Source organism: Marinoscillum pacificum, from assembly GCF_024714495.1.
Taxonomy (GTDB): domain Bacteria; phylum Bacteroidota; class Bacteroidia; order Cytophagales; family Cyclobacteriaceae; genus Marinoscillum; species Marinoscillum pacificum.
Genome location: NZ_JAMZMJ010000005.1, coordinates 1 through 57,671 on the forward strand (window position 1 = coordinate 1; position 57,671 = coordinate 57,671).

The window sequence follows — 57,671 nt, forward strand, 5'->3', positions numbered from 1 at the left end:
GATCTGCAACTATCGGTGCGGATATCACTATCCTTTCTGGTCTTGAATTTGGTACATACACCATATACATCAAGAAAGATGGTTTAACAGATCCGAATGCTGGTTGTGAAGTAATCTCTACGTTCACTATCGTTAATGATCAGCCGACAATTTCAATCACTGATATAACAGCGAACGTTGACAAGTTCGATAATGAGAACTGTGACTCTCCTAATGGATACATTGAAATATTGAATGTGCTGGAAGATGGAGTTCAAGTTGGAGTTGCGAACTATGAGTTTACCTGGGAAAATAGCAACGGTGACCCTGTTGCTCCATCCTCATTAAACGGCCCAAGAATTGAAACCTTGGAAGGTGATACTTATACTGTATCTGTTCTGAATACCATTACTGGTTGTACCAATGGCGCCCCTATCTCAATTACTATTGAAGATGTTTCTGAGAATCCATTGATCACATTGAAAGCGAAGAGTGCTGACAACTACTGTGACAATACAGGTAATGTTGGAAACGGTGGACTTGCAATTACTATTGAGCACCCATTCCCTACTGAAATCACTCCTGTAGATGAGGATGAATACTATATTGAGTGGTATAGAGGTACATTTACATCTGCTACAAGCCCTGGTACCGGACACGCTAGCTTCTTATTTGACAATGCATCCAACACGGGTACTGTTGCTAATATTGGGGATGCGACAATGGAAACAGTTGTTGGTGATACAATATCTGGACTTGCTGATGGTACGTACACTGTATATGTAACTAAAACAGGAGCTTCAGCAACAACTCCAAACCTTGGTTGTATTGGTCACGCCACATTCACTATTATTAATGACGAAACGGTCATTACGATTCCGAATGTTGCGGCAAACATTACTGTTGAGGATAATGAGAACTGTACTGATCCAAATGGTTCGATCGAAATCTTAAGAGTATTGGAAGATGGAGTTGATAACCCATTATACAACCTTACAGATTACACATTTACATGGACCTTCAATGGTGGGGCTTTACCTGCTGGAGTTGTGATTGCAGGTGGCTTAAGTAATGGTGATCTTGGTGCAAATGAAATCACAAACCTTGAGCAAGGAACATATAACCTTACCGTAGCTAATGACATCACAGGTTGTACTAATTCTACGGTCATCGACATTTTTGTGGACGATGTTCATGTGGATCCAATCATTCAATTAGTAGCTAAAACCGCTGACACGTACTGTGACAATGGTGCTGGTTTCGATGGTGATGGAACTCTAGAAGTGGCATTCTTTGAAGATGGTAGTGCGGTGAACCTTGCTGACTACTCTATTGAGTGGTACAGAGGCAACACAGCATTAACTACTGCTGATAATGAATTCCTTGCAGATGATGAGTCAAACGCTGCAGGATCAGAATTAGGCACTGTTGTTGTAACTGGTGGTAACATTCTTACATTAGAGGGACTTATGACTGGTGAATACACTGTTCATATTATCAAGGATAATGTAACTGACCCTAACAGAGGATGTGAGGCTACTAGAACATTCACGATTGAGCTTGATCAACCAGTATTAGAAGTTAGAGAAGTAAGTATCAGTACTACACCAGATACCAACTGTGATACAAACAACGCAAATGGTACAGTGTCAGTCAATGCCATTCATGTTGATGGAGTGGCAGTTTCGGGTGCTGAATTAGCCAACTACACTATCAACTGGCTAGACCTGAATGGAGGTGAGAATGTAACAACGGTTGATGTAACCAATGACAGAATCACTAATATTCTTCCAGGAACTTATACAGGGCAGTTAGAAAGAATCAACACGAATCAGTGTATTTCTGCAATCTTTAGTGTGACGGTAGATCAGGAAGGCATTTCCCCTACTATAACTGGAACTGCTATATCAAATACCTTCTGCTCTGGAGGAAATGGTGAAGTTACTCTTGATGTAACAGCACCAGACACAGACGAATCACACTATCAATTTGACTGGTATGAAGGTCAAGGTACAAGTGGAGCTTACAGAGCTGATTTAAGTGGTGTTGGCAACTTTAGTGCAACTGGATTAGAGCCAATGTTCTACACCATTTTAGTAACTGCACAGTCAACAGCTTCAAATGGCACTGGATGTATGGATCAGATCATCGTTGAGGTGAAAAACAACCCAGATGTATTGACTATTCCAGCTTCTGGAGTAGATCTTTCAACTGATGTTTCCAATTGTAGCCCTGACAATGGTCAAATTATCATCGATGGAATCAGACTTAATGGTGCTGATATCACAGATGAAGCGACCTTAGCAACATACACTTACGAGCTGTTTGATGCAGACGATAACTCATTGGGTGCATTGCCGAACCCTGGTTCTGCTGCACTTGGTGACTTCCCTAGTACCAATGCGGACATGAGCATCGGGACTTACTTTGTAAGAGTGACGAACCCTACAACAGGTTGTGTAAGCAATCCAAGAGTGGTGGTTATCGACGATGTGTTTGAGAAGCCTGAGCTTAGCATTGTAGTGAACAGCTTAAACAGCACATGTGATGCTGCAACTGCAGATGGTGAACTAGAAGTAACCATTGCTGGTCCTGACAATGATTCGGACTACACAGTAGACTGGTACTATGGTGTGATAACTTCAGGAACAGCCGAATTGCTTACTAGCGGAGCTGCTGCAGCTGATGGCTTCACTCCTACTATTGTAACCTCTGGAACTGCTCCAACCATGACATCAACTATTTCTGGTCTATTGGATGGCAGCTACTACGCAGTGGTGACAGATATTTCTGATCCAAACAATCAGTGTAGTTTCAACATTGCTAAAACAGTCCTTCAGGATACTACCTATCAGATTGATATGTCACTTACAGTGACCTCAGAACAAACTGAATGTAATCCTAACGGAACTGTAGAGGTAACTTCTGTTGATGAAACAAGACATAACACATTGACTTCAACTTCAGGTGTTGGTGATGTTACACCTGTCTTGGCTGTATATGATCTTCAATTATTGGATGCGGATCAGAACTTCATCAGAAACATTACTTCCAATGCTGAATTGACAGGATTGGCTGAGGGTAATTACTTTATTCAGGCAACACATCAAGGAACATCTTGTACTTCCGTTCCATTTGGATTCAGAATTGAAGAAGAGATCGTTTATCCAGTTGCTACAGCAGTAGTAAATGTGAATACAAGTTGTACAACAACTGGTGACGGATCAATTGAAATGACGGTAACTACCGGTGGTATTGATAATGGATATACTGTAGACTGGAAAGCCGGTCCACTTCCAACTTCACCGAACTTTACTGGCACTACCGTTGATGCTGGAAATGTATTCACCATTTCAGGATTGAGTGCTGGTTCTTACACTGCAGTTGTGACCGATGTAGCTTCAGGTTGTACAGCTAACTTTACTTATGAAATTGTTGACAATTTGGAATATCCAGTTATCAATGTTCCTAATGATCGTGTAACAGCTAACACTTCATGTGCTACACCTGGAGATGGAGAGATTACGATCAATGCTAGTGACATTACAATCAGCGGAGTAGCCCAGACAGATTTGGGAGACTTTAGCTGGAGAATTTACTCTGAGAATGGATCACTAGTTGATGGAGTTTCTGCTGATATCACACCTACACTAACTAGTTCTTCAGCAACCTTCTCTAACCTGAGCCCTGATGTCTATGTGTTTGAAATCACAACCATCACTACTGGATGTGCGGCTACATCGTTTAGTATTGAGATATTCGATGAGAGTGTTAACCCTGATCTGGGATTAATCACAGTAACACCGAATGCTAACTGTGATGGTGGAACGATAGCTCAAGGAGCAATAGAAATTGAGGAAATCAATGGAGCTGCACCTACTGCAGACTTCAGTTACAGATGGTTTACTGGAAACACAGTTAATGCCGCCAATGAGATCTCAGACGAAACAAGCTCTATTTTGGCTGATGTAACTGATGGAAACTATACAGTAGAAGTGACTAATACCATCACTACTTGTATCTCTACTCAGACGATCAATGTGACGAACGATCCAGTTATTCCATTAATCACATCTTATGAAGTGAATAACAACCTATTCTGTAACAACCCGAACGGTTCATTCAGTTTAGTTCAAATAGGATATGATGGTTTGTTCTTGAATGTTGCAGATTCTACAGATTCAGCAACATTCGTAGCGAATTATGAAATCCAGGTTACAGATGGAAGTGGAAATGTGGTAACTGATAGTGATCTATCTACTGCATTTGACATAGATGGTCTGGAAGAGGCTAACAATCCTTACACTGTAATTGTAGTTAGAACTTCAGATTCGAACTGTGAGTCAGATCCATTGTCATTCAACATCACAGACAATCCATTGAATCCGGTACTTCAGATTGTTCAGATAGAGGCGGACTCTACTTGTTCACCAACAGCTTCAGCTAATGGTATCTTGAGAGTGATCGCTGATAATCAAAATAACAATGACAGTACCTACAACTTCACCTGGACAAATGATGCTGGAGTAGTCGTAGGAACGAACAACGATTCATTGATCAACGTAGCTGCAGGATTCTACTCAGTAGAAGTTGAGCACATTCTATCTGGTTGTATTAGCAATGCGAACTTCACATTGACTAATGAGCCGGCTGAGCCAAGAATCATCGCATTTGATACTACACATTACCATACTTGTGTGCCTTCAGATGCTTTGTTCGAAGTAACTGCAATGAGCAATGGACCATTAAGTGACTTTACGTTTACCTTCTATGATGAGGATCCTACTGAAGGAACACCGACTCCAATACAAGACGGAACAAGTCCGGTATTGTCTGAAAGTGCAACACCATCTTACTCAGTAGCTCCGGGCGAGTATTGGGTTCAAGCAACTCAGACAGCTACAGGTTGTACTTCCAATATCATCAATGTATTGATCGAAGACTTTAGCGTAAGACCAAATATTGCTCTTGCATCATTCTTAGAACAAACCAACTGTGATCCTTCCAACCCAAGTGGAAGCCTTACGGTGACAGCTGATGGTTCTCAGGATACTACGGTCTATCAGTTCGAGTGGGCTGATGCGAGTGGAACAGTTATAGAAACTAACAATCCTACAGCAGACAGTTTAGCTTCAGGAGATTATACAGTGACAGTGACGGTAATAGCTACAGGGTGTACTATTTCTCAAACATTCACCATGATAGATAATTACCCAGATCCACTTCAGATTTCAATCTCTTCTGAAGGAAACAGTAACTGTGTTGATCCAAATGGTCAGCTCGCTGCAACGGTAATCAACATACCAGCTGGCAAGGCACTATCTGGATATCAGTTCTACTGGTTCGATGGAGATTTAACAGGTGGTCCAGTTGACCCGACAGATGCTGACTTCATTGGAACATCTTACACAGGACTTCAAGCTGGAGAATACACCTTGTATGTGGTAGATGGCACTGACTTGTTCTGTACTTCTGAGGTGCTTCTTGCCACAGTTAGAGATCTTAGAGATGCACCAGACTTCAGAGTGGATATTGTGAATCATATGACTATTTGTACTCCTGAACTTCCAAATGGTAGAGCTGCAATTGGATATACTGAAAACAATATTTCCCGATACACATTTGAATGGTACTTAGGAACAGATACCACCAGTGCTGTGATTGGAACAGGTACTACGATCGATAGTCTGGCAGTTGGAGTTTACTCAGCAGTAGCTACAGACCTGATTACAGGATGTACCAATGTTGCTCAATTCATTATCGAAGATGCAACTGAGCTACCTCCTGCACCATCGGTAACTATCCTGCAGCACAGAACTAACTGTTCTGTTCCTGACGGTAGAGCGATCGCAAGAGTAAACGGAGAGTCTGAAGGTTATCTATTCGAATGGTTCGAGCAAAATAATCCTTCATCTCCAGTATTCACTGGTAGCGAAGTAACAGAACTTGATTCGATCACATATCTGATTCAAGCAACTAACATTGAAACAGGCTGTGTCTCTCCAATGCAAACCATCACTATCTTGAATGACATTGTAGATCCTATCTTCGACATCAGAACAAGTGCATCTCTTTGTTTAAGAAGTGATAATACTTCCATTCAATTATTCAATGGTACTGCACAAATAGTATTCGAAGAGTTCCATACGATTGAAGACATTGAATGGCATGGACCAAATGGAACTGTTATCCAGGATGAAGTGAAACTTGTAAGTGCAGAACCTGGTCTTTGGACGGTATACTTCACTCCAGACAATGGCTGTGAATACACCATGGACTTTGAGATCGATGCTACGTTGAAAGTTTACAACGGAGTATCAGCCAACGGTGATGGCAAGAACGACTTCTTCATCATAGATTGTATTGAGTACTTCCCTGATAACAAAGTAACGATTTACAACCGTGACGGTACGTTGGTATATGAAGCGGAAAGGTACAACAACATTGATGTTCGATTTGAAGGAGCTTCGAATGTTGGTAGAAATGGTTTGAAACTTCCAGTAGGAACATACTTCTATTTCATTGACAAAGGAGACGGTTCTGAAAAGATTCAAGGATATTTAGAGTTAGTTCGTTAATTTGCATCTAGACAGGTTATGAAAAAGTTCTTAATTATTAGCATACTCATAGGAATGACATCAATGGTTTCAGCTCAGCTGAGACCATTGACCTCTACCTATGCATTTAATGGATTGCTGCTCAACCCAGCGTACGCAGGAAGTTTGAATGTACTTTCCGTGACTGCTGTACATAGGAAACAGTGGGTGAATATTGAAGGTGCTCCTGAATTTCAAGCACTGACTGCTCATTCATCATTCAACTCAAACAGAGTTGGAGTAGGTCTGCAAGCCACACGAGATGTCATCGGTAGCACGGAGACCATGTCCATGTATGGCAGTTATGCATATAAGATTAAGACGGGGTTTGGAATTTTAGCGATGGGATTACAGGGAGGTTTCGATAGCCGAACAGCAGACTATACCAAACTCACTGTCTTCGATCCAGAGGATCCGTTGCTAAGTGGAGTAAATAACAGAACCACTCCTAATTTTGGTACTGGACTTTATTTCGCTAACCCATTCATGTACGCAGGTATCTCAGTGCCATACATTTTAGAAAATAAGACTTTAGTAATTGATGAATCAGACCTTGGATTGCAAGCTAATTCTAGGGAAAGCAGATATTACTACATTACCGGTGGAGTGATTTTCCCAATCAATGACTTATTGAAATTGAGTCCTTCTATCCTTTTGAGAGCTCAAGAATCAAACCGATTTGCTTATGACTTTACAGGAATGGTGATCTTTGACAAGATTGCTTATGTAGGCCTTAGTTATAGAAACTCTAAAGAGATTACGTTCATTGGTCAGGTTATTCTGAATGAGAACTTCAGAGTGGGCTATGCCTATGATGCCAATGCAAGTGAGATTACTACGGAAACGAGCGGATCCCACGAAGTTCTCCTTAATTACAGAATCAAGTTAAGAAACTACAAGAAGGATCCAGAATGTCCGGTATATTTCTAAAATTAAGTGCGGTGATTTAATCTCACTTAAATAAAAAAACATAAAAAAGCCTGTCTAAATGTGTTTAGACAGGCTTTTTTTATGATCTCCAATTAACTATTTAGAGACAGCTTAACATAAGATCAATTATTTACCTCTTTTGCGATCCTCACCACCGCTTAAATCGATTAGAAGCGAATTAACAAGTGACATAACCAAGCTAAATATCAAAGCCCACCAAAAACCATCTACATAAAATCCCGGTACTATGGCGTCGGCCATCAAGATGATCAATGCATTGATGACAAGTAAAAACAAGCCAAGCGTAAAGACGGTTAAAGGAATTGTTAAAACAACCAGAATTGGTTTAACCACAAAATTTAATAGTGCGATTACAAGCGCAATGATGATGGCAGCAAAAAATCCATCCACCCCCACGCCAGGCAATAAATAAGAGGCTATTACTACAGCCAAAGCTGAGAGTAAAATTCGAATAAAAAAGTTCATTTATTTATAGTTTATATCTTTCAACTAATATTCCCATATGATGTTGCAAATGACCCGCAAGAATGTAAATCAAAGCTCGTACAGAAGTGCTACTTCCATTTGATTCTCCCGACAAGGTCAGGTGATGTTCTTCCATCCTCCCTATCAATTCAAGATTAGCTTTTCTTAAGTAATTGAACTCTAACAACAACGATTCCGTGAGCTTGGGACTATATTTACCAGAGATCACATAATCATTCTCTTCAAATCCAGGTAAGGCAGTTTTGTCACCTCTACAGAAACGTAGCATTCTGTACGACATAATCCGCTCCACATCGACCATATGGCCAAGCACTTCGACCACTGTCCACTTCCCTTCACCATAAGCATAAGAAAGAATTTCTTCAGAAAGACCACTGAACAATGATTCCAAATCTGACAATTGAGAATTCAGTACTTTAATTACATCCTGGTCACCTATTTTCTCAATATAACCACCATAGAACGGGTTGTATTCTGAAGCCAAAGGCTGACTAATCTTCATCTTGAAACCATTTAGAGTACTTCAAATAATTACCAGCAATACGAAGTAACATCTCTCTGTTCTTCCCTTCTACTGTTTTCACCTTTTTCGCTGGTACCCCAGCATAGATTGTATTCTCCTCTACGATGGTTCCTTCCAAAACCACTGCTCCTGCTGCTACTATGGCTCCAGTTTTCACCACAGCTCCATCCATTACCATTGATCCCATACCTATCAGCACTTGATCTTCTAAAGTACAACCATGAACGATTGCATTGTGACCAATCGAAACATCACTACCTATAGTTGTTGGAAACTTTTCATAAGTGCAATGGATCGTCGCATTGTCCTGAATGTTCGTACGATTTCCAATCTTAATGTAATTTACATCTCCTCGGATCACTGCATTGAACCAAACAGTGCATTGATCTCCCATGGTGACGTCACCTACGATGGTTGCATTTTCTGCAAACCAGCAATCTTTTCCTTGCTTTGGGCTACAGCCTCTTACCGATTTTATTAATGTCATTTATTATCAAAAATTAAACTCTATAAATTGCGGAGCGTTAACTCCTTTTTGTGCCTTCAAGCATAATTCGGGTTAAGGTAATGGTTTTACAACTTTAAGAATATATAATCAAATGCAATTAAAAATAGCTTCACTCCTACTTGTAGTCATTTTAGCCTCTTGTACTCCATCTCAAGAAGGTACTAGTGTAGAAGCCAGCGAAGAAGAAACAGGCCTTGCGTTAAGTGATAGTGCTGAAATTAATTCGATTGACTCCTTAATGTCGATCATTACCTGGATTGGAAGCAAGCCTATAGGAAAGCATAATGGCATCATAAACATTAGCCATGGTGAAGTTGCTATTCAAGGTGATTCCATAGCTGGAGGTTCTGTAGAGATTGACCTTATGTCTATACAAGTGATGGATTTAGATACTGCGGGAAATGGTAAATTGACCAAGCACCTTCTTTCTGATGATTTCTTTGATGCTCAAAATCACCCAACTGGTACTTTTGAGATAACTGGTTTGACTGATTATGACTCTACTCAAATAGTAACGAAAGAAGAGTTTATTACAGAAAACACCCCAGCACAATTGAAAGCGTTTATGGTAAAAAATCCAACGCACTTGATTTCAGGAAACCTGACCCTAAGAGGTGTGACCAAGAACATCACCTTCCCTGCTGAAGTTAAGATTACACCTTCTAAAATAAAGGTGGAAGCGAAGTTCAATATTGACAGAACTGATTGGAATCTTTCTTACAATAGTGAAGCAAAGGCTGTTGATAAGGCTAAAGACAAGTTCATCTACAATACGGTAAATGTCGGTTTTCTAATCGAAGCTAACAGAAACTAAAATTCGTCAGATAAATACTGACAGAATGTCATCATCTAAAATTGGAATCGTATCTTTGCAGATTCAAAACAGATTATTACTATGACAGAAGTGATTGCAGATTTGGAAATACTGGATCAGAAAAATGATCAGGATGAGAGCTGTGGCGTAAGAATTTCCAAGGAAGGCACTGACGACAAAGCCAGAAAACTGTACATCGAGAGCTATGGATGTCAAATGAATTTCTCTGATAGTGAGATTGTTACATCCATTCTTGAGAAAGAAGGCTTTGATACTACCTCATCTTTTGAGAAAGCAGATGTTATCCTTTTGAATACCTGCTCTATCAGAGAGAAAGCTGAAATAACGGTAAGAAAACGACTTACCCAATTCAATAAAATCAAGGAAGAGAAACCCGAAATCACCATTGGAGTATTGGGTTGTATGGCCGAACGATTGAAATCCAAACTTCTGGAAGAAGAGAAGATTGTTGACCTGGTAGTTGGTCCAGATGCTTACAGAGATCTTCCGAACCTGGTTAAAAAAGCAGAAGATGGTGAGAAGGGAGTAAATACTTTCTTATCAAGAGAAGAGACTTATGCAGACATCTCTCCTGTTCGATTGAACTCAAACGGTGTTACAGCTTTCATTTCAATCATGAGAGGATGCGACAACATGTGTTCTTTCTGCGTAGTGCCATTTACTAGAGGTAGAGAGCGTTCTCGTGATCCACTTTCTATCGTAAAAGAAGCACAAGACTTATTTGATCGTGGTTACAGAGAAGTGACGTTACTTGGACAAAATGTAGACTCCTACAAGTGGTCTGATGAAGAAAACAACAAAGCTCGCCTGGAAAAGCAAGGAATTGCTGAGATTGTCAACTTTGCCAACCTCCTAGAAATGGTCGCTCAAGTGAGTCCTGAATTACGAGTTAGATTCTCTACTTCTCACCCGAAAGACATTACAGATGAAGTACTTCATACTATGAAAAAGTATGAAAACATCTGCAAATACATTCACCTTCCTGCACAAAGTGGCAATACCCGAGTGTTGGAATTGATGAACAGAACCTACGACAGAGATTGGTATATTAATCGTGTAGATGCGATTAGAAACATTCTGGGTCAGGAATGTGGAATTAGCTCGGATATGATTGCTGGATTCTGCACAGAGACTGAAGAAGAGCATCAAGACACTTTGAGCCTGATGGACTATGTGAAGTATGACTTCTCTTACATGTTCTTCTACTCGGAAAGACCAGGTACGCTGGCCGCGAAAAAGTATGAAGATGATATTCCATTAGACACCAAGAAAAAACGTCTAACAGAAATCATCAATAAGCAACAAGAACACTCTTTGGAGAGAAACAAACTGGACATTGGAAAGACGTTCAAAGTCCTAATAGAAGGATATAGTAAGCGTTCTAAGGATGATGTTCAGGGAAGAAATAGTGCCAATAAGGTTGTAATCTTCAGAGATAACAATTATCAAAAAGGTCAATACGTAAACGTAAAAGTGAATGACTGTACTGCAGCCACACTTTTCGGTGAAGTAGTTGCATAATCGATGGATTACAGAATAGATTCAGAAATACAGTCAGTCAAGCAGCGTTTTGAGATCATTGGTAATTCTTCCAAGCTCAACAATGCGATCAGGATAGCTATGCAAGTAGCCCCTACCGATATGAGTGTGCTCATTCAAGGGGAAAGTGGTGTTGGTAAAGAGTCTTTCTCTAAGATCATCCACAGCTTATCACACAGAAAGCATGGTCAGTTCATAGCAATTAACTGCGGAGCCATTCCTGAAGGAACGATTGATTCTGAATTGTTTGGTCATGAGAAAGGCTCTTTTACAGGTGCTCATGAAGCACGTAAAGGATATTTCGAAGTAACAAACGGTGGCACCATCTTTCTAGACGAAATCGGAGAAATGCCAGTTGGCACTCAAGCACGATTACTCAGAGTATTAGAAAATGGCGAATTCATCAAAGTAGGATCTTCTAAGGTTCAAAAAACAGACGTACGAGTAATTGCCGCAACGAATGTGGAGTTGCATGATGCTATCTCTAACAATAAATTTAGAGAAGACCTCTATTATCGTCTAAACACCGTTCCCATTCAGGTACCTTCTCTTCGAGAGCGTGGTGATGATGTATTGTTGCTGTTCAGAAAATTTGCGACAGACTTTTCAGAGAACTATAGCACCAAGCCAATCAAGCTAGATGATAATGCCAAAGAAGCACTCTTGAAATTCCGTTTCCCAGGCAATATTCGTCAATTAAAGAATCTGGTAGAGCAAATCAGTGTATTGGAAATGGAACGTGAAATTTCAGCAGAAACGCTGTTGAAATATTTACCAAAAACCACCTCCTACCTACCAGCTCTAGCCAACCATATTGAGAATAAAGAGAATTTTTCTGAGCGAGACATTCTTTACAAGGTTCTCTTTGACATGAAGCGTGATATGTCAGAAATGAAAACCTTGATTCATCAGATATTGTCAGAAGATGGCAATAGAAGTGAAATTTTATCTGAACATAAGCGTTTGTTCAATGACATGGAGTCATTCCCTGCGGAAGCTCCTGCAGAATATTCCGAACCAGAGCCTGCTCCTTACAAAGCTCCTATCTTATTAGATTCTCACAGGGAGAACTTGGATGAAGACGACTCTAGTTACGAGATCGAAGACATCACGCATGAAACGGAAGAAGATGAATCGCTCTCTTTAGAAAAAAAGGAGAAAGAAATGATCATCATGGCATTGAAAAAGAACAACAACAAGCGTAAATATGCGGCAAGGGATCTTGGCATTTCTGAAAGAACATTATACCGAAAGATTAAGCAGTATGAGATCGATAATATTTAGTTGCTGTATACTTGGAATTGCAGCTTTGGCCGGATGTGGAGTCTATGGCTTCACTGGTGCATCTATTTCTCCAGATGTGAAGACCATTTCCATTGGTACGTTTTACAACAACGCTACCTTGGGTCCATCCAACATGAGTATTTTGTTTACCGAAGCGATTAAAGATTATTACCAACAAAATACAAGCTTAACCCTGGTGGACGATAATGGTGATTTGCAATTGGAAGGGTTTGTTGCAGATTATAAAATCACTCCAGTATCTGCTAGTGCTTCAGGGAATAACAGCAATGCGGACTTTTCCAGCACATCAAGAATTACTATTACTGTGTCGTGTAGTTATATAAATACAAAGGATGATGAGTTTGATTTTGATAAAAATTTCTCATTCTTTGTCGATTACGACCAAAATTCAACCGACCTAGCCTCCGAAGAACAAGCATTTGTTGAAGAAATCTTTGATCAAATCATACTGGATATCTTCAATGCTTCTGTGGCAAATTGGTAATTTTTCTTAATTTAGACTATAATCAACGCTTGCCTCCTGTGAATAAACAGAAATTTGTTGAGTTTTTAAGACATCCATCATCGCTAGACAACCAATCTGTAGCGGATTTGGAATCGGTGTTGGAAGAGTTTCCATACTTCCAAAATGCGAGAACTTTAATCGCCAAAGGAAGTAAACAACTCAAGTCTAAGAAAGCTGGCCTACACATCAACACTGCTGCTATCTATGCTACAGATAGAGCTTTATTGAAAAGATATATCAATGATCAACTAATCTTCTTGAGTCCTTTGGATGTTCATGAATCTCATGAAGCTGAACGCGAAAAGGAACTTGACGAATCGATAAAAACGTCGAAAGTTGTCAACGCGAAAGTCAAGCAAGCTGCAAGTGAAGAAAAAGCACCTCCGAAGAAGAAGGTGATCATGCGTCCTCAACCAGAAGAAACCAAAGCTGTAGAGCCAGAAGCGCTGATTGAAGATCCTGTACCTTCCGATCTCGACAACATCATTGACGAGCTATACAAAGATCTAGAGGCATTAAAAGAAAACAGAGCTAAGCTTAACAAGATTGAGAACGATCTAGCCGAGCAAGAAGCCGTTGATGCTGCTGTCCAAAAAGCAACTAAGAAAGCTGACTCAAAACCTAAGGAAGAAGTAAAAGAAGAAGCCAAAGCAGAACCTACTCCTCAAGTTGAAGAACCTAAAGAGGAAAAGTCTACAGAAGTGGAGCCTGAGGAAGTAAAGGCTGAAACTAAAACAGAAGACGCTACCGTAGAGAAAGTCGAAAAACCAAAATCTAAGGCTAAGCCTACCAAAGAAAAGGATAAGTCTGATGAGGAGTCAACTATAGATGAGTCTCCAGAAGAAATTAAATCTAAGGTTTCAAAAATCTCTGAAGAAATATCGGAGGAAATAGAAGCTGAAGAAAAAGAGAAACCAAAACGTGCATCACAATCAAGATCAGCACGTCGAACGGTAAAGCTCAAAAAAGATGATGACGCTGAAACTTCTAAAAAAGCTGAATCGTCCAAAAAAGCAGCCGCTAAAGAAAAACCAGCTAAAGAGAGCAGTAAAGCCAAATCAAAAAAGAAGGATAGTTCCACCAATAAAGGAACTACCAAGAAGGCTACGACTGCTAAAAAGTCATCTAATAAAGATGATTCCAAGGATGACTCTAAGTCAGACAAAGGTGAGGCCGGTGAGAAATCTAGAAAAGTAGATCAAGATTCGATCATTTCTAACTTCATCAAGACCAATCCATCGATTAGTCCCGCTGATGCTACTACATCCAAAGCACCTAGTGGAGACTTATCAACCGGTAGTTCTGAACTTCATCCAGAGATCGCATCAGAATATTTAGCTGAAATTTACCTGGAGCAGGGAAGTTATGACCGTGCTATTCAAATATATGAAGCGCTTATAGTGCGTTTTCCTGAAAAATCAGTTTACTTTGCCGACATTATTAAAAAAGTAAACGAACAGAGATAGAATGTACGCAGTAATCGTAAGTGTTATCATCCTTGTGGCTTTGTTATTGATTTTAGTAGTTCTTGCTCAGAACCCAAAAGGTGGAGGACTATCTAGCCAATTTGGTGGTGCTGGTACTCAGCAAATCATGGGTGTAAAGAAAACAGGTGATATCCTAGAGAAATTAACTTGGGGCTTTGCAATTGCTCTTCTAGTATTGACAATTAGCACCAACTTTGTAATCGAAGAAAATACACAAACAATCACCTCTCCTAACCTGGAAAACGCTCAGGAGTCTATTCTTCCACAGCAATCTATTCCAGTAGAATCAGGTGAGGCAATTGATGATCTAGGATTAGAAGAAGAAGCTTCTTCTGACTCTACGAACTAATCTCAGTTAACTTCCTCACAAGTAGTCTTTTTGCTACTGGAAGTACCGTTTGAGGTAAAGGAAATTTGATCTTACTGATCACCAGAAATGTAGCTGGATTTGGCAATTCCCAATAGCGTTTTGCCAAATCCAGCTTTATTTTTTCATAGGACCTACTAAAATCCTTAAAGTCATCAAATAAGTAAGTCGTATTGATGGCACGATACCTTTCGTTGGATTGTTCCAAAACAGACATCTGGTATCGGTAGACCTTTACTTCCCGTTTGGCATCTTGATTGATCAACACATACCCCTCCTGGTTATACAAAGGCGTTAGTCCAACAGAGTCCATCTCCATATTTTCTTCCACCAAATCGAACAACTCCTTCCCCAGCCCAATGGCCTCTTCCAATCTTGGCAAGGCAAACGAAATTATTGACTCCAGTTCTTCCATGAGTTCATCATCTTTCACCATTCGCTTGTAAGTGAAGCTAAGCTTTTTGAAATCCGCCTTACTGATGGATTTGGGAAAGCTTTCATAAATCACTTCCTTGTTGTCTTTCACCTTTTGGAGGTTCTTGTAGTGAAGTATCAAATCTGACAAAAAAGGATATAACTCCGCTAAATCAAAACGCTCACGGATGTCTTTTAAATAGGCTAACAAGATGTACTTCTTGTACTCATAATCTATCATTCCTTCTGTCAGCCAATCATGTTTAAGATCTGTCATATTGAGATAAGAATTTTAACCTATCTAAAATTTAAAACTCATTTTCCAAAATGGCAAGCTGTCAGTTACTGACAGGAATATTCTTTGACTGACAGATAGAAACCACAAACTGAACTTTTGTCAGTACAGCATGACAGAATTCATGACAAATTTGGCAGTAATTCACATTGGCATACTCTATGCTACAATGCGATCAGATATAAAATCAAAAATTGACTAACAATAAAATTCATTAAACAATGTCAAAAGTTAATTTCAAACCACTAGCTGATAGAGTTCTGGTAGAACCTGCGGCAGCTGAAGAGAAAACTGCTTCTGGAATCATCATTCCTGACACAGCGAAAGAGAAGCCTCAGAGAGGTGAGGTTGTTGCTATTGGTACTGGTAAGAAAGATGAGCCAATCAATGTAAAAGTTGGTGACAAAGTACTTTATGGCAAATATTCTGGTACAGAGATCAGCATCGATGGCAAAGAGTATTTGATCATGAAGGAAGCTGACATTTACGGAATCGTTTAATCATTACCCATTAATTAGAACACATTAAATAGATAATAATCATGGCTAAAGATATTTTCTTTGATACTGACGCGAGAGACAGCCTAAAAAAAGGTGTGGACATTCTTGCAAATGCTGTTAAAGTAACCTTAGGACCTAAGGGAAGAAACGTAATTCTTGACAAAAAATTCGGTGCTCCTACAATCACTAAAGATGGTGTTTCTGTAGCGAAAGAAATCGAATTGAGCGAGCCTATCGAAAACATGGGTGCGCAACTAGTGAAAGAAGTGGCTTCTAAAACTGCAGATAGCGCTGGTGACGGTACTACTACTGCTACTGTATTGACTCAAGCAATCTTCAACCACGGTATTAAAAACGTGGCTGCTGGAGCTAACCCAATGGATCTTAAAAGAGGTGTGGACAAAGCTGTTGCTGCTGTAGTAGCAAACTTGAAAGAGCAGTCTAAAGAAATCTCTACTAGCGAAGAAATCGCTCAGGTAGCTACTGTTTCTGCTAACAACGACGCTGAAATTGGTAACATGATTGCCAATGCGATGGACAAAGTTGGTAAAGACGGTGTTATCACTGTAGAAGAAGCAAAAGGTACTGAAACTGAAGTGAAGACTGTAGAAGGTATGCAGTTTGACAGAGGTTACCTTTCTCCATACTTCGTGACTAACACAGAGAAGATGGAAGCTGAGTTGGAAAACCCATTCATCTTGATCTATGACAAGAAGGTTTCTAACATGAAGGAATTGCTTCCTATCCTTGAAGCAACTGCTCAAACTGGAAGACCATTGTTGATCATTGCTGAGGATGTAGAAGGTGAAGCGCTAGCTACATTGGTAGTAAACAAAATCAGAGGTTCACTGAAAATCGCTGCTGTAAAAGCTCCAGGATTCGGTGACAGAAGAAAAGCAATGCTTGAGGATATCGCTATCCTTACAGGTGGTACTGTAATTTCTGAAGAAAGAGGTTACAAACTAGAGAATGCTACTCTTGACTACTTAGGTACTGCTGAAAAAATCAACATTGATAAGGACAACACTACTATCGTAAATGGTGCAGGTAAAGCAGAAGAGATCGAAGGTAGAGTAAACCAAATCAAGCAACAAATCGAAAACACTACTTCAGATTACGATAAAGAAAAACTACAAGAGAGACTTGCTAAGCTTTCTGGTGGTGTAGCTATCCTTTACATTGGTGCTGCTACTGAAGTAGAGATGAAAGAGAAGAAAGACAGAGTAGATGATGCTCTTCACGCTACAAGAGCTGCTGTACAAGAAGGTATCGTCGCAGGTGGTGGTGTTGCTTTGATCAGAGCTTTGAATGCTATCGAAGGTCTTGAACTTGGTAACATTGACCAAAACACAGGTGTGAAAATCGTTTACAATGCGATCCAGGCTCCTTTGAGAACTATCGTTGAAAACGCTGGTGGTGAGGCTTCTGTAGTAGTTAACGCAGTGAAAGAAGGTAAAGATGATTACGGATACAATGCTGCTTCTGACGAATATGTAAACATGTTCAAAGCGGGTATCATTGACCCAACTAAAGTAACTCGTCTAGCTCTTGAGAACGCTGCTTCTATCGCTTCATTGTTATTGACTACTGAAGCTGTAGTAGCTGATCAGCCTGAGCCAGAAGGTGGTGCTCCTGCAATGCCAGGTGGAATGCCAGGCGGCATGGGTGGAATGATGTAATCATACACTTGAAATATATAAACCAAAAAGCTCTCCAAATCGGAGAGCTTTTTTTGTACAACAGTAAAAAATAAGTAGCGAACAAGATCCACTACTTAATATGAAGAAAACTACTAATTCACTATTTCTTGAGGAGTTTCTTAAATACTACCTCGCCATCATTAGGGTGTATTTTGATTAAATAAATCCCATTCATTAAGGATGAAACATCGATCGACTCATTTGAGTCTACACTTCTTCTAAGCACTTCTCTCCCATCGAGTTCCATTATGCTAATCTCCGCTGGTGATTGAAGGCCTAATACCTGCAATTGATCTTTTGTAGGGTTTGGAGTAATGACTAACTTAAAATCTTCAGGCAACTCTGGTCTGGACAACATCCCTGAGCACTCCAATGTGGATCCAGCGACACCTCCTAGTGTTCTAGCTCCACTAAGTGATGCCTGATACTGATTCCACAATGACTGTACAGATTCTCCCAATATTTCCTGACATGCAGCATCCCAGGACCATGTTCCGTATGTCCTTGCTGTATGATTAAACTTCTTTGCAAAATCTGGGTCTTTATTGTCAGCTAACCAATCAATGAAAAATCCAGATGTAGTGTAACCACTAGTCCAGTTTCCTCCTGTAGATGGATATCTTGGAGGTGAAAAACCCCGTGTATTGATTCTCACATAGTCTGCGAGACCTTCTATGAAACCATAAAAGTCCGTACCGCCACTATACCCGCCGGCATTTTTAGGCTCATACTGATACGCGTGTGTTCCTTCATGTGATAGTATTCCTAATATCTCTTGTCTTACTGCATTGAGATCACCTCCATTATTATTGTAGACATTTTCAATGTGACGTACACTCACCTGTATACTAATTTCTGGTGGTGCTCCCCATTTACTTGCTACACCATCATAATCTTCCAGGTAAAAATTAAGCCGATTAAAGGTTAGAATATTATCAGCATCGTTGTAATAAACCTGTTTCGCTACATCGAGCAGTTGCTCCTGCATATCTGCCACTGGATCGGGGATCGCTGAGTTAAAAATAGTACTGCCGTTGTGCGATGGTGCATTGTTAACAAAGTTGATTTGTGGGTATGGAAAGCTATCCCAGTCACCATCTCCACCAGTACCTACTTGCTCTCCATAGATCTCTAGTTCTGCAAGTTGCAGCACAGTTCCACTATTATTAGTCATTTGAAGCCGATACTGACTATACGCAGTGTTATTGGAGAATGTAAACACTCGCCTTTGGAAACGATTTGCAAAATCCTCGCCATTACGACTATCTATCGTGGCCCATGATGACCCGTCGTTAGATCCCTGTAGTGTCCAGTTTAGCGGATCACGAGTAGCTGCGTCATTTGCAGAGGTCAATGCATAACTAGTGGCTATATAACTATTCGAAGAAGCAAATTGAACCCAGGCAGAACTGTGGAATGTGAGATACTTAGTATTGGCACTGTTATCTACCAAATTGCCAATACCTTCATTGGCTGGAGAATCCGCATACTGCGCTGACACAGAACCACCCTGATCAGTGATATCTACTATTTCAACATACTCTTCTCCATATATCTCTAGCTCTGCTAGCTGCAAAATATTACCACTGTTATTGGTCATTTGCAAACGATAAGATTTATAAGGAGTACTGTTATTGAAACTAAATTCTCTACGCTGATACCTAGAAGGAAAATCCTGTCCAGATCTTGAGTCAATAGTAGTCCATGAGCTACCATTATTAGATCCTTGCAGTGTCCATATCAAAGGATCTCTTGCTGAAGCATCGTTTGCTGAAGTGAGCGCATAACTAGTTACTATGTAGCTGTCTGATGCAGAATATTGTACCCAACCAGCATTCTGAAAAGTGAGATACTTTGTGCTAGAATTGTTATCTACAAGATTACCTATACCCTCACCAGATGGCGAATCACTATATTGAGCACTTATGCTCCCTGGCTGATCAGTAATATCAACCACATTCGCCGCGGCATGATAAGAAAGTGGGAAATCAAGTTGTGCCTGAGCAAATTCAGCCTGTCTGGCAGAAGTCCAATCAAAGGCATTTTCTGCCAGAGAACTGAGATCCTCTCCTGCTGCTTCACTCCAAAAATGGACGAATTCTCCCCAATTCATATTTCGGGAATAGGTGTTTCCATTTTTGGGGAAATGTTGAGATAACACTATGAAGAAGTCACTTAGCACTTCTCCATTGCCATAATTATTCCAGATTGGGTAAAACCACTCTGCAAACCAGGGGTCATTGACCTGAGAATTGTACCAACGAGTAGCTTCACTAGTCCACCCTAGCTCCACATAAACATCATATTGGTAAATAACAGCCCATTTACTATCACCCCAAATTGGAAAGGCCGGTGAACCATTACTACTATTGGTAACAGATTCAACTATATGTGCTATTTCATGTATCGAGGCATCCAAGGCCCAACCAGTTGGCTGTGTCCATGAACCATTTTGTCCCAGATCTATGACATTTCTATAATCATGACCTGCATCAAAATAATAACCCGGATGACCTCCTCCATACTTATCTTGATGAAAGATTGCCCAAAGAACACCATCACCAGTACCTCCACTCATATCTCCATAAAGTTGCTTGGTATATCTCCATGCATCTCCAATATAGGTATTGATCCAGGTAATAGATGGGTCCATTTCAGCGTCATAGTAGACGTTGAGATCACTGTCATTATAGACCAGTGATACGTTTTGCTGATGCTCAAACCAATGCTCCTGCCATGTAGCGGGAGGCGACTGAGCTACTAATGTAAATCCTGCCATCAGGAGTAGTCCTGTACAGAATTGTTTTAAACTGAGCTTTTCCATAGTTAGCTTATTTATGTGAGTAATTAGGTTACAAGTCTATTTTACAGAGCATAATTCTTACGTTGTATGCAATGATGATATGCATACAAGCACATTATTTGATTTATCTGCAAAATCAATTCATAAGCTGATCTCATCCACGATGGATGACTTCTGAAAACTGTTAAGAATTAGAAAAGCGGGGGAAAAATGGCATTATAAAAAAAGACCCAAATCCTAAGGTTAAAAAAGCGATGGGTCCAGGACCCATCGCCAGATAGTGAGTGATTATTCAGAAACGTAACCTGGATTCTGCTTTAGATTCGGGTTAATCGCAATTTGTCTTGCTGGAATTGGGAATAACTCCTTATTAGGATCACTATGAGCTGAATGATCCCACCAGTCTGTTGTAATAAACTTATCAAAACGGATCATATCAGTTCTTCTCTTTCCTTCAAATACAAATTCACGCCCACGCTCTCTGTAAAGCTCATCCAGTGTCAATGTAGCCACGGAATATGCCTCAGCAGGCCAATCAGCAGCATCAAATGCTCTTTGTCTACATGAATTAATCAGATCAACTGCCTCTGGAGTAGCAACCCCACCATTTTGACGCATGATAGCCTCTGCTTTATTGAAGTAGATTTCAGTTAAACGATAGATAATGTAATGGTTTTCTCTATAGCTTTCTTCATCCACTGTACCAGAACGATACTTATGGAATCTCGCCCCACTGTTCTCTTCGCCTTCTGCCATTCCTCCTTCAGAAGTAAAGTCGCCTTCACTTTCTCTACGGATAGCATTCACATACACTAATGGTTGATCAGCATATTCCTCAGTTCCTAAAATTGGATCTTCTGTACCGTATACATACTGAGGTCCAGACAAGAACCACTCTTGCTTACGTAGATCATTGTCATCGAATAAATCAAATCCAGTTGGAGTAACAACTACCGCGTTCCAGCCACTGTAACTTACGTTCAAGGCTGCAGACATATTGCCATATCCTGAAAACAAGTATTGCCAGATAAATTCGAATCCACCTTTTCTGCTATAAGCAAACTGGAATAAGTTTTCTCTCGCCGTTTGGTTGGTATTTCCAAAGGATTCAAAAATATCAGGTGCTAAACTTGGTCCGCCATTTAGACCCCCAGCTTCTCCGTCGATAATTTTGTTGCAAGCTTGAATACACTTATCGTACATAGGTTCTCCTGCCCACACTTCTGCATTCAAATAAAGCTCAGCTAGCATTGCATATCCTGCAGTAGCTGAAACTCTACCAATCAATTCCTCAGAATATGGAAGTAGATCAGGCACATAAGTGGTCAATTCTTCTTCAATAAATGCAAAAACCTCTGCACTTGGCTTAGTCTCTGGATTCAATGGATCAGCCACTTTGGTTACAATTGGAATATTACCCCATAGATCCATCAACTTGATGTAATGGAATGCTCGCAACACATGAAGTTCAGCGATAATCGCATTCATTTCCTCATCTGTGATACCCATTGATTGGTATTCTACTCCAGACAAATCTTCAATAGCCGAGTTGATCAAGCCAACTCCACTCCACATCAATGCCCAGGTATCAGCAAGTCTTCCTTCTTCTGGTGTCCAGGTATGGTAGTGCATTCTAAAGTGATCTCCACCATCATAACCATGTTTTCCTTTTTGTGGCCAAGCCTGCTGATCACCTGATAACTCATTGTGATACCAGTAATTACCTCTCCAGGTAGGAACCAACCAAGCTTGCATGTGCGTAAACGGTCTTAGCGCACCCTGCATCACTTCCAATCTATTGTTATAGAAGTTTTGCTTATTTAATTCACTATATATCGTTTCGTCGAGATCTGTACATCCGGCTAAGATTAATAGACAGATGCTCATCAAAAACGTTGTTGTGCTTTTTATATACTTTCTCATCAGTCTCTAATTTTAAAATCCAAAATTCAACCCAACAGTAAATGATTTGGTGCGTGGGTAAAATCCTCTACCATCGATACCTGTGGTAAAACCAGTATTCTGCAACTCTGGATCAATACCGCTGTATTTGGTAAATGTGAGGATGTTTCTACCTGTCACATACAATCTTAGGTTTCTCACTAGATCGGTATTGAAGTCGAAGTTGTAGCCGATAGTTACGTTATCAAGCTTTACAAAACCTCCATCTTCCAGATAGTAATCAGAGTATTGTGGATTATCATCCAACTCACTATGTGTGGTGATTGCAGACTTCAAGATGTTGTTTGGCAACCATCTTTTGTTACCAAAATACATTTCTTTGGTATTCAAAATATCGTATCCGAACTTACCTCTCAAAAATACAGTAGCATCCCAGTTTTTATAAGTTAAACGATTAGTTAAGGCCAAATTGAACTTAGGAACACCATTACCAATGATGGTCAAATCTTCTGGCACCATTTCACCTGCTGTTCCTGTAGTACCATCTTGTTTATAGAACAACCATTGTCCATCTTCAGTGAACCCTGCGAAACGCTTACCATAGAAGTTTCCTACTCTACCACCTTCTTCTAGTCTGATAGCATTACCCAATGCGCCAGGAGAAGGAAGTCCACCATATTCCAAACGCTCCGCTTTGAAAGTCTCGTTAGACAATTTCTCTAACTTGTTTTCTTGCCAGCTTCCAGTCAAATCAATATTCCACTGAAGATCAGTTTTAGAGATCGGAATACCAGAAATCAAGAATTCAACCCCTTTATTTCTCATTGATCCCACGTTGTACCAAATTCTATCCCACACATAGGCAGGTTGCTGTGCAGTGTACTCATTTAGGATATCTGTTGTTAGGCGATTGTAGATATCAATTGATCCACCTAGTCTACCACCAAGTATGGCATAATCAAGACCAAAGTTCCACTCTCCTTTTTTCTCCCATTTAAGATCTGGGTTAGGGTTTTTACCAACACCGTATGTTTGGAAGAAAACTCCATCCTGAGGATAAACTCCACCAGTCCCTAAGGTTACCAATGACTGGTAATTGGCAAACTCCTGGTTACCTGTAACACCGTATCCAATACGAGCTTTCAAGTTGTCAATAAGCGGAACAGCACTCATGAATGCTTCATCACTTAACGTCCAACCAACAGAAGCTGCAGGGAACATACCCCACTTGTTGTTTGCACCAAACCTTGATGAACCTTCTCTTCTCAAGATTGCTTGTGCGAAGTACTTTTCTTTGAAAGCATAATTCACTCTACCAAAGAAGGCAATCAAGGTATTATCACCTTTACTGCTTCCCATTCCAGGTCGTGGCAATTGATCATTATTGATAGCAGTTCCACTACCGAAGTTCCAATCCAAGAAAGCATCAGTTGTAAAACCATTATTGTTCATATTATATGACTCGATGGTTCTGTACTGATAACTATACCCTCCTAAGATTCCGAATGAGTGCGAGCTTATAACCTTCTTATAATCAACTGTTGATTCAAATGTCTTGGACCACTCCAGGCGATTACTCTTTGAAGCATAACCAAATCCCTGGTACTGAGCATCTGGTCTTTGATCCCAATCTTCAGTAGATCTGTAATATCTATCATTCCAGTCATCACGCAGATAAGAACCAAAGGCAGAAACATGAAGACCATCAATCACTTCATAGGTCAATCGCGCATCACCTGAAAGTGTCATTTGCTTTCTTTCGCTGATTCTGTGCTCCAACCTTGAAAGCGGGTTGTAGTTATTGTATCCTTGAGTTTCAAAGAAAGTACCATCAGGATTTATCAATGGAGCCGTCGGGTTTCTTTGGATGGCTTGCTCAAAGTCTCCACCTCCTCCACCAAGAAGGTTACTATTGTTCACATTGACCGCAAGGTTCATTTGAAGATCTAATCGTTCATTGAATCCAGTTTGATTCACGTTCATTCTACCTCCAACTTGCTTTCTACCGTTCTCCTTAGCGATACCATTGGCCTCATTGAAGTAAATTGACGCTCTATAGTTGGATTTATAGGATCCTCCTGAAGCAGAGAAATTATGGTATTGACTTAGATTCTTTTTATCAATCAATTCATCATACAAATCAGTGGAACTACCAAAGTCCTGTGCCGCATCAATTTCTCCAGCAGCAATCAAGCCTCTGAATTCACTGGCAGTTAAGAAATCTGGCTTACGATCTACAACCTCTCTCTGAAGGTAAGTTGAGTATGAATATTTCGGATCTCCAGCTTTTCCTTTTTTAGTTGTGATCAGGATTACTCCTGCATTACCTCTAGTTCCGTAGATTGCAGCAGCAGATCCATCTTTCAACACATCTATTGATTCAATATCATCTTGCTGAAGAAGATCCAGATTGGCACCTGGGATACCGTCAATAACGATAAGTGGCTCTATTCCACCTCTTAGAGAGTTTACACCTCTTAGCTGAATACTAGCGCTGGTATTGGGGTTATTACCAGATGTCCTTGTAATGTTAAGTCCTGCTACTTTTCCCTGAATCAAATCCAAAGGAGAACGAACACCACCAGAATTAAACTCTTCTTCTTTAACAGATGCAACAGCAGAGGTCACTTCCTTTTTCTTTTGTGTACCGTAGCCTACTACCACTACTTCTTCTAGCGCAGTAACATCTTCTTTCAGTTCTACATTAATTGTTGTTCTGCCATCTACCATCACTTCCTGTGTGGCATAACCTACCGAACTCACCACTAGAATAGATTGTTCAGAAGGAGCGGTAAGTCTGAAATTTCCATCAATGTCAGTAATGGTACCAATGGATGTTCCTTTCACCACAATAGAAACACCAGGAAGTCCACCCTCTTTAGCCGAACTTACCTTTCCGGATACGGTTACTTCCTTCACATATACTTCAACTTCCGGTTGAGCTGCTTGCTCTTTCTTACCTACGTGAATTACGTCATTCACTTGTTTGAATTTAAGATTAGCTTCAGCAGATAGCTCTAAAAGTATAGCAGCTACAGTAGCGTTCTTAAACTCTTTGCTCAGCTGAACACCAGAATTGATATCCTCCTTGTTGAAGGAGAAATGGTAATCAGTTTTGCGCTCGATCTGATCGAACGCCTCATCGATTGCACTGTCTTTCAATTTTAATGATATCACTGCCTCTCGAACACTGGCAACTCCCTGAGCACTAGACACTCCGGTTGCGAAGAGTGTCCCAGTTAGGAAGGCATGAATCACAAGACCATAAAAGGTTAGTTTCGACAACATTACTATCCGTCTTAGTAGTTTTTTGTCCATATTTGTACGGTTAATTAAGTTTTTAATTAATGCATCTGGAGGTTCCTGTTAAGGCTTCCAATCTTGTGCAGGACCTTCAGATTAGTTAAGTTTAGTTTGTTAGATTTTGGTTATTCAAATTGTATCATCACTTTCTTGTTATTTATTGAGTAATCGAATTTGTTTATAAAGCTTAATCCCTCTAATACGTTTTCCAGGTTTTCATTTTCAAAGTGCCCGGAGTATTTCTTATTGGTAGATGGCATATTTTCAACGGTAATAAATACTCCATACCAACGCTCCAGTCTGTCCACCACCTCATCGAAACTTACTTCCTGAAAATACAATATCCCTTTGGTCCAACCGAAGTACTCCATATCATCAAAGGTTGATTTTGCAATGATTGAATTATCCAGATCGATATTCACTTTCTCCCCTGGCACGAGTACTTCTGAAGCTCCATTTCCGGTTACCTGAACTTTTCCGGTACGAAGTGCAACTTCTAAATCGTTGAGGACATAATTTCTTTTCACTACGAAACTTGTACCCAATACGCGAGTAGCATACCCACCACTCTCTACCACAAACGGTCTGTTGACATCCTCTACCACTTCGAAGTATGCTTCTCCACTAAGAGACACATCTCTTCTTTCTGCACTAAAGTTGTTGGGAAATACAAGACTTGAATTAGCGTTTAAAACGACTTTACTTCCATCTGGTAGGTAAAAGGACATTTTTTGTCCATTTTCAGTGGTTTTGGTGTTATAAACGATTCTTACCTCAGAAGCCTGCTCCGATTTAGGAATTGAAAAATAGGTTATGATTGAGGTAAGGATTAGGACTAAAGATGCTACTCGCCAATAAGTCCCGTAGTTGTGCATACGTCTAGACTTAGCTTCATATTCCTGAACTTCGTCTGTCCAATGCTTTCTATTAATGCTGATTACTTTCGAAGGATCCTCATCTGCTATTCTTTCTCGAAGCTTCTCCAACACAGGCTCATCATCCCAAATGATATTCTGATCTAATCCTTGAGTGAAATATTCCGATATGTATTCATCAACTTCTGAATCACAGGAATCAATCCACTCTAGCAACTGATCTCTTTCAGCCTGGGTAGCCTCTCCTCTCTTTACTTTCTCAAATAATTCTCTTTGCTGCATGCAGTCATTTAGCGTTTACAAAAGGATATACCCGCATGCTGAAACAATTACGTAATTAAAATTTAAAATTTTTATAAAACCTGATAGAATACCAGTGCCACCACAACAGAAAGGCTAAGATGATTCTTTACAAATTTGGTGGCGTGAAATAAGTGATGCTCCACTGTACGTTTAGAAAGTCCCATCATCTCTGCTACTTCATCAATTTTCACACCATCCAACTTCACCATTTGAAACACCTTCTTCCTTTGTGGGGACAATTCATCCATAACCGCAGATAATTTGTTTTGCAGCTCGTGGAACTCATAAGATGTCTCTGTGGAATTTTCACCTGGTTCGGAAGAAACAATGAGTTCATTTACGTAGTTGGAGCGAACTGTTTGAGATCTTAAAAATTTAAGAACAGTATTTCTAGAGATCGTAATAATGTAGGATTGTATGGAAAGGTCAGACCTTAGGTTGCTCCTGTTTTTCCATAATTTGAAGAAGACTTCCTGGACCATTTCTTCCGCATCTGCATGGTCCAAATAGAAACTTTTTGCTACTCCATAGACTCTTTTAGCATACATATGATATATATGCTCGAAGCAGCCAGCATCACCCGATCTTATCCCTTCGACTAATTCTAACAACTCCTCATCCATAGCTGAAAAAGAATCGTATTTCATGAAATGAGCTTCCTCAATTGACTATGCTTATTAAAAAGTAATAAGCGATTTAATTCCTAAAAGTACAATTAGTTCCCATATAATGAAGAAATTTTTAAGGAATTAATAAATGTTCGTTATACAAATAAAGGCCTGAAAATTTTATAGCTCATAGCGTTATTATGCCATACGCTTTTAATCGAACACAATAGTTTCCAAGTCGAAAAACCATAATTCCCCTTGGATCAAATAAGATTATATTGTTCCAAACATTCATTCTTCTTAAAAATCAGAACTCGATTTTTTGCTAACTCATTGCCATGAATTATATTAAGTTTTGATCACCAACTCTTTGATTTTAACATCTCCAATATGGCTCTATTATTTTTTATCCTATTCGGCTTCTTCTTATTCGCAATATGGGTTTGGACAATTATCGATATCATTAAAAGTGAATTTAAAGACAACAACGAAAAGATCCTATGGGTGGTGCTAGTCATACTCTTACCTTTTATTGGTACTGTTCTCTATTTTGCCATTGGTAGTAAAAACAGGGTCCCTTCATGAAAATGAAAAATATTCCCTTTGGTCAACTTGCTATGGAGTTTGTCTCTGTAGTATTTGCTGTGATTTTAGCCTTAGGGTTAAACTCATACAAGCAAGCCCTAGATGCAGAAAGTGAAGCGATAGTTCTCAAAAACTCCATAATTAAAGAGTGTCAGGAGAACCTGATCAAAGTAGACTCCATGTTGATTAAAAATCAAGATTACGCCAATTATCTAGATTCACTCGTATCATTAGACCCTGATGATGTTCACGGTGTCAAATTTATCTATGAAATAGAACTGTTGACAGACGCAGCATGGGTTATCGCTCAAAACAATGCAGCTATCAATAAATTGGATCAGGATTTTTTGATTAGTAGTGCGGAGATCTATCAGACTCAAGTATTTTTCACAGAATTCTCTAGATCCTTCTTCCAGAATCTTGGCATCATGGCGACTCAGCAGGATGAAACTCCGCCATACTCTACCGCCATATCTTTGTATTTCAATATATCCGTAATTAATAACGGAGCGAATGATCTCAAACAATCATATCAGGAATTAATAACCAAATATGCCGCTGAAGAATAAAATTTTCTTAGTCGTTCTCTACCTTAACTTGTTTTCTATTTGGTCTGCAAGATCTCAGGGAGTTTCATTCTCCTATTTGATTCCCAAAAACGGATACATCACAGCCCCGATTAGCCCGTTCTCAATACGCGGCATTGGAGTTGGTGAAGTGCTCGGCATTGAGTCAGGATTCTCGCTATATAATATCCCTGGATTAGCAATGGAAAATCTTCCATTTTCCTATGACAAACCATTGACAGGACCTCACTTTGCCTTGATGATTCCTGCAGATATCTATGTAAAATTCCCAATAGAGAAAATGAGTTTGAAATTCATGATTGGGGGCTTTGGCTGGTGGAATATTGGTCAAAGAATCAATGAAGGAAATATGGACAGAGCATGGCGATCTTTTGAAGGCTGGGAAGTATTAAATACTGACTTTCAATTGAAAAATAAACTTGGATATGGGTGGCTTGGTGGATTTGAGTTTCAATTTCCATTTAGTCGAGAAGTGAAATTAAGCATAGAAGCCAATTATTTAAGAGGTAGCAGTAAGACAATGCTAAAAGGGAGCTATTCAGGAGTAAAAGACAGCAATTCTCAACTTATCACTAAAGAAGTGGATATAAATAATGCCTCCACTGTTATTGAGGGCTTAGAATTATCGTTTGGAGCAATCTTTTCTATGAGATAGAGGAGTCAGGGATTTTCCAATAAATGACTATCTTCGAGCCGCAAAACTCAAAAAGTCTTTATGATCTACATAGTTGTCACCCTTACTTACATTCTCATTCTCACAGGTATCATTATCTATAAGAGTAGAACCGTAAAAAATGAAGACGATTTTGTGGTGGCAGGTAGAAATGTACCTATTTACCTATTAGTTGGAACCCTGATCACCACCTGGATAGGTTCGGGAAGTTTATTTGGAACTGCTGGTCTTACTTTCAGAACAGGCTTTTCAGAGTTATGGTTTTCTATGGGTGCATGGATTGGAATCATTGTGGTTTACTTCATAGCTGCAAGAGTTCGAAAAATAGCCCAGTATACACTAACTGATATATTAGAAAAGCGATATTCTCCATTAGCGAGATTATTAGGAACTACCACCATTATTCTTGCCTACTTGATTATTGCAGGTTATCAATTTAAAGGTGGAGGAAGATTCCTGAATATTTTAACCGAAGGAGCTATATCTCCCGAGTTAGGTACTGTTATTACCTTCTTCTTAATAGTTGCATTTACAGCACTCGCAGGTATGGTTTCCATCGTCTCGATAGACATATTTAATGGAATCATCATGATAAGTGCTATCGTATTGACCCTTCCAATCCTACTATCACAAGAAGGTGGTTGGTCAGAAGTAGCAGCAACTATCAATGAAGTAAGTCCAGATCACTTGTCAATGACAGAAGGACATAGTTTTACCTGGTATTTAGGTATTTTATTACCTACTCTTTTATTACTTCTAAGTGAGAGTAGCATGTACCAAAAATTCTCCTCTGCAAAAGATGCCTCAAGTGCTAAAAAAGCAGTTTTTGGAATGTTTGTTGGTGTCGTATTAATTGAAGTATTGATGTGTGCAATATCTGTAATTGGATTTGCTATCTATTCAGATGATCCAAGATTTTTCCTGGAGAACGGAGACATCAACCAGGCTATGTCTGAAGAGATTATCCTTAGAATCGGTTTCGAACAACTTCCACCAGTATTAGGTTCACTGTTGTTTGCCGGTGGTGTAGCGATCATTCTATCTACTGGTAACACCTTCTTGATGGTGGCTTCAACTAACCTTTCAAGAGACTTAATTGAGAAATATGGATTCAAAGGCAAGACTTTAGAGTCTAAAAAGAAATTGATGATTCAGCGTGTTTCTATCGTCATTTTAGGCTTGCTAGCCTACTTGATGGTAACGCAGTTTACTACCATTCTGGAAATGTCGCTCATCTCCTACACCATGATTGGTGCTTCTCTTGCTCCTCCTTTGTTAGCCGCTTTCTTCTGGAAACGCGTTACTAAACAAGGTGGAATTGCAGCTATCAGTGGAGGAATGGTTACTGTTTTAATTATTTCTGTTCTTAATAAAGTATACGCAGAGTCAGGACTTGATTTAGGAATCTTGAAATTCCCATTTGATACAGACTATATAGCAATTCCGGCACTTATTGTATCAGTGACATTTTTGGTTACGTTTAGTTTATTAAGCAAGCCATCTCCAGAAGAACAAAGCGCTCCTTTCTTCGAGAAGTAGTTCACTTATTCTTGCAAAAGTCCACACGGGCTAAATACAAACTTTGAATAAGGTTTGTTTGGATTCGTTTAGAATTGATGGAAATCTATTCTAACTTCGCTTGCAAACGTTTTCATTTACGAAAAACGCTGAATTAAGCAATTTCCAAATTAACCCTTAGTTTAAAAAATGGATGTTTTGAACCCCACGGTACAAAGTCAAACTAAAACCGTAACCATGCAAGAATTCGGACTAAAGTCAAAAAAAAGTGACCTATCCACCCTAGGTCTTACCGTAAAGGAAGCCCATTGGAATCTGAGTCAAGCACAGCTAATTGAAGAAGCTGTACAGAACCAAGAGGGTCATCTTACCGACACAGGTGCATTGATGTGTGATACCGGCGTATTTACTGGAAGATCACCGAAAGACAGATTCATCGTAAAAGATGAAAAAACACAAGAATCTGTTTGGTGGGGAGATATCAACATCCCACTGAGCACAGAAAAATTTGATCAGCTATATACCAAAATGGTAGACTTCTTAGCTGATAAGAAAGTTTATGTACGTGACGCTTACGCTGGAGCTGACAAAACGCATAGACTTCGTATCCGAGTGATAAACACACTTGCATGGCATAATCTATTCTGTTTCAACATGTTTTTGAGACCGGAGAAATACAAATTGGAAAGCTTTGACCCCAACTTTACCATTTTGTGTGTTCCTGAGTTTGAAGCAGATCCTGAAGTGGATGGCACAAGACAAAAGAACTTTGCAGCTGTCAATTTTTCTAAACGTATGATCCTTATTGGAGGAACAGGTTACTCAGGAGAAATGAAAAAGGGCATTTTCTCTGTTCTTAACTATATCCTTCCACACGAGGAAAATGTATTATCCATGCACTGCTCTGCCAATATGGGTATTGAGGAACGTGACACGGCTATCTTCTTTGGTTTATCAGGTACAGGAAAAACCACTCTATCAGCTGATCCAAATCGTTTGTTGATTGGCGATGATGAGCATGGCTGGACGGAGAAGAATGTCTTTAACTTCGAAGGAGGGTGCTACGCCAAAGTAATTGACCTGAGTGAAGAAAAAGAGCCAGATATCTGGAACGCTATTAAATATGGTGCAATCTTAGAAAACACTCGATTCAAAGATGAGTCAAGAGAAGTAGACTTTGAAAACTGTGAAGTCACTGAAAACACACGGGTTTCTTACCCAATCTACCACATTAGAAATGCTGTGGACCCATCTATTGGAGGAATCCCAAAAAACATCTTCTTCCTTACTTGTGATGCTTTTGGAGTGATCCCTCCTATCCAGCGATTATCTAAAGGTCAGGCAATGTATCACTTCATTTCTGGTTACACTTCCAAAGTAGCTGGTACCGAAGCTGGAGTGACTGAACCACAGCCTGTATTCTCAGCTTGCTTTGGCTCTCCATTCTTACCTCTTCACCCAACTAAGTACGCTGAGTTGTTGGGGCAAAAAATGGAGCAGCATGAAACCAACGTATGGTTAATTAATACTGGATGGACAGGTGGTCCTTACGGAGTAGGAAAACGTATTAGCTTAAAATATACCCGAGCCATGATTTCAGCAGCTCTTAGTGGTGTATTAAATAATGTAGGGTACAGAACACACTCCATCTTTGGTGCAGAAATGCCTTTAACATGTCCTAATGTACCAAATGAAATTCTCTCACCGAGAGAAACCTGGAAAAATGACGATGCTTTCTACAAGAAGGCAAATGACCTTGCTCGTAAGTTCAATGCAAACTTTACCAAGTTTGAAGAATTCGCGAATGAGGAGATCATGGCCGGACAGCCAAAACCAAATCTAAACTACGAGTGATTCATTTCACATTCTAACCTAGAAGCTCAGTCAGTTATTGACTGAGCTTTTTTTGATTTATGACAGCCACTGGAATGTCACAGATCACTCCTGGTGATGATGGACGTCATTACCCACGCTTATTGGTATACCGATCTTCGTGTAGTCCTAAATCAACAACGAGAATTATGGAAGAATTCGGTCTAAAATCTACAAAAAGCGGCTTAGAAGCTGCAGGTGTAAAAAAGGTAAAAGAAGCATTCTGGAACCTAACTGCCACGGAACTAACAGAAATAGCTGTTAGAAACAATGAAGGTCACCTTACCGACACAGGTGCACTGATGTGCGACACTGGCAAATTCACCGGAAGATCACCACAAGACAGATTTATTGTTAAAGACTCACTTACCGAAAAAGAAGTATGGTGGGGAAATATCAATAAACCTGTATCTGAAGAAAGTTTTGAGCGCATCTACGCTAAAATGCTGGGTTACTTAGAAGATAAAACAGTTTATGTGAGAGATGCATATGCAGGTGCAGACACTGCACACCAACTCAAACTGAGAGTAATCAACACCATGGCGTGGCACAACCTCTTCTGCTACAATATGTTCATTACTCCTCCAGACTACAAACTAGAAGACTTTGATCCAAACTTCACCATCATAGCGTGTCCTGAGTTTGAAGCAGACCCTGACACTGATGGAGTAAGACAATCTAACTTCGCCATCATCAACATGACTAAGCGAATGATCCTTGTAGGAGGAACAGCTTACTCTGGCGAAATGAAAAAAGGCATCTTCTCTGTATTGAACTTCCTGTTACCTACTAAAGAGAACGTATTGCCAATGCACTGTTCTGCCAATATGGGTATAGAAGATCATGACACTGCTATCTTCTTCGGACTAAGTGGAACAGGAAAAACAACTCTCTCTGCTGATCCAAATAGACTATTGATTGGTGATGACGAACACGGATGGACTAAAACCAATGTATTCAACTTTGAAGGAGGATGCTACGCGAAGGTTATTGACTTATCCGAAGAGAATGAACCAGACATCTGGAACGCTATTAAGTACGGAGCTATTCTTGAAAACACCCGATTCATTCCGAATACAAGAACTGTTGACTATACCAACACAGAAGTAACTGAAAATACACGGGTATCTTATCCAATTGATCACATCAAGAACATCGTAAAACCTTCTATTGGCGGTGTACCTAAGAATATTTTCTTCTTGACTTGTGATGCATCAGGTGTTATGCCTCCAATCATGAGATTAACAAAAGGCCAGGCGATGTACCATTTCATTTCAGGCTACACCTCTAAGGTAGCAGGAACCGAAGCTGGTGTTACTGAACCTCAACCAGTATTCTCTGCATGTTTCGGAGCTCCTTTCATGCCTTTGCACCCAACCCGATATGCGGAGTTGCTAGGCCAAAAAATGGAAGAAAATGAAGTAAGTGTATGGTTGGTTAATACTGGCTGGACTGGTGGTGCATACGGCATAGGAAGCAGAATTAAGCTTCGCTACACCAGAGCCATGATCACTGCAGCATTGTCTGGAGTATTGGACAACGTTGGATACCGTAAACACAGCATCTTCGGCGCAGAAATGCCAACTACTTGTCCTGGTGTTCCAAATGAAATCTTGAGTCCTAAGGAAACATGGCAGAACGACAAGGCCTTCTATCAAAAAGCAAATGAACTAGCTGAGAAATTCAGAGTGAACTTTGACAAGTTCAGAGAGTTTGCTAATGATGAAATCCTTGGAGGTGAACCTAAACCTAACCTTGAGTTCGTTGAGGAATCTACCCTCTGAAAACTTTCATAGCAGATTAATAGAGCAAATAAGGGCACCCAGTATCGGGTGTCCTTATTTTTTTAGTTAAACTTACCACATGAAAATTGCGATCATAGCTCACGATGGTAAAAAGGCCGATATGGTGGCTTTTTTACTTAATTATAAAGAACAATTGAACCAGGTAGATTTGATTTCTACAGGCACAACAGGTTCACACGCCGAGAAAGCTGGACTTAAAGTTCATAAGTATCTATCCGGACCACTCGGAGGTGACGCTCAAATAGCTGCAGAAGCTGCTGAGAAGAAACTTGATCTTGTGATCTTTTTTAGAGACCCTATGGACAAGCATCCACATGAACCTGACGTCCAAATGCTAATGAGACTTTGTGACGTGCACAATATTCCTTTAGCTACTAATCCGGCTGGAGCAAGATTGATGATGGACAGCATGTTCAAAATACAGTCTTAATGAGCTGGACGATTAATCGTAGACGGTTTCTGATTTCCAGTGCTGCTATGGCAACATTATCAGCCATAGCTCCATTGGAGTTATTAGGTTCTAGGAAGAAATCTGTTCGCTTTGGGTTATTAACAGATTCACATTATGCAGATCGAGAGCCGTCAGGAACTCGATATTATAAACAGTCGCTTCAAAAAATGGCCGAAGCGGTGGAAGTCTTGAATAAGGAAAAAGTTGATTTCGCTATTCATCTTGGAGACTTCAAAGATGAACATCCAACCAAAGTGGAAGCTGATACTATCAAGTTCTTACAGGATATCGAAGCAGAATATAGTAAGTTCAAAGGACCTAGATATCATTGCATTGGAAACCATGACCTGGATAGCATCTCCAAGGATCAGTTTCAAGAGAATATTACCAATACAGGAATAAACCAGTCCGAGACCTATTTCTCATTTGATCATCAAGGCGTTCATTTTATCGTATTGGATCCAAATTTCCATGCGGATGAGCGTCCACATCACAAAGGAGATTATGAGTGGTTTGATGCTCATTTACCAGGAGCTGAATGGAAATGGTTTGAAGAAGATCTTGCGAAAACCAAACTTCCAACGATAGTTTTCTCACACTTCACCTTATACCACTTTGTAAAAGGTGACGCAGTATTTCATATGACTGATTATGAGCGAGCACAGAAGATTATGGAAGACTCTGGTAAAGTAATTGCTTCCTTTCATGGACATACGCACGAAGAAAATTATACAGAAGTCAACGGAATCCACTATTGTACTCACCTGGGTATGGTAGATTATGAAGGCTTAGAAAATAATTCTTTTGCTATTGTAGAGGTTAATGAAGTTGAAATTACCATCACTGGCTACAAACGCACTTCCAACAAGACATTAAAAAAGGGTTAGCCACGGCTAACCCTTTTTAGTTTCAATATTTTCTAATGATTACGCCATTAATGCGCCTGCAATCGCAGCAGTCATCATGGTAGCTAAGGTAGCCGCTACTAAAGCTCTCATTCCAAGCTTAGAGATATTTCCTTGTTGCGTTGGAGCCATTCCTCCGATCCCTCCTATTTGGATTGCAATTGAACTGAAGTTCGCAAATCCACATAAAGCGTATGTGGCGATGACAACAGACTTAGCGTTAAGAACTCCTTCAGCAACAAACTCAGACAAACCTAAATAAGCCACAAATTCGTTTACAACCACTTTCTGCCCGAGCAAACTTCCTACCTGGAGTGACTGATCCCAATCAACACCAATCATGAATGCAAATACTCTAAAGATCTGTCCAAGCAAATACTCTAATGAGAAGCCATCAAAACTACCATCGGTTGAAGATACGATGAGTGCATTCAAGCCAGTTACATCTCCAATAGCCATCAGCACATAGTTCACAGCAGCAATTAGCGCAATAAATGCCAATAACATGGCCCCAATGTTTAGTGCCAATTTCAATCCTTCAGAAGCACCTCTTGCCAATGCATCTACAAGATTTACTCCCATTTGATCCGTTGATACGGTAAGATCAGTGTTGATTTGATCTTTATAAAGCTCAGGTAACATGATTTTGGACATCACGATTGCAGCAGGTGCATTCATAATAGAAGCACTTAACAAATAGGCAGCGAATTTCTCCTGAGCTGCCGGATCGCCTCCTCCGAGAAAAGCTACATATCCTGCTAGCACACCACCTGCTATTGTCGCCATCCCTCCTGTCATCAAACACATCAATTCCGACTTAGTCATGTTTGGAACAAAAGGTCTTACCAACAATGGAGCTTCAGTCTGACCTAAAAAGATATTTCCTGCAGCAGAAAGTGACTCAGCCCCAGATAATTTCATGGTACGAGCCATAATCCAGGCAATTCCCTTTACCACCCACTGCAATACCCCAAGATAATACAGACCGGACGTCAGAGTGGAGAAAAAGATCACGGTCGGAAGTACCTTAAGAGCAAAAATAAAGCCCAAACTATCGGTATCCATCAGACCTCCAAAAAGGAAGTTTGAGCCTTCATCAGCAAAACTGAGTAATACTACAAACTTGTTACTCAACCAGCTAAATGCCGCTCTAACAAAACTGATTTGTGTGATTAACAGTCCGAAAATAACTTGCAATCCAACTCCCGTACCTACAAGTCTCCAATCAATGGATCGTCTGTTAAATGAAAAAGCAAATGCAACCCCAATGATGAATATGAGGCCGATTGCAGCCCTGAAAATGTCCATTAACTAACTTTAATTTCGCTTATTGATTTCGTCACGGATTTTGGCTGCTCTTTCATAATCCTCTTGTGCCAATGCATCATCAAGCATTTTATTCAGTTGATCGGAAGGCAGATCCTCCATCTTTTTAGCAACCGGTTCCGGTCTGCTAGATTCACTAGACTTTTGCTTCACATCTGTGATCTCCTCCTCTTCGTCCGACAGCACAATACCTGCCTCGGTGAGTATAGGTTCATTTGTATAAATGTCGACATTGAATCGAAGACCTATGGCGATTGCATCAGAAGGCCTTGCGTCTATTTCGAAGGACTTACCGTTGCTTTCACATATTATTTTTGCGAAGAATACTCCTTCCTTCAAGTCAGAGATATAGATCTCCTTAATATCGTATCCAAGATTGAATGCGAAGGACTTAAAAAGATCATGAGTCATAGGTCTATTGGGAGTAATCTTTTCAATCTCTATGGCTATTGCCTGAGCTTCAAACATCCCAATAATAATAGGCAATCTCCTATTGGAGCCTACCTCTCCTAATACAAGGGCAAAAGAGCCCGACTGTGACTGACTTGAAGAAAGTCCGAGTATTTCTAGTTTAATCTTATCTGCCATTAACCTTGCTGTGCTTTAATAGCTTCAGTTAGTTTAGGTACCACCTCAAACGCATCACCAACTACTCCATAGTCAGCTGCTTTAAAAAATGGTGCTTCAGGGTCTTTGTTGATTACTAAAATATATTTGGAAGAGTTTACTCCAGCTAAGTGCTGAATAGCTCCCGAAATCCCTACTGCAATGTATAAAGAAGGACTCACTTTAACACCTGTTTGTCCAACATGTTCGTGGTGAGGTCTCCAGTCCATGTCTGATACAGGCTTACTACATCCTGTTGCAGCTCCGATTGTCTTCGCTAGCTCTTCGATCATTCCCCAGTTTTCAGGACCTTTCAATCCTCTACCACCAGAAACGACCAAATCAGCCTCTGGCAAAAGAATTTCCCCGGTAGCCTTCTCTGTGTTGGTAACTTTCACTTTGAAATCACCATCATTTTTAGTTGGAGCGAAAGCCTCTACTGATGCTGATCCACCGTCTTCTTTTACTGCTACGGCATTCTTTTTAAGACCTAATATCTTTTTATCTCCAGAAAGTGTATTGATTGCAAACGCCTTACCTGTATAAATGCTACACTTCACCTTAAATCCAGATGAAGTATCTGGCAAATCAACAACGTTTGTTGCTAATGAAGCACCAGTTTTGATAGCTACTCTTGCTGATACCGGATCTCCTAATGAAGATTTGGCCAAAACCAACAAGTTACTTCCTTCTTTGTCCATCGCTTCAGCAATCGCTGACGCATAGGCCATAATATTTGGTTGAGCTAAAGAATCATCAGCAACATGAAGCACTTTATTTGCTCCAGCTGCTCCTATTTTATCAGCTTCACCATCATTCATCGCTCCAAACACGATAGCAGTCACATCACTCTCTACCGATGATGCATAACTAACTGCCTCAAGAGACGACTTCTTTACTAATCCTTCTTCTAATTCTACAAATGCTAATGCTGACATCTTACAATACTTTTGCTTCGTTCTTCAATAGGTTTACTAGTTCACCCAGGTTATCTGGATCGATGAGTTTCACATCTCCTTTTGCTGGAGGCATTTCAAACACTTCCACTTTTACAGGAGCTTCGTCGCCAGTTGGCTCTACTACGTTTAGGGGTTTTGTACGTGCAGACATGATTCCTCTCATATTAGGAATTTTCCATTCAGCGATAGGTTCCTGACATCCAGCAACGAATGGCAAATCAAGCTCCATGAACTCTTTACCACCTTCTATTTCTCTTTGAATTCTAGCTGTAGATCCTTCTATATCTAAAACCATCACAGGAGAAACAGATGGCAAGCCCATCAACTCACCAACCATACTGTGAACCTGACCTCCGTTGAAGTCAATTGACTCTCGTCCCATCAAGATCAAATCATATGACCCCTCTTGAGCAACTTTAGCAATTTGTTTTGCTACAAAGAATGCATCTGTCGGAAATGCATTTACACGGATAGCGTCATCAGCACCAATTGCCAATGCTTTTCTGATTGTTGGTTCAGTTTCAGCTTCACCTACATTCAATACCGTGATTGATCCACCATTTACTTCTTTTAATTCAACTGCTCTGGCTAGCGCATAATCATCGTATGGTCCGATGATGTATTGCACTCCAGTTTTGTCAAATTTGGTGTTGTTATCCGTAAAGGAAATCTTTGACGTTGTATCCGGAACGTGCGTTATACAAACAAGTATTTTCATAAAATTTATGGGAAAATATGGCTTATTAAATTTGCTTTCGAAGTTAGCTAAATATACACTAAATAAAAACCAGTGAAATGAATCCAGATAGAGTAAAACAACTCGAAAAGTTTCTTCAGGAAGATCCTAACGACGCTTTCTCCAAATATGCCCTTGCACTGGAATACCTTCCTACTAATAAACTGAAAACAGAAGAATTGTTTGATGATCTTCTCAAAAATCATCCAGATTATATCGGGACCTATTACCATGCTGCAGCTCTTCATGCAGAGCTAGGCAATTTGGAAAAGGCAGAGGCAATCTATCAGACCGGCATAGAAAAAGCACAAGTCTTGAAGGAATCACATGCTCTCAGGGAGCTTCAAACGGCTTTTACCAACTTCCAATTTGAGAACGATTAGGCATTTCCCCTATAATGCTACGGGATTCGCCACTTTTTAGAATAGCGGACTATACTCATGTATGGCAACAGTTGACTTACGACATTTGTAACTGTAACGTCTAATTAAAGCTCACATGGAACTAACTATTAAGTCGCTTGAAATTAACTGGGTACAAATTTTCCTATTGGCAGGAGGGTTATCATTTATCGCATTCATGATCGGTCGTGCTACTGAATACATTAGCAATCGTAATGAAATCAAAAGTGCAAAAGACAGCCTGAAATATTCGCAGCTCAAAACCAAACGTGATATCGAAGAAAAGGACAATTTCTTATCCAAGATGAGTCATGAAATCAGAACTCCCATGAACGGAATCATTGGTTTAATCTCTCAAATCTTAGACACAGAACTGGATGAAAAACAAAGAAAGTTCTTAGAAGCTGCCAATTATTCAGCAAATACACTACATGCACTAATCAATCAAATTCTTGATTTAAGTAAGATCAATGCTGGCAAGTTGACTTTGGAAAATATTGAGTTTAACCCAATAGAAACTATTGAAGCTGCCGTAAATACTTTCCAACCAAACGCACAGAAAAAGGGAATTAGTGTCAAATCCTTTATTCATATGAACTTCCCAAAAACAGTTAAGGGAGACCCTGTAAGGCTGACTCAAATATTAATGAATCTGATCAGTAATGCAGTAAAATTCACTAACGAAGGTGGAGTAGATGTAGTCGCCAAATCTGTAAAAAATGATGATGGCTATCGATTGGCTATTGAAGTGAATGATACGGGAAGAGGAATTCCTCAAGACAAGATAAAAGACATCTTTACGCCATATGATCAGGGAGGAACGGAGACAGCTCGACTATATGGTGGCACCGGTTTAGGCCTTAATATTTCAAAACAGCTGGTTGAAATGTACGGAGGATCACTAGAAGTAAGCAGTAAACTTGGTGAAGGAACTAGCTTCAAATTTGAAGTACAATTAAACAAATCTCCTAACGACAACTATCAACTAATTAAGCCGTCTAGTCCTAAAGTCAATCTTTCAAAAATGAGAATTCTTCTGGCAGAAGATAACTACATCAATCAAATGGTAGTAAAGTCAATTCTAGACAATTATGAAGTGGAGTTGGATGTAGTGGAAAATGGCCAGGAAGTAATTGACGCCATTTATAAAAAGAACTATGATGTTATTCTGATGGATATTCAAATGCCTATCATGAATGGTTTAGATGCTGCCAGCTTTATTCGCAACAACAATGACGGACCGAATAAAAGCGTAAGAATCATTGCATTAACAGCATCTGTCCTTAAAGAAGATATAGATTCTTGTGTTCAGGCAGGGATGGACGAATACCTGGCTAAACCATTTAAGCCTAATGAGCTACTTGAAAAAATTACTGGAGATATCAGGTTAACTGCTTAGAACTTAAGCACAGTTTTACCAAACTGCTCGGTATTGACCATAGACTTAATTGCATCAATACCTTCGGTAAAACCATAAACCTTATCAACAGAAGGAATTATCTCATGGTTGGAAACGAACTCGATCATTTGTTTGAATTCAGAATCATTGCCCATGGTTGACCCTTCTAAGGTAATCTGTGACCAGAAAAGTCTAAATAAATCCAGGCCGTCGGTTTTACCAGTAGTACTACCATAAACAACGATTTTACCACCAGGTTTAACCAATCGCAAGTAATCATTGATGGCATTTCCACCAGCACTATCTATAACCGCATCGAATTTACCAACAACTTGAGCAGCCTGTTTTACCCAATCAGCGTCACCATAGTTAAATAAACCAGCAGCTCCCAGGGATTGTGCTTTGTCCAGCTTTTCCTGGCTACTGCTGTTCACATATACTTCTGCACCGGCCGATACCGCAAACATTAAAGCAAAATGTGACACTCCTCCTCCTATACCAGTAACTAAAACTTTATCCCCTTTTTTAACTTTAGCTTTCGTAAATACTGCTCTAAAGGCAGTGAGACCAGCTAAAGGAATTGCTGCTCCTTCCTCATCTGATAGATGCTCTGGCTTAAGAATAAGTCTATCCTCCGGAACCACAAGATATTCCGCCATTGTACCATCCAAAGGTGTCCCCAGTATTGTGTAAGCACTTGACTGAACCGCAGGATTATCACCCCAATTCTGATTTGGGTTGAGCAACACTGTTTTACCTTTCCAATCAGCACTTCCTTCAACTACTTCGCCACATCCATCAGAACCCAAAGTAGTCTGATGTTGTATACCTGGATATTTTCCTACAGAAATCCAGTAATCACGACGATTTAGTGCTGCTGCTTTCATCTTGACAAGACAATAGCCATCCCTGATTTCAGGAATGGCCTTATTGATCATTTCAAGAGAGAACATGCCATCTATGGCATTAACAACAAGAGCTTTCATATTGGGGTGTTTTGAATGTTGTTTAATTTCAGATTTTAGAATGGCATTCCATCACCACCTCCGCCACCGCCATCGTTACCGTTGGCCTTACTTGGTAGTGTAATAGTAAAGTCAGAATTACCTCCACCACCTGATGGGAATGAGTGACCATATGTATCACCGCCTCCACCTGACATTGGAGCATCCAAATCCTCAAATTTGGTGTATTTACCAATGAATTTAAGCGGCACATCCTCCAACTTACCGTGACGGTTTTTAGCGATGATAACGATACCCTGACCTTGAAGCGGCATACCATTTTCATCCTGAGTGATACCGTAGTATTCCGGACGATACAGGAACATTACCATATCGGCATCCTGCTCAATAGAACCTGATTCCCTCAAATCCGAAAGCTGCGGACGCTTATCTCCTCCTCTAGTCTCCACAGCCCGGCTCAACTGGGACAGGGCAATCACCGGAACATTCAGCTCCTTGGCAATCATTTTCAAGGATCGAGATATCTGCGCGATCTCTTGCTCACGGTTACCGCCTGCACTCGAATCACCAGACATCAACTGCAAGTAGTCAATTACAAGAATTGAAACTCCATGCTGAGCTACCAATCGTCTAGCTTTTGCCCGAAGTTCCAGTATACTCAAACCTGGTGTATCATCAATAAAGATTGGTGCTTGTGACAACTTACTAGTCTTACTGATCAACTGCTGCCACTCATAACCTTCCAGATTTCCTTTTCTTAGCTTATCAGATTCTAATTCAGCTTCCCCGGAAACCATCCTGTGAACCAACTGAACAGAGGACATCTCCAAAGAGAAAATAGCTACCGGAATATTGAAATCCACTGCTGCATTTCGCAATGCGGATACTACGAAAGCGGTCTTACCCATACCTGGACGAGCCGCGATAATAATTAAATCCGAACGCTGGAATCCTGATGTGTTTCTATCCAGAGCTGTAAACCCTGAAGGAATACCTGTTAAACCATCAGATTGATTTTTACGCTCCTCAATCTCCTGAATGGCCTGATGCATTAAGGCACTCATGTTATCGAAGTTCTTCCGAATGTTTGATTCAGATACATCGAAAAGAGATTGCTGTGCTTTATCTAGTAAATCGAAAACATCTTTAGTGTCTTCATAGGCATCACTGGTGATCTCAGTAGATATCTGGATCAACTGACGCTTGATAGATTGCTCGGAGATAATACGAGCATGATATTCAATATTGGCTGCTGAGTTAACTTTTGTAGTCAACTCCGAAACGTAATACGCCCCTCCTACCAATTCTAATTTTCCAAGCTTTCGAAGCTGATGAACTACAGTTTTAATGTCAACTGGTTCACTATTGTTGAATAGGTGAACAATAGCTTCGAAAATGAACCTGTTGGCATCTTTGTAAAAGCTTTCAGGCTTTAAGATCTCAATCACATCGGTCAGGGCGTCACGCTCCAACATCAATGCACCTAACACTGCCTCCTCTAACTCAATGGCCTGAGGTGGCATTTTACCGAGTTGTCTGGACAAATCGGTGCCTGCATTACGTCTGGTTTTCGTATTGCCTTTAAAAGTTGATGGGTTATTTCCTTCCATGTGAAAAGTATATCGAAAGCAAACCTAGCATAACTAATTATGATGTCTAAAGAACTAATCACCAACTTTTAAACACATATAATGTGGATAAATTTTTGTGATGATTACCTTGTTTTTAAACGCGTCATAATGGTCTAAAAGTTTGGCTCCCCCTCAAATTCTTTTATTTTTGAGCTATACGTAACAACCCATGCAAATAAACACTGATCTCTTAAAGAATAAACAGAGAATATATATAGGTGGCAATCACGGAGTTAAGAAGATTTACAATCTCACTAAACACGTTTTGACCGCTATTGGCAAACCTGCAGACTTCTTTGCTGTTGGCGAAGAAAACGAATTAACAGATGCTCCAATCGTAATAATCAAAGGTGGAGATGAGTTAGAAAATGGAAAAGCCGTTTTTCATCAATTAGATATTCATATTCTTTTAATTCATCGCATAGACGAAGATGTTCCTGAGCCTTACAAGTCTTTTGAAGAATACATCAGCCAATTCGAATCACTAGCTGACAATTTACCTAAAGCAGGCACTTTCCTATTTTTTGAAGGAGATAATGTGGCTACATTGATGGGTAAAAAGGAGCGTGAAGATGTTCGAAACATCGAATATACTGCTCTTCCGGTAGACACCCTGGAGGATGGCTACAACTTCCTTTTCGGCTCTGAAAGAATAAAAGTAGCAAGTACAAGCAAACGATTCCCGGCACATGCAGCTGGAGCCAAAGCACTTCTTAACAGAATTGGAGTGTCTGATGCTAAGTTTTATGATGCTTTAAAAACCTTTTCATGAAACTCCATTTAAAAAACCCATTGGTGGTTTTCGATTTAGAAACCACTGGCACCAACATTTCTCAAGATCGAATTGTAGAAATGGCATTGTTAAAAGTGATGCCAGATGGAACGATCGAAGAAAAATGTAGAAAAATCAACCCAACCATCCCCATTCCATTAGAGACCAGTTTGATTCATGGGATTTATGATGAGGATGTGAAGGATGAAGCGACATTTAAGCAAGTCGGAAAATCTCTGGCAACCTGGCTGGAAGGCTGTGATCTTGCAGGGTTCAACATTCTCAAATTTGATGTACCCATGTTGGTAGAAGAATTTCTTCGTGCCAATGTAGATTTTGACGTGGACAACAGAAAATTAGTAGACGCACAAAAGATCTTTCATTTGATGGAAAAAAGAAACCTTAGTGCTGCTTACAATTTCTATTGTGGTAAAACACTAGAGAATGCACACAGTGCTCTAGCTGACACTCAGGCTACTTATGAGGTCCTTGTATCCCAAATTGAGAAATACAATGGTGAAACCGTCCAAAATCTCCTGGGTGAAGATATAGGTGTCATTGAAAATGACATGGGTAAACTTCATGAACTAACCAACCAAAAAATGGTGGATCTTGCAGGCCGAATTGTTTACAATTCTGATGATGTGGAAGTCTTCAACTTTGGAAAACACAGAGGCAAACCTGTCAGTGAGGTATTGCAAAGAGAACCAAGCTTTTACGACTGGATGATGAAGGGAGATTTCCCTTTAGACACTAAAAGAAAATTAACTCAGATCAGACTGAGAAACACCTTTGGGTAAGCCCCGGCCCGATCAAAAGACATAATAACTTAAAGCAACCCATCAAACAAAAATGTTTTTGGGTTGTATATTTATTGTAAACCTTTCATTATGGCCAAAACGATCATTGTATCTAACCGACTACCAGTTAAAATCTCACAAGAAGATGGAAAATTCCAGTATAAGCCTAGCGAAGGCGGCTTAGCAACGGGGTTGGGATCCATCTATAAAGAAGGAGATAATATCTGGATAGGCTGGCCTGGGATGCCCGTATCGAAATCAGAACATCAAAAAGAAATAGCTAAGAACCTAAAAAAGGAAAGCATGAAACCAGTTTTCCTAACTGCTTCTGAAATAGAAGAGTTTTATGAAGGGTTCAGTAACGAAACACTTTGGCCAAATTTCCACTACTTCAATCAATACATTGTATTTGATGATGATATGTGGAAGGCTTACCAAAAAGTAAATAAGAAGTTTGCGAAAGCAATTGAAGAGGTATTGGAGCCAGAAGACACAATCTGGATTCATGACTACCAATTACTACTTCTTCCTCAACTTTTAAGACAATCAGCTCCTAAAGCGAGCATTGGTTTCTTCTTACATATTCCTTTCCCTTCTTATGAGTCTTTTAGACTTCTTCCTTGGAGAAGAGAATTATTAAACGGAATGCTTGGCGCTGATTTCCTTGGTTTCCATACTTATGACGACATGCGTCACTTCTTGTCATCAGTGAACAGACTGGCTGGACTTGGAAATAGCAATGGACAAATCAATGTTGATAATAGAAAAGTAATGGTCGATGCCTTACCAATGGGTATTGATTATGACAAATACGCTCAGTCTGCAGCTTCTCCGGAAACGCTAGCCAGAGAAGTACGATATAGAACTTCAGTTGGAGATCAACGACTGATTTTATCAATAGACAGACTCGATTACTCGAAGGGAATTCCTCAACGCCTAAAGGCATTTGAATTATTCCTGGAAGAGAATGAAGAATACAGAGGAAAAGTATCGCTCTTGATGGTTGTAGTACCTTCTCGAGACTCAGTAGGCAAATACAAAGAACTCAAAGAAGAAGTTGATTTATTGGTTGGTAGAATCAATGGTAAACATGCCCGACTAAACTGGACACCTATTCATTACTTCTATCGCTCATTCCCTCTTCATGCTTTGTCAGCATTTTACAGAATGGCTGATGTAGCATTGGTTACCCCTATGAGAGACGGGATGAATCTGGTTTGTAAAGAATTCATTGCCAGTAAGTTAGACAAGAAGGGAGTACTCATATTGAGTGAAATGGCCGGCGCTTCTAAGGAATTGTCAGACGCTATTTTGATCAACCCAAATGACATGCATCAGTTGGTAGCTGCGTTGAAACGTGCGTTAACAATGCCTGTCAAAAAGCAAATTGCAGCCATGACAACCATGCAGCGCTCTCTACAGCGCTACAATATCCATCACTGGGTGAACCTGTTCATGGAGCGTCTGAATTACATTAAAAACGAACAAAAAGCTTTGGAGACCCAAATAGTAGATCAAGACATTAGAACAGAAATCAAAACCAACTATAAAAACGCCAAGGAGCGCCTCATCTTCCTGGATTACGATGGTACTTTGGTTGGGTTCTTCAGTGATCCAAATGACTCCAAACCAGATAAAGAGCTAAAAACCATCTTAAAGAAACTATCAGACGATCCTAAAAATCGAGTGGTAGTTATCAGTGGTAGAGGAAGAGAAACATTAGCTGAATGGCTCAAAGATTACAACATAGAGATTATCGCAGAGCATGGCGTATGGCTAAAAGAGCGAGGTAAAGATTTCAGAACCATTACCAATCTTAACGATAAGTGGAAAGAAGCTATTCAAAAAGTATTGGATGGATATGTAGATAGAACTCCTGGTAGTTTTATTGAGAAAAAAGATTATTCTTTGGTGTGGCACTACAGAAAAGTAGAGACCGGACTTGGAGAAGCCAGAACCAGAGAGCTTACAAGTCACTTGAAGTACATCACTATTGACAGAAACCTTAAAGTATTGGAAGGCAACAAAGTAGTGGAGATCAAGAATTCAGAAATTGACAAAGGAAGAGCAGCTTCTGTTTGGCTGAACAATTATCCTTCAGACTTTGTCATGGCCTGTGGTGATGACTGGACAGACGAAGACACCTTCAAAGCAATGCCTGGCAGTGCTTACTCCATTAAAGTAGGTAGCACTTCATCTGCAGCAAGATATCGTGTTGCTGATCATCAAGAAATTAGAGACATCCTGAAAAGCTTAATTAATTAAGCTTTTCATCATAACAAATAACAAAAGCCCGAATACATTACTGCATTTGGGCTTTTTATTTCCATTAGATCCAGACCTTACAAGAAATCTGGTTTATCCAATTTTCTTGCGATTCGAGTAGCGGCATTCAACAGTCCAACATGACTGTATGCCTGAGGGAAATTACCCCACATACTTCCATCGCTTTCTTTTACATCCTCACTTAACAACCCAACATGGTTGGAGTAAGAAATCAAGTTTTCGAAGTATTTAATGGCTTCATCCAGACGCCCAACACAAGCTAAGGCTTCTACATACCAGAAAGCACAAATTAGGAATGTTGTTTCCGGCTCACCAAAGTCATCCTGATGTTTGTATCTGTAGAATAAGCCATCTTTAGCATGTAATTCTTTCTCCAAACCAATCAAGTGATCTTTAGCAGCTTGAGGATTGTCTCCGAAGTAGTTCATCATGATCAACTGCAACGTACTAGCATCCATCCGATCAACCCCAACCGCTTGAGCATATGCTTTTTTACCAGGCACATAGCTCTTCTCAATCATCTTGATAGAACGCTCCTTCAATCTAGCAGCCTTCTCTCCCATTTTACTATCGCCAATAACTTTGGCAATCTTAACAGCAGCACTACTTCCAGCCCAATGGAACAAATAGGTATAAGTATGATGTTGACTGAGATTTCTAAACTCCCAAAGACCAGCATCCGTCTCATCAAACGTCTTCTCAATCATATCCAGTGTCTTGATCACCAGCTCTGATGAATCAAAACGCTCTGTAAAGATGATTCGCTTGTCTTCATAAAGTGGCAACAACGAAATCAGCACCTGGCCATACACATCATTTTGAATGTGCGTATAAGCATCATTTCCAATACGTACTGGCTGATTTCCCTGATATCCACTAAGCGCTATTTCCTTTTCAGTTAATTGCTTCTGACCACTGATACCGTATAGCGGCTGGTAACGATCCTTTTCTTCTATAGTGGTATTGAGGATGTAGTGGAAGTATTTCTCCGACTCCTCAAAGTGTCCTATATTATTGAATGCGTTCAAGGTATAGAACGTATCTCGCATCCAGCAGTATCGGTAATCCCAGTTTCGTGTACTACCTGGGGATTCTGGCAAACTAGTCGTGGCGGCAGCTATAATAGCACCTGTATCTTCATACTGATGAATCTTAAGAATCAACGCTGAACGGATCGCTTCTCTTTGGTAGAAGTTTACGATTGCCGCTGTTTTAACCCAGTTTCTCCAGTAGTTCTTGGTCTTAGTTAAAAATACCTCAGCAGTCTCTTCCAGAGATGCCTCCAATGGCGGCCCATAAGTCATTACCAAATACTTCGATTCATTCAACACGAAGCTCTCCTCTCCTAACACATAGTTTAAAGAGATATTGGTAGTCAAGCGACAATGAGCTTCTAAGCCTAGAAAACGAATGTGATTGCTTCCCATTGATGATTGTGGCGTAACGTTACCATAATCACCTTTTGGCTGACATTTTACGATAATTCGAGGATTACCATCAATGCGCTCAATTTTCCTCACTAACATAAGTGGGCGATAATATCGATCTGTCTGATAAAACCTTGGAGCAAAGTCAGTAATACGGTACTTACCTGTCTCAGAAGTCACCTCCGTGCAAAGAATGTTGGTGTTCTCTACATAGTACTGTTTGGTTTCAAATTTTGGCTCTAAAGGCTTAATAGAGAATTCGCCACCCTTATCCTTATCAAGGAGGCTACCAAAAATGAAGCTGCTATCGAACCGTGGCCAACACATCCAGGATATGTTGGTGTCTTTATGAATGTGCGCTGTGTAAGCACAATTACCGATCACACCAAAATCGTACGTATGTCTCTGCATATATGGAGTATTTATTTTTTTTGAACCGTAATGAATTGTCAACTTTTTTAACAATTCATAAAATAAAGGGAATATGTTTTATAATAAAAGCAAATACACAATCTCTTTTTCGAAAATTTCACAAATAATATTTCCTTTCAAGCAAGAGATTAAAAATCAAATAGATGTACTCACTTCAGATAGGTTTTCTATTGTAATACTTTGAAGCATTAATTGTTCACATTCTTTTTATAATCTGTTGTTATGGTTTGTTAACACATCTATTGCTTTTTCTTATATTTGATTTTCACCGGACTTAACAAATGTTAAAAGACCTTTTTAAGAGTAAAACGATAAAAATCAGCCTGGAAATATGTGCTGGTTTTCTTGTATTCTTCGCGCTGGTTTATCTGTTAGTTTATGTAGAGAAAGATAGTTCTCAGGCTAGTATTAAAGATTTTCAAAATGCTCTTTGGTATGCACTTGTCACGCTAACCACCGTTGGTTATGGAGATGTATTCCCTGCCACCTTGTATGGAAGAGGCATTGCATATATTTTTATCCTTATGAGTATCGGTATTTACGGTATTCTGATAGGTCAATTCACATCACTTATGGCTACAATCAAAGAAAACAAAAAGCTAGGGTACAATGGAACCAGCTTTGAAGGTCATGCAATCATTATTGGTTGGAATGAATTCGGCAAAATGGTTCTGGATCAATTGATTGGTGTAGGGAAGCAAGTCGCCATTGTAACTAACAAGAGAGATGATATTGATTTGATCAATGATCAATACCCTAACTCAAAGCACATATTTATTCTCTATGCTGACTTCAATGGATATGAACTGTTGAAGAAAACCAATATCGAACAATCTTCCATTGTATTTGTCAACCTGGATGATGATACGGAGAAACTTGTTTACATATTGAATCTAAAGAAGGTATTTCCTAATCTGGAATATGTAGTAACACTTGAAAATGGAGATTTGAAAAACACCTTCATCAGTGCAGGTGTTACCAATACCATATCAAAGCATGAACTATCTTCCAAACTTCTAGCATCCTATATGTTTGAACCAGATGTAGCCGCATACAGTGAAGACATCATGTCTTTCGCAAGGGCTGACTCTGATTATGACATCAAACAGTTTCTGGTGACATCTAACAACCCTTACGTTGGGAAACCATACCAGGAAGCATTTTTTGAGTTAAAAAGCAAATACAACAGTGTGCTCATCGGAATTACCAAACGTGACAAGTTTGGCAACAAGAAACTGATTAAAAACCCACTGGGTGATCTCAAAATAGCTCCTGGAGATTATCTGATCATTATCTTAAATGGAAAAGCATTCAAGCTTATCAGAAGAGCATTCCATGTAAATGAAGGATACATCAGAGATAAACATTAAACACTTATGAAAAGTATCAAGTTATTCTCAAGTTTAGTTCTTGCTGGAGTTTTGGTTGTTTCTGGTTGTAAAAACAGAGACATCAATGCGGGTGAAGCCTTTCAACCTCGTGAAATACATGAAAACATCAGTTTTCACTTTGATAAGATTACCGTAGATGGGATTGAATATTTGATCCTGGAAAAAGACAATAACAACCCACATGAAGGTTTTGGTTTCATGGCATTTAGAGCAAACAAGCTAGTAGCTAAACAAGACACCTTACTTGCTTACATCAAAACGTTAACAGACCTTCAAACAAAAACTTACGCAGCTGTGACTGGAAAAAGTTTGGAAGAAGCTTCACTAGAAACCAATGAACTACTTCAAATCCACCTGGAGGAAGAAATTAGTGAGATAACCAGACTTGAGTCAAGCAATCTTCAATCAGACAATAGAAAAACAAAGGAGGAAACTGAAGAATAATCAGTTTCCAAAAAATCCTTTTAATGTCTTCAACGACTTTGACAGCTCTTCAGTAATCACTGGAGAATCAACGATATCCTTTGCCACTTTCACAGCGTCGATCAATTCGTCTTTGTCTTTAAAAACTTCGTTCAGTATGTGACAGTCATAAATCAATGACATAAGCACCACAAAGCCTGGTGTAGGTTTTGCACTCTTAAACACAATAGTGAACATCGAATCTCTAATCTGCTGTTCAAATGCGTAATTGGCATTATCCATTCGCTCAGATAAAGGAATCCACATCAACTTGGTTGCTTCTTTTCTAAGTATGCCTCGTTGTATCAATAATTGATTAAGATCCTCTTGAATATCTTTAAACTGATGAGATAAGTGCTCGATTGTTTCCAATAGCTCACTGCCACTTTTCAATTTTTTAAGAACATTATCCAAAATAACATTTCCAGTTCCAGTCAGATCTATGACAGTAATTATATTGTCATTCAGATCTAATTTCTTCTGTAGATGCAACTCAAGAATACAAGCACTGATAAGACCAGGAACTATCGATTTCTCCGCAGCCGCCAGCAATCTTCCTTCTTCATCATCTAAAGCTATCAGGTAAAGCCCTTCAGCAATGCTAATTTTCATATTTATAAGATAGTTGGGTATTTAGCTTTTCTTTAACAATAATCCCATTGTTAAACCTTGCACCAAAATTGAGAAAACTACACAACAATAGGTAACAAATAGTATAGTTTCTTTAACAGAACCTTCAATCCATGTGAATTCTGATAATGAAAGGGCTAATGCAACCGATATTCCACCACGTAATCCACCCCAAGTCAAAATTGCAATAGTCTTCGGTTCGAACTTCCGGTAAGTGGACATAATACCTATAGGTATAGATACTCCCAGTAGTCTTGCCATCAGCACGATTAGGATACCTACAACTCCCACCAAAATACTTGCTGGAGAGAAGGAATTGGCAATAACAATCACTTCCAATCCTACCAAAATGAACAATATGGCATTAAGAGCTTCATCCAGAAGGTGCCAAAACTTAAACACGTACTCTCCCGTAGCATTCGCTAATTTCTCGTCTCTACCCTCATTACCGATGAAAAGTCCCATTACCACCATTCCTAATGGCCCAGATACATGAAGAAACTCTGCAATTCTTCCTCCTACCATAACTAGTGTAAGTGTTACAAGAACTTCCAACTCAACGTGATCATTATCTATAAAATTCAGTAATCTAAAGCCCAAGAATCCGAAGATTGCTCCAAGTAATACACCACCGATTACCTCTTGTCCAAAAAGAAGTGCAACACCACCTACAGTAACTTCACCACCACCATGGGCTCCATGAGCACCTTCAGCGCCACCATGCATAGACATAGCAATATTCAAAATAGTTAAGAACACTACTACCCCTACTCCATCATTGAAAAGTGACTCACCAGCAATTTTTATTTCGAGGTTTTTAGACAAACCAAATTTCTTGATCAAGGCCAAAACGGCAATAGGATCCGTTGGTGAAATTAAAGCACCAAAAAGCAAACAATAGATGTAATCAATTTCGACTCCAAGGACTGGGAAAATGTAGAATACAAGTGTTCCAACAATAAATGTAGAAAGAAGTGTACCGACAGTAGCTAAAATGATAACAGCTACTCGCTCCTCTAAAAGCTTCCGTAAATCCACCGAAAGTGCTCCTGCAAAAAGAAGGAAGTTTAGCATAACTCCCATGAGTACTTCCTTAAAATCAAACTCCTCAACAATGTGTTCAGCACCTCTTGCTACAGATGGAAAAACATATCCCATAATCAATATAAAAAGTGACATCATTAAGGCGATCGCCATCAATCCAATAGTACTTGGCAGCTTCAAAACAGTAATGTTTATGAGCGTAAATACTGCTGCAAGAAAAATTAATAGCGTAATTAGATCTAATATACTCATGCGATGAATGAAATAATGGAAGAAATAGTGTCCATATTGGTTGAGGCAAAATAAGTACTATAATATTACAAAAAAAATACTGACTAACTTTTATTCTTAAATGAATTAGAGTTAAATCTTGGCATATTTTGAATAAAAGGGGATTTTTGCTTTCAATATGAAAATTACAGCAAACAGAATTATTGCAATATTTTGGGTTTTCCTATGCATTAGCGGTTGCACGCCGCTCAGGCAAACAACTGGCTCTGTGAAGGTCAAGAAATCACTTAAGAAATCAGTAATTTTCGCTAATCAATTCACCGGATTTTTACTCTTTGACCCACAGTCTAAAGAGTATTTATTGGAGCATAATGCGGACCTTCATTTCACCCCAGCGTCTAACACTAAAATTTTCACTACAGCAGCTTGTCTTAGTATTTTTAATGACTCCATTCCCTCCTTCAAAGTAAAGTACGACAGTTTACTTCATTTGTATCCTCTAGGAGACCCTACCTTTCTACATCCTGACTTTCCAAGTCAGCCGGCCATTTCCAAAATCCAAGGCAAGTCAGTAACTGTACACCTTCCTTACACAGAACTTACTGCTTTTGGACCAGGATGGGCGTGGGACGATTACCAATATAGCTTTCAGTCAGAAAGGTCCTGGCTCCCAATATATGGCAATGAAGTGAGGATTTTCAATTCAGACACACTTCATGTAATCCCTTCGTTCTTCGAAGATTACATCGACCTTTATATTGGAGAGCGTCCCGGCAGTTTTGTCCATCGATCCCGTGATTATAACCTATTCAATATCTGGATGGAACACGATTCCAGCCAGTTTGAACGCAAGATACCCTTCCAGTACAGTGACGAACTGCTAGCAACTCTGCTTGAAGACACAATCAATGCTCCCATAACTATTTCAAATGAAGACTTTTCAGGTCCAGGATATGACATTATCTACAATCAATCGACTATACCGACTCTGGCAGTCATGATGCAACGAAGTGATAACTTCATGGCAGAACAACTTTTGATTACAGCTGCCCGACTATCCGGTCATAACAACTTGAATGCTTTTAGAGCAAAGATTCTTGATCTGTGGGGATTAACCAATGATATACAATGGGTGGATGGATCTGGACTTTCAAGATACAACCTATTTACACCAAGAGCACTTGTGAAAACGCTCAATCAGATCTATTTAGCTACAGATTGGAAAAACATTGAATACATATTCCCGAATGGAGGCAAATCAGGAACTATTAAAAACTGGTACTCAGGTGTTAACCAACCATACGTATTCGCGAAAACTGGAACATTAAGTAACAATCACTGTTTGAGCGGATTTATCGTTACTAATTCGGGTAGGAAATTGATCTTCTCCTTTATGAACAACAATTACCTCACTCCAGTGAGTGAGGTAAAAGCTGAAATGCAAAAAGTTCTGGAAATCATAAGAGATTCCTATTAATCTCCATAGTTACCAATTAAACCGCCAGACAATCTCATCAATTCTACTTTGGAATCCATCAGATTATACAATGCCTGAAGTTTTTGAACAGAGGCCGTTAAGTAGTTATTCTGAACAACTCTAAAGTCAAATGAGTTAATCGTACCACCCTTGAATTTCTCTTCGGAAATCGAATAGTTGATTCGTGCAGCTTCTTCGCTTCTATTACTAATTCCGTAGAGTTGTCTTCTAACCTGATATCTTTCATAAGCTTGGTACAAATCCCTATCTAAAGTCGTTTCTAGCTTTTCTATTCTGAGGTTACCAATATCCTCTGCAACTACTGCATTGCGAATGGCTCTATTGACTTTACCTCCATTAAACAAGTTAAAGCTTAGTGTAAAATTCGCAAAATAGGTTCCCGTTTTGGAGACCAAAGGCTCTGGAGGGTTTTGATATTCTGGATTTGGTCCTGTATAAGAAGCGTTGGTTAAGTCAGAAACATTCCTATTCCAGTTATAACCACCGTTGAAACTCAAAGTTGGATATAAATCCGCCTTGTTTTGCCTCACCTGAGTTTCTAAAATGGATTGGGATATGTAGATCTTCTTCATGTCTACATTTTCGGAATACATGGTCTTTTTCAACTCATCAAAATCATACAACTCCACTTCGAATATCAATTCATCAGTAAATTCATAATCCTGATTAATATCTTCACTTACCAGAAGGACATTTAATGTTCTTACAGCATTTCTGTAGATCAAACCTTGATTAATCAAGTTGGTCGAATCCGTCAGGTAGTTATTCTCTTCAAGTAGTACATCGCTTGTTACGGCACTTCCCATTTGATATTTGGTATCCGTATACCTAAAGCGATCTCTGCTCAATTCAAGCTGGGTTTGGTATGCTTCGAATCTATCTTTCTCTAGAACTGCATTGTAATATGCAAGAATGATAGCTTGAAGCGTATTAGCAATGACAACATCCGCATTCTGCATCGATTCTGCTTCCAGTTGCTCCAGGCGTCTTTTGCTTATGATCGCTTTATTTCCTTGAAAAATGGTCCAGTTGATGTTCAATGATGGAGTCAATCCATAGGTTCTTTGATCATCCAATTCAAACCCGGGAAACAACTGACCTCCAAAGAATTGATTATCTGACTGCTGATTTCGAATATTGTTTTGACTAGCTACATCCAATCGAACTGAAGGCAAAATCCCAGCCTCTCCCCAACTATTGTTGTTTTGTGAGGTAATTACATTCTTTTGCTCAATTTGAATATCATAATTTCTTTCCAGACCAATTTGAATGGCATCTGACAAAGAAAGAGGCTGCTGAGCCCATGCAGACCCAGCACCTATCAATAGGGTTATTAATAAAGTGTAATACTTCATTATCAATTTCTTAGATTAAAATAATTAAGCTGATTCTCTGTATTCTTCAAGTCGTTCTTCATCCATAAGAACTCTCTCTACTTCTTCTCTGGTTGGCTTCTTACCTGTCCACAACCACTTGAATGCACGACGCACATCATTGAAGAAAAGAATAAGTACTGGGAAGAACACCAGAATGATGAATGTTCCAATCAACACACCATATGCTACGGAAATGGCCATAGGTATTAAGAACTGAGCTTGAAAACTAGTTTCTTTGATCAAAGGATACAATCCCAACACCGTGGTTAAAGATGTCAGCATGATGGCTCGGAATCTGGACAATCCAGCTTCATACGCCGCTTCATAAACAGTGTATCCATCATCTTTCACGAGAGAATTGAACTTAGAAAGGAATACCACCGCATCATTAATGATTACCCCTGACAGGGCAACCATACCCCAAACAGACAAAAGTGATACCGGCAGATCTCTTCCACTGATCCAAGACTCTACTCCATGACCAAACATAGCTCCAAACCAACCTAAAGGGATCATCAAAGTAATCAAAAGCGCTTGATAGAATGATCGGAATGTAATCATCAGAATAAAGAAGATTAACAAAAATGCTCCACCAAAGAACATTCCAATTTCCTTACCTGCTCTGGCACTTTCTTTGGACTGTCCACCGTAATCAACAGTTACAGTTGGAAACTGTGCTTGCAATTGAGGTATGATCGTATTCTGAATTTTCTCCAAAATTGGTGGCACCTCAGCGAAAGGATCTTGCATGTCCGCTTCTACAGTAACTGCTCGGGAAGAATTAAAGTGCTTGATTCCACTAACCCCTCTTTCAATACGGTAATCAGCAACTTGATTTAGAGGAAACTCCTGACCAGAGGTTGTCTTCACTTTGATATCCTCCACCTGACTGATGCTTTGACGATCACTCTTAGGATATCGCACCCAAACACGTAATTCATCATCACCTTTCATGAATCTTTGAGCTTCTTCACCGAAAAATCCTTGACGAAGCTGATTGGTAATATCATTATGAGTCAATCCCAGGAAATATGCTTCAGGACGTAAGTCGAAAAGCATTTCGCGACGACCAATCGGAACATTGTCTTGAATCTCTTTCAAGTCAGGGATGTTCGCCAA

Annotated in this window: 46 protein-coding genes (1 of these 46 running past the window's edge); 26 read left to right on the forward strand and 20 right to left on the reverse strand. The window is 39.7% G+C overall.

What is annotated here, in order from left to right; translation table 11 throughout:
* Together NXS00_RS13095 and NXS00_RS13100 are read left to right on the forward strand one after the other, a co-directional pair.
* The coding region (locus NXS00_RS13095; RefSeq protein ID WP_258099666.1) for a T9SS type B sorting domain-containing protein at positions 1–6,557 on the forward strand (6,557 nt) is incomplete at its 5' end.
* Between the two features lie 18 nt (positions 6,558–6,575).
* Positions 6,576–7,505, forward strand: a complete 930-nt coding sequence (locus NXS00_RS13100) for a PorP/SprF family type IX secretion system membrane protein (protein ID WP_258099667.1) — start codon at positions 6,576–6,578, stop codon at positions 7,503–7,505.
* 126 nt (positions 7,506–7,631) lie between these two features.
* On the opposite strand, the gene NXS00_RS13105 is transcribed toward NXS00_RS13100, so the two are convergent.
* The 3 genes from NXS00_RS13105 to NXS00_RS13115 are packed head-to-tail and all read right to left on the reverse strand — an operon-like array spanning position 7,632 to position 9,022.
* On the reverse strand, positions 7,632–7,991 hold the full coding sequence (locus NXS00_RS13105; RefSeq protein ID WP_258099668.1) for a phage holin family protein: 360 nt from the start codon (positions 7,989–7,991) through the stop codon (positions 7,632–7,634).
* A 4-nt stretch (positions 7,992–7,995) separates the two neighbouring features.
* Positions 7,996–8,514 (reverse strand): DinB family protein, encoded by a 519-nt coding sequence (locus tag NXS00_RS13110; protein ID WP_258099669.1) that lies wholly within the window; start codon positions 8,512–8,514, stop codon positions 7,996–7,998.
* Positions 8,504–9,022: a gamma carbonic anhydrase family protein gene (locus NXS00_RS13115; RefSeq protein WP_258099670.1), complete on the reverse strand. Its 519-nt coding sequence runs from the start codon at positions 9,020–9,022 to the stop codon at positions 8,504–8,506. The genes NXS00_RS13110 and NXS00_RS13115 overlap by 11 nt, the downstream gene beginning before the upstream one ends.
* 112 nt (positions 9,023–9,134) lie before the next feature.
* On the opposite strand from NXS00_RS13115, the gene NXS00_RS13120 reads away from it, so the two are divergent.
* From NXS00_RS13120 to secG, 6 genes are all read left to right on the forward strand, one after another.
* Complete coding sequence (locus NXS00_RS13120; protein ID WP_258099671.1) at positions 9,135–9,857, forward strand: YceI family protein; 723 nt, start codon at positions 9,135–9,137, stop codon at positions 9,855–9,857.
* An 81-nt stretch (positions 9,858–9,938) separates the two neighbouring features.
* Entirely contained in the window at positions 9,939–11,399 is a 1,461-nt protein-coding gene (miaB, locus tag NXS00_RS13125) for a tRNA (N6-isopentenyl adenosine(37)-C2)-methylthiotransferase MiaB (RefSeq protein ID WP_258099672.1), read from the forward strand.
* Between the two features lie 3 nt (positions 11,400–11,402).
* Positions 11,403–12,701, forward strand: coding sequence for a sigma-54 interaction domain-containing protein (locus tag NXS00_RS13130; protein WP_258099673.1), 1,299 nt, complete (start codon positions 11,403–11,405; stop codon positions 12,699–12,701).
* The gene (gene lptE / locus NXS00_RS13135) at positions 12,682–13,206 is read left to right on the forward strand and encodes an LPS assembly lipoprotein LptE (protein WP_258099674.1); all 525 of its coding nucleotides are present in this window, start codon (positions 12,682–12,684) and stop codon (positions 13,204–13,206) included. The genes NXS00_RS13130 and lptE overlap by 20 nt, the downstream gene beginning before the upstream one ends.
* A gap of 38 nt (positions 13,207–13,244) precedes the next feature.
* Complete coding sequence (locus NXS00_RS13140; RefSeq protein WP_258099675.1) at positions 13,245–14,693, forward strand: tetratricopeptide repeat protein; 1,449 nt, start codon at positions 13,245–13,247, stop codon at positions 14,691–14,693.
* Position 14,694: 1 nt separating this feature from the next.
* On the forward strand, positions 14,695–15,063 hold the full coding sequence (gene secG, locus NXS00_RS13145; RefSeq protein WP_258099676.1) for a preprotein translocase subunit SecG: 369 nt from the start codon (positions 14,695–14,697) through the stop codon (positions 15,061–15,063).
* Here secG and NXS00_RS13150 read toward each other — a convergent pair.
* Complete coding sequence (locus NXS00_RS13150) at positions 15,053–15,772, reverse strand: hypothetical protein (protein ID WP_258099677.1); 720 nt, start codon at positions 15,770–15,772, stop codon at positions 15,053–15,055. The two genes, secG and NXS00_RS13150, sit on opposite strands and share 11 nt — an antisense overlap.
* Positions 15,773–16,011: 239 nt before the next feature.
* Here NXS00_RS13150 and NXS00_RS13155 point away from each other — a divergent pair, with 239 nt between their 5' ends.
* Both NXS00_RS13155 and groL read left to right on the forward strand, forming a co-directional pair.
* Complete coding sequence (locus tag NXS00_RS13155) at positions 16,012–16,290, forward strand: co-chaperone GroES (protein ID WP_258099678.1); 279 nt, start codon at positions 16,012–16,014, stop codon at positions 16,288–16,290.
* Positions 16,291–16,331: 41 nt separating this feature from the next.
* The gene (gene groL / locus NXS00_RS13160) at positions 16,332–17,969 is read left to right on the forward strand and encodes a chaperonin GroEL (protein WP_258099679.1); all 1,638 of its coding nucleotides are present in this window, start codon (positions 16,332–16,334) and stop codon (positions 17,967–17,969) included.
* Between the two features lie 121 nt (positions 17,970–18,090).
* Here groL and NXS00_RS13165 read toward each other — a convergent pair whose 3' ends face one another.
* The 5 genes from NXS00_RS13165 to NXS00_RS13185 all read right to left on the reverse strand — a co-directional run bounded on the left by NXS00_RS13165 (position 18,091) and on the right by NXS00_RS13185 (position 27,823).
* Complete coding sequence (locus tag NXS00_RS13165; protein ID WP_258099680.1) at positions 18,091–20,814, reverse strand: basic secretory protein-like protein; 2,724 nt, start codon at positions 20,812–20,814, stop codon at positions 18,091–18,093.
* Positions 20,815–21,081: 267 nt separating this feature from the next.
* Positions 21,082–22,716, reverse strand: coding sequence for a RagB/SusD family nutrient uptake outer membrane protein (locus NXS00_RS13170; protein ID WP_258099681.1), 1,635 nt, complete (start codon positions 22,714–22,716; stop codon positions 21,082–21,084).
* A gap of 12 nt (positions 22,717–22,728) precedes the next feature.
* Positions 22,729–26,013: a SusC/RagA family TonB-linked outer membrane protein gene (locus tag NXS00_RS13175; protein ID WP_258099682.1), complete on the reverse strand. Its 3,285-nt coding sequence runs from the start codon at positions 26,011–26,013 to the stop codon at positions 22,729–22,731.
* A 110-nt stretch (positions 26,014–26,123) separates the two neighbouring features.
* The gene (locus NXS00_RS13180; protein ID WP_258099683.1) at positions 26,124–27,155 is read right to left on the reverse strand and encodes a FecR family protein; all 1,032 of its coding nucleotides are present in this window, start codon (positions 27,153–27,155) and stop codon (positions 26,124–26,126) included.
* A gap of 71 nt (positions 27,156–27,226) precedes the next feature.
* Positions 27,227–27,823 (reverse strand): RNA polymerase sigma factor, encoded by a 597-nt coding sequence (locus NXS00_RS13185; protein ID WP_258099684.1) that lies wholly within the window; start codon positions 27,821–27,823, stop codon positions 27,227–27,229.
* A 351-nt stretch (positions 27,824–28,174) separates the two neighbouring features.
* On the opposite strand from NXS00_RS13185, the gene NXS00_RS13190 reads away from it, so the two are divergent.
* From NXS00_RS13190 to NXS00_RS13225, 8 genes are all read left to right on the forward strand, one after another.
* Positions 28,175–28,369, forward strand: coding sequence for a PLD nuclease N-terminal domain-containing protein (locus tag NXS00_RS13190; protein ID WP_258099685.1), 195 nt, complete (start codon positions 28,175–28,177; stop codon positions 28,367–28,369).
* Positions 28,366–28,938, forward strand: a complete 573-nt coding sequence (locus NXS00_RS13195) for a hypothetical protein (RefSeq protein WP_258099686.1) — start codon at positions 28,366–28,368, stop codon at positions 28,936–28,938. Before NXS00_RS13190 ends, NXS00_RS13195 begins: the two co-directional genes overlap by 4 nt.
* Positions 28,922–29,611: a hypothetical protein gene (locus NXS00_RS13200; protein ID WP_258099687.1), complete on the forward strand. Its 690-nt coding sequence runs from the start codon at positions 28,922–28,924 to the stop codon at positions 29,609–29,611. The genes NXS00_RS13195 and NXS00_RS13200 overlap by 17 nt, the downstream gene beginning before the upstream one ends.
* A gap of 60 nt (positions 29,612–29,671) precedes the next feature.
* Complete coding sequence (locus NXS00_RS13205; RefSeq protein ID WP_258099688.1) at positions 29,672–31,168, forward strand: sodium:solute symporter family protein; 1,497 nt, start codon at positions 29,672–29,674, stop codon at positions 31,166–31,168.
* Positions 31,169–31,384: 216 nt separating this feature from the next.
* A complete protein-coding gene (gene pckA / locus NXS00_RS13210; RefSeq protein WP_258099689.1) occupies positions 31,385–33,001 on the forward strand; it encodes a phosphoenolpyruvate carboxykinase (ATP) in 1,617 nt (538 codons plus the stop codon).
* Positions 33,002–33,168: 167 nt separating this feature from the next.
* Positions 33,169–34,803: a phosphoenolpyruvate carboxykinase (ATP) gene (gene pckA / locus NXS00_RS13215; protein ID WP_258099986.1), complete on the forward strand. Its 1,635-nt coding sequence runs from the start codon at positions 33,169–33,171 to the stop codon at positions 34,801–34,803.
* Positions 34,804–34,882: 79 nt separating this feature from the next.
* The gene (locus NXS00_RS13220; protein WP_258099690.1) at positions 34,883–35,254 is read left to right on the forward strand and encodes a methylglyoxal synthase; all 372 of its coding nucleotides are present in this window, start codon (positions 34,883–34,885) and stop codon (positions 35,252–35,254) included.
* Positions 35,254–36,162: a metallophosphoesterase gene (locus NXS00_RS13225; RefSeq protein WP_258099691.1), complete on the forward strand. Its 909-nt coding sequence runs from the start codon at positions 35,254–35,256 to the stop codon at positions 36,160–36,162. The genes NXS00_RS13220 and NXS00_RS13225 overlap by 1 nt, the downstream gene beginning before the upstream one ends.
* Positions 36,163–36,201: 39 nt before the next feature.
* On the opposite strand, the gene NXS00_RS13230 is transcribed toward NXS00_RS13225, so the two are convergent.
* Genes NXS00_RS13230 through NXS00_RS13245 form a run of 4 tightly spaced genes read right to left on the reverse strand, consistent with a single transcriptional unit; the run spans position 36,202 to position 39,789 of the window.
* Positions 36,202–37,488 (reverse strand): NupC/NupG family nucleoside CNT transporter, encoded by a 1,287-nt coding sequence (locus NXS00_RS13230; protein WP_258099692.1) that lies wholly within the window; start codon positions 37,486–37,488, stop codon positions 36,202–36,204.
* A 9-nt stretch (positions 37,489–37,497) separates the two neighbouring features.
* Positions 37,498–38,094, reverse strand: coding sequence for a bifunctional nuclease family protein (locus tag NXS00_RS13235; protein ID WP_258099693.1), 597 nt, complete (start codon positions 38,092–38,094; stop codon positions 37,498–37,500).
* Positions 38,094–39,050, reverse strand: a complete 957-nt coding sequence (locus NXS00_RS13240; protein WP_258099694.1) for an electron transfer flavoprotein subunit alpha/FixB family protein — start codon at positions 39,048–39,050, stop codon at positions 38,094–38,096. Before NXS00_RS13240 ends, NXS00_RS13235 begins: the two co-directional genes overlap by 1 nt.
* Before the next feature lies 1 nt (position 39,051).
* Positions 39,052–39,789 (reverse strand): electron transfer flavoprotein subunit beta/FixA family protein, encoded by a 738-nt coding sequence (locus NXS00_RS13245; protein WP_258099695.1) that lies wholly within the window; start codon positions 39,787–39,789, stop codon positions 39,052–39,054.
* Between the two features lie 77 nt (positions 39,790–39,866).
* Here NXS00_RS13245 and NXS00_RS13250 point away from each other — a divergent pair, with 77 nt between their 5' ends.
* Positions 39,867–40,190 (forward strand): tetratricopeptide repeat protein, encoded by a 324-nt coding sequence (locus tag NXS00_RS13250; RefSeq protein ID WP_258099696.1) that lies wholly within the window; start codon positions 39,867–39,869, stop codon positions 40,188–40,190.
* A gap of 115 nt (positions 40,191–40,305) precedes the next feature.
* A complete protein-coding gene (locus NXS00_RS13255) occupies positions 40,306–41,607 on the forward strand; it encodes an ATP-binding protein (protein ID WP_258099697.1) in 1,302 nt (433 codons plus the stop codon).
* Here NXS00_RS13255 and NXS00_RS13260 read toward each other — a convergent pair.
* Positions 41,604–42,593 (reverse strand): zinc-binding dehydrogenase, encoded by a 990-nt coding sequence (locus NXS00_RS13260; protein ID WP_258099698.1) that lies wholly within the window; start codon positions 42,591–42,593, stop codon positions 41,604–41,606. The two genes, NXS00_RS13255 and NXS00_RS13260, sit on opposite strands and share 4 nt — an antisense overlap.
* Positions 42,594–42,628: 35 nt before the next feature.
* A complete protein-coding gene (dnaB, locus tag NXS00_RS13265; RefSeq protein WP_258099699.1) occupies positions 42,629–44,182 on the reverse strand; it encodes a replicative DNA helicase in 1,554 nt (517 codons plus the stop codon).
* Between the two features lie 190 nt (positions 44,183–44,372).
* Between dnaB and NXS00_RS13270 the strand changes: the two genes are divergently transcribed.
* From NXS00_RS13270 to NXS00_RS13280, 3 genes are all read left to right on the forward strand, one after another.
* Complete coding sequence (locus tag NXS00_RS13270) at positions 44,373–44,975, forward strand: hypothetical protein (RefSeq protein ID WP_258099700.1); 603 nt, start codon at positions 44,373–44,375, stop codon at positions 44,973–44,975.
* Positions 44,972–45,775, forward strand: coding sequence for a 3'-5' exonuclease (locus NXS00_RS13275; RefSeq protein WP_258099701.1), 804 nt, complete (start codon positions 44,972–44,974; stop codon positions 45,773–45,775). The genes NXS00_RS13270 and NXS00_RS13275 overlap by 4 nt, the downstream gene beginning before the upstream one ends.
* Before the next feature lie 90 nt (positions 45,776–45,865).
* Positions 45,866–48,040, forward strand: a complete 2,175-nt coding sequence (locus NXS00_RS13280) for a bifunctional alpha,alpha-trehalose-phosphate synthase (UDP-forming)/trehalose-phosphatase (RefSeq protein WP_258099702.1) — start codon at positions 45,866–45,868, stop codon at positions 48,038–48,040.
* A 77-nt stretch (positions 48,041–48,117) separates the two neighbouring features.
* On the opposite strand, the gene NXS00_RS13285 is transcribed toward NXS00_RS13280, so the two are convergent.
* Positions 48,118–49,899: a glycoside hydrolase family 15 protein gene (locus NXS00_RS13285; protein ID WP_258099703.1), complete on the reverse strand. Its 1,782-nt coding sequence runs from the start codon at positions 49,897–49,899 to the stop codon at positions 48,118–48,120.
* A 302-nt stretch (positions 49,900–50,201) separates the two neighbouring features.
* Between NXS00_RS13285 and NXS00_RS13290 the strand changes: the two genes are divergently transcribed.
* Together NXS00_RS13290 and NXS00_RS13295 are read left to right on the forward strand one after the other, a co-directional pair.
* Positions 50,202–51,290: a potassium channel family protein gene (locus tag NXS00_RS13290; RefSeq protein WP_258099704.1), complete on the forward strand. Its 1,089-nt coding sequence runs from the start codon at positions 50,202–50,204 to the stop codon at positions 51,288–51,290.
* A gap of 6 nt (positions 51,291–51,296) precedes the next feature.
* Positions 51,297–51,755 (forward strand): hypothetical protein, encoded by a 459-nt coding sequence (locus NXS00_RS13295; protein ID WP_258099705.1) that lies wholly within the window; start codon positions 51,297–51,299, stop codon positions 51,753–51,755.
* Here NXS00_RS13295 and NXS00_RS13300 read toward each other — a convergent pair whose 3' ends face one another.
* Together NXS00_RS13300 and NXS00_RS13305 are read right to left on the reverse strand one after the other, a co-directional pair.
* The gene (locus tag NXS00_RS13300) at positions 51,756–52,385 is read right to left on the reverse strand and encodes a GOLPH3/VPS74 family protein (RefSeq protein ID WP_258099706.1); all 630 of its coding nucleotides are present in this window, start codon (positions 52,383–52,385) and stop codon (positions 51,756–51,758) included. It lies immediately after the preceding gene.
* 21 nt (positions 52,386–52,406) lie between these two features.
* Positions 52,407–53,699, reverse strand: coding sequence for a cation:proton antiporter (locus NXS00_RS13305; protein WP_258099707.1), 1,293 nt, complete (start codon positions 53,697–53,699; stop codon positions 52,407–52,409).
* A gap of 247 nt (positions 53,700–53,946) precedes the next feature.
* Between NXS00_RS13305 and NXS00_RS13310 the strand changes: the two genes are divergently transcribed.
* Complete coding sequence (locus tag NXS00_RS13310) at positions 53,947–55,155, forward strand: D-alanyl-D-alanine carboxypeptidase (RefSeq protein ID WP_258099708.1); 1,209 nt, start codon at positions 53,947–53,949, stop codon at positions 55,153–55,155.
* Here NXS00_RS13310 and NXS00_RS13315 read toward each other — a convergent pair.
* On the reverse strand, positions 55,152–56,531 hold the full coding sequence (locus NXS00_RS13315; RefSeq protein WP_258099709.1) for a TolC family protein: 1,380 nt from the start codon (positions 56,529–56,531) through the stop codon (positions 55,152–55,154). The genes NXS00_RS13310 and NXS00_RS13315 overlap by 4 nt on opposite strands.
* 24 nt (positions 56,532–56,555) lie before the next feature.
* On the reverse strand, positions 56,556–57,671 hold the 3' end of the coding sequence (locus tag NXS00_RS13320) for an efflux RND transporter permease subunit (protein ID WP_258099710.1). The gene runs 2,094 nt beyond the window's last position; only the last 1,116 of its 3,210 coding nucleotides appear in the window; its start codon lies off the right edge, out of view; its stop codon occupies positions 56,556–56,558.

Coding starts and splice junctions, on each gene's coding strand:
- NXS00_RS13100 (WP_258099667.1), top strand. CDS start 6,576: ATGAAAAAGTTCTTAATTATTAGCATACTCATAGGAATGACATCAATG.
- NXS00_RS13105 (WP_258099668.1), bottom strand. CDS start 7,991: ATGAACTTTTTTATTCGAATTTTACTCTCAGCTTTGGCTGTAGTAATA.
- NXS00_RS13110 (WP_258099669.1), bottom strand. CDS start 8,514: ATGAAGATTAGTCAGCCTTTGGCTTCAGAATACAACCCGTTCTATGGT.
- NXS00_RS13115 (WP_258099670.1), bottom strand. CDS start 9,022: ATGACATTAATAAAATCGGTAAGAGGCTGTAGCCCAAAGCAAGGAAAA.
- NXS00_RS13120 (WP_258099671.1), top strand. CDS start 9,135: ATGCAATTAAAAATAGCTTCACTCCTACTTGTAGTCATTTTAGCCTCT.
- miaB (WP_258099672.1), top strand. CDS start 9,939: ATGACAGAAGTGATTGCAGATTTGGAAATACTGGATCAGAAAAATGAT.
- NXS00_RS13130 (WP_258099673.1), top strand. CDS start 11,403: ATGGATTACAGAATAGATTCAGAAATACAGTCAGTCAAGCAGCGTTTT.
- lptE (WP_258099674.1), top strand. CDS start 12,682: ATGAGATCGATAATATTTAGTTGCTGTATACTTGGAATTGCAGCTTTG.
- secG (WP_258099676.1), top strand. CDS start 14,695: ATGTACGCAGTAATCGTAAGTGTTATCATCCTTGTGGCTTTGTTATTG.
- NXS00_RS13150 (WP_258099677.1), bottom strand. CDS start 15,772: ATGACAGATCTTAAACATGATTGGCTGACAGAAGGAATGATAGATTAT.
- NXS00_RS13155 (WP_258099678.1), top strand. CDS start 16,012: ATGTCAAAAGTTAATTTCAAACCACTAGCTGATAGAGTTCTGGTAGAA.
- groL (WP_258099679.1), top strand. CDS start 16,332: ATGGCTAAAGATATTTTCTTTGATACTGACGCGAGAGACAGCCTAAAA.
- NXS00_RS13165 (WP_258099680.1), bottom strand. CDS start 20,814: ATGGAAAAGCTCAGTTTAAAACAATTCTGTACAGGACTACTCCTGATG.
- NXS00_RS13170 (WP_258099681.1), bottom strand. CDS start 22,716: ATGAGAAAGTATATAAAAAGCACAACAACGTTTTTGATGAGCATCTGT.
- NXS00_RS13175 (WP_258099682.1), bottom strand. CDS start 26,013: ATGGACAAAAAACTACTAAGACGGATAGTAATGTTGTCGAAACTAACC.
- NXS00_RS13180 (WP_258099683.1), bottom strand. CDS start 27,155: ATGCAGCAAAGAGAATTATTTGAGAAAGTAAAGAGAGGAGAGGCTACC.
- NXS00_RS13185 (WP_258099684.1), bottom strand. CDS start 27,823: ATGAAATACGATTCTTTTTCAGCTATGGATGAGGAGTTGTTAGAATTA.
- NXS00_RS13190 (WP_258099685.1), top strand. CDS start 28,175: ATGGCTCTATTATTTTTTATCCTATTCGGCTTCTTCTTATTCGCAATA.
- NXS00_RS13195 (WP_258099686.1), top strand. CDS start 28,366: ATGAAAATGAAAAATATTCCCTTTGGTCAACTTGCTATGGAGTTTGTC.
- NXS00_RS13200 (WP_258099687.1), top strand. CDS start 28,922: ATGCCGCTGAAGAATAAAATTTTCTTAGTCGTTCTCTACCTTAACTTG.
- NXS00_RS13205 (WP_258099688.1), top strand. CDS start 29,672: ATGATCTACATAGTTGTCACCCTTACTTACATTCTCATTCTCACAGGT.
- pckA (WP_258099689.1), top strand. CDS start 31,385: ATGCAAGAATTCGGACTAAAGTCAAAAAAAAGTGACCTATCCACCCTA.
- pckA (WP_258099986.1), top strand. CDS start 33,169: ATGGAAGAATTCGGTCTAAAATCTACAAAAAGCGGCTTAGAAGCTGCA.
- NXS00_RS13220 (WP_258099690.1), top strand. CDS start 34,883: ATGAAAATTGCGATCATAGCTCACGATGGTAAAAAGGCCGATATGGTG.
- NXS00_RS13225 (WP_258099691.1), top strand. CDS start 35,254: ATGAGCTGGACGATTAATCGTAGACGGTTTCTGATTTCCAGTGCTGCT.
- NXS00_RS13230 (WP_258099692.1), bottom strand. CDS start 37,488: ATGGACATTTTCAGGGCTGCAATCGGCCTCATATTCATCATTGGGGTT.
- NXS00_RS13235 (WP_258099693.1), bottom strand. CDS start 38,094: ATGGCAGATAAGATTAAACTAGAAATACTCGGACTTTCTTCAAGTCAG.
- NXS00_RS13240 (WP_258099694.1), bottom strand. CDS start 39,050: ATGTCAGCATTAGCATTTGTAGAATTAGAAGAAGGATTAGTAAAGAAG.
- NXS00_RS13245 (WP_258099695.1), bottom strand. CDS start 39,789: ATGAAAATACTTGTTTGTATAACGCACGTTCCGGATACAACGTCAAAG.
- NXS00_RS13250 (WP_258099696.1), top strand. CDS start 39,867: ATGAATCCAGATAGAGTAAAACAACTCGAAAAGTTTCTTCAGGAAGAT.
- NXS00_RS13255 (WP_258099697.1), top strand. CDS start 40,306: ATGGAACTAACTATTAAGTCGCTTGAAATTAACTGGGTACAAATTTTC.
- NXS00_RS13260 (WP_258099698.1), bottom strand. CDS start 42,593: ATGAAAGCTCTTGTTGTTAATGCCATAGATGGCATGTTCTCTCTTGAA.
- dnaB (WP_258099699.1), bottom strand. CDS start 44,182: ATGGAAGGAAATAACCCATCAACTTTTAAAGGCAATACGAAAACCAGA.
- NXS00_RS13270 (WP_258099700.1), top strand. CDS start 44,373: ATGCAAATAAACACTGATCTCTTAAAGAATAAACAGAGAATATATATA.
- NXS00_RS13275 (WP_258099701.1), top strand. CDS start 44,972: ATGAAACTCCATTTAAAAAACCCATTGGTGGTTTTCGATTTAGAAACC.
- NXS00_RS13280 (WP_258099702.1), top strand. CDS start 45,866: ATGGCCAAAACGATCATTGTATCTAACCGACTACCAGTTAAAATCTCA.
- NXS00_RS13285 (WP_258099703.1), bottom strand. CDS start 49,899: ATGCAGAGACATACGTACGATTTTGGTGTGATCGGTAATTGTGCTTAC.
- NXS00_RS13290 (WP_258099704.1), top strand. CDS start 50,202: ATGTTAAAAGACCTTTTTAAGAGTAAAACGATAAAAATCAGCCTGGAA.
- NXS00_RS13295 (WP_258099705.1), top strand. CDS start 51,297: ATGAAAAGTATCAAGTTATTCTCAAGTTTAGTTCTTGCTGGAGTTTTG.
- NXS00_RS13300 (WP_258099706.1), bottom strand. CDS start 52,385: ATGAAAATTAGCATTGCTGAAGGGCTTTACCTGATAGCTTTAGATGAT.
- NXS00_RS13305 (WP_258099707.1), bottom strand. CDS start 53,699: ATGAGTATATTAGATCTAATTACGCTATTAATTTTTCTTGCAGCAGTA.
- NXS00_RS13315 (WP_258099709.1), bottom strand. CDS start 56,531: ATGAAGTATTACACTTTATTAATAACCCTATTGATAGGTGCTGGGTCT.